The organism is Streptomyces sp. NPDC046379 (assembly GCF_055587785.1).
This window is the reverse complement of sequence record NZ_JBVJFP010000005.1, coordinates 171,481-228,438: the sequence shown is the minus strand read 5'-3', so window position 1 is coordinate 228,438 and position 56,958 is coordinate 171,481. Positions and strand designations below refer to the sequence as shown.

The following is a 56,958-nucleotide window of genomic DNA, read 5'->3' as shown; positions in this document are numbered from 1 at the left end:
GATCGGAGTCGGCTACCGGGCCGATGGCGTCGCCGAGTACTGGAGTCCGGGGCAGGACACGCCGTCGTTGTCCCTGGAACGCGCGGTGGACGCCGTCACCACGGGGGTGCACATCGCGTTCACAGCAGTCAGCCGGGATGCGGTGGACGCCTTCCACTCGGCTGCGGTAGCGGCCGGGGGCGCCTCCCGGCACGGGCCCCGCGCGTGGAGCGAGTACCGCGCCTACTGTGCGTTCGTCAGCGACCCGGACGGCAACAACATCGAAGCCGTCCACAAGGAGACCTCCTAGCGATCCGGTGCTGGTCGGGCTGTTGCAGCGACGGGGCGACCTCCCCGGCGGATTCCTTTCCGGCTCCAGAACACGGGCGCGTTCCGACGTTGCGCGGCAGGACGTCGGGGTGCCGGGCGTTCCGGTCGCGCCAGCGCAGGTGGGCGTGCAGACCGCGAGTTCGGTGCTGAGGCGGGCTGGACGATTCCCTTCGTAGAGCGACCTGACCATGCAGGTCAGCGCACTGCACGGTGTGCGAGGTCTCTCGCCCGTGCGGAGACCCGCAGGCGATGCTCGTCGCCGGCCCGGTCGGGGGAACGCGGCGGCGTGGCGGCGGGCCCGGGCGACGCAGCCTTCGCGCCCGGGCGGGGCGTAGTCGGCCCGCACCGGGTGCTCGTCGGGCGCGTCGCCGCTGTCACCACGCGACGCCTGCGGTGTCACCGGGCGCCTATGCGCCGCTCGACCGTCCGGACAAACGGATGGTCAGGGCCGAGCGGGACGCGGCAGCATGCTCCGCATGACATTGCCCACCCCCGATCTGCACACCGCCCGCCTGCGCCTGCGACCGTTCGCCGAGGCCGACGCGGCACCGCTCTACGCGCTGCACAGCAGCGCCCACGTGCTGCGTTACTGGGACTCCCCGCCGTGGAGCGAACCGGCCCGTGCCCAGCGCTTCATCGCGATCTGCCGGACCATCGAGCAGGAAGGCACGGGAGCGCGGCTGGCCGTCGACCGCCTCTGCGACGGCGCGTTCATCGGCTGGTGCGGTCTGACCAGCTGGAACCCCGCCTTCCGCAGCGCGTCCCTGAGCTATGTCTTCGACGCCGCCGCGTGGGGCCACGGCTACGCCACGGAGGCCGCGCACGCCGTCCTGCGGTGGGCGTTCGACGCCCTGGACCTGAATCGCGTCCAGGCCGAGACCGACACCCGCAACCTGGCGTCCGCCCGGGTCCTGGAGAAGCTCGGCTTCGTCCGCGAAGGCACCCTCCGCGAGGACTGCGTCGTCAACGGCGACGTCTCCGACTCCTGGATCTTCGGCCTCCTGCGCCGCGAGTGGCACCCGACGGCCGGCCACTAGAGCCGAGCCCTGCCCGCCCGTCGGTCCGCACCCGGCAGGTTTCGGGGACGGGCCGGCTTCTCCGCACTCGCAGAGCGCGGAGAAGCCGGCCACGCCGTCAGACCGTTCCTCATGGAGCGGCGTGACCGCTTCGGCCGAGTTCCTCGAGGAAGTGTCTTTGGTCGGCCAGGAATCCGTCCGCGAAGAGCGAGCGGGGGCGGAACAGCGCGGTGAGCGTGATCTTGAGGTCCGACTGCTCGACGGACTGCTTGAGCAGTGAGTGACTGGCGTCCGGGTAACGCTCGACCGTCAAGGCACCGCCTGCGTCCAGCACCCCGCGGTACGTGCGCTCCGTGTCGGCGGTGTCCACGTTGACGTCATGGCCCGCGAGGGCCAGCAGCACCGGTACGCCGCGCAGGGCGCGGAGGTCCTGCGTGGCGTCCGCGGTGTAGTTCCTGGAGACGAAGGCCCAGCGGTCGGCGGTCATGCCGTCCGCGTCGCCGCCCATCGCCCGGACGTACTCCTCGTACGTCGCATGCTGTCTCAGCAGTCGGCGGGTGGTGTCGCTCTGGGCGACCTCCTCCCGGGTACGGGCTGCTGACGCGCCGTCGGCGCGCAGTTCGGCGAGGAGGTTGTAGCGGCCCTGCCGGAGCCAGTTGATCGCGGGCGAGACGGCGACGACGAAGCTCACGGGCGTCCTGGCGGCGATCTTCGGCAGGACCCAGCCCGCCTGGCTGGCGCCCCAGAGTCCGATCCGGTCGCCGTCGATGTCCGGGCGGGCGCGGGCCCAGGCGATGGCGGCGGCTGCCTCGTCGGCCCGGTCGTCCATGGACTGGTCGAGCCAGTTTCCGGGCGCGCCCGCGACGCCGGGCTTGTCCCAGGACAGGGAGGCGTACCCGGCCTTGGCGTTCGCCTCCCACAGGGGCTTGTAGCCGTCGTCGTGGGTGGCGTCGACGGGGCCGTCGCCGTGGACGTACACGACCAGGCCGTGGCGCTCGCGGCCGTCCCTGGGGGTGGCCAGTACGCCGTTGAGGGTGTGGCCGCCGTGGCGGATGGTGACCCGCTGTTCGTCCATGTCGTAGGAGTTCTGCCACAGCACCGCACCGACGAGGCCGACGGCCATGGCCAGGGCCGTGACGAGTGACCACACGGCGATGCGGAGCCCGCGCCGTCGGGGCTGGATGGTGGGACGCATGGAAGGGCCGCCTCTGCTCGGGTGTGCAGCAGACCCAAAACTATCATTAGCAGAACGGTCGTTGAGAGTCTGTTAGTTTTGGGCTCCATTCGGGAAGACGGGAGGCACGGCATGGGACGGGACGCGGCAGGCCCCGCGGCCGGAGCGGTGACGGTGCGGCGGGGCGTTCCGGCCGGCGCCGAACGGCGGGCGGCCGAGCTGTACTGGGAGGCCTTCGGCCGCAAACTCGGCCCCGCGCTGAACCCGGCGGGCAAGGCGGTGCCTTTCCTCGCCGCCCACCTGAACACCGACCGGGCGGTCTGCGCGCTCCTCGACGGTCGGCTCGTCGGTCTCGCCGGCTACCAGCACGGCGGGCGGGCCCTCACCGGGGGATCGGCCCGGGCCGTGCTGCGCGCCTACGGGCATCTGCGGGGACTGCGCCGACTCGTGCTCCTCGCCCTGTTCGAACGTCGCCCGGCTCCCGGACAGCTCCTCATGGACGGCATCGCCGTGGACCCGGCCATGCGCGGCCGCGGCGTCGGGAGCCTGCTCATCGAGGAAGTGGCCGCCGTCGCGGCGGAGCAGGACTGCCGGGAGGTCAGACTGGACGTGATCGACACCAACCCGCGCGCGCGGGCCCTGTACGAGCGGCGCGGCTTCACGGCCGTACGGACCGAGCACACGCCCTACCTGCGCGGGCTGTTCGGATTCGGCGCGGTGACCACCATGCACCGCCCGGTCGCCACAGGAGGGGTGGGGAAGCCGTGAGCGCCGACACCGACCACGTCGAGGTCCCCACCCGCATGCTCGTCCACGCGCTGATCCGCGAGGACGGCACCGTCGCCGCGGACGAGCTGTACACCGTCGCCGACACCCTCGGCATGAGCGACCAGCAGGTACGGCTGTGCGTCAAACGACTCGTGGCCGAAGGCCGGTTCACCCACGAAGGCCGAGGCCGCAAGGCGGAACTGCACGCGACCGAGGACACCATGCGCGACCTCGCCCCCAACGCGGACTTCCTGCGGCACGCGTTCCGGCAGGACGCCGGGCTCGCGCCCTGGGACGGCGTCTGGCACCTGGCCGCCTTCGCGGTGCCCGAATCGGCGCGCACCGCCCGGGACGCCCTGCGCGAGACGCTCGTCCGCCTCGGCGGCGCCCCGCTCCAGGGCGGACTGTACGTCTGCGCCAACCCATGGGAACCGTACGTCGAAGAAGCGGCCCACCGTCTCGGCGCCCACGGCGCGCTCACCCTCCTCACCACGACGGACCTGCGCAGGGGCGAGACCCGGGAACCCGCCGAACTCGCCCGCCGCCTGTGGCCCCTGCGGGAGATCGCCGACCGCTACCACCGCCTCGGCCGCATCGCCCGGCCCCGCCTCGCCCGGCTCACCGGCCCCGCCGGACTCCCCCCGGCCGCACTCGTCACCATCGCCGTCGAACTGGCCGCCGAACTCACCCGCGCCATGGAGCCCGACCCGCTGCTGCCGCCCCAGCTCCTGCCCCGGCCCTGGCCCGGCGCCCAGGCCCGGACGCTCATCGCCCGGTGCTGGGCGGCTCTGCACGAACGCGACCGGGGCGAGGCCCGCCCGGCCCTCTTCCGCCTCTACGGCGACATCACCCGAGAAGCAGCCGGCCGGGCCACGCGCTGAAGCCGCGGCAGACGGCGAAGGTCCTGCCGGCCGGACGACGTCACCGCGAGGGCACCCGCCCTTGCGGGCGGAGGCTGCGGTGCCGTGGGTGACGACGGACGGCGCGCGCGGCTCGGGCGGTGCGGGAGCGGGTCAGGCCCGGGCGTTGACCAGGACCGCCATGTTGCCCGCCGGGTGGCGGTTGTCGTGGATGAGCTGGTGGGCCAGGCCGATCTCCTCGAAGCCGAACGTCCGTGACAGGCACGGGTCGACGAAGCCCCGGTCGATGAGCCGGGTCACCTCGCGGGCCTCGCGGGCGCTGGCCACGTGCGAGCCCTGGAGCCGCTTCTGCCGCATCCACAGGAAGCGCAGGTCCACGTCGCCGTTGTAGCCGGTGGTGCCGCCGCAGATGACGACCATGCCGCCGTTGGCGCACAGGTACATGGAGGTGGGGATGGTGTCGGCGCCGGAGTGCTCCAGGACGATCCGCGGGCTGCGGCGCTCGCCGAGCACCTCCCAGAAGCGCCGCCCGAAGGCGCGCGCCCCGGCCAGCCAGCGGGCCATCGCCGCCTCGTCGGAGGTGTCCGGCATCCGGCCCCAGTGGTCGAACTCGCGCCGGTCGATCCACCCCTGGGCGCCGAGCTTCATGCAGAACTCGCCGCGCTCCTCGCTGGAGACGACGGCGACCGGGATGCCGCCGACGTGCCGTACGAGCTGGATGGCGATGCTCCCCAGGCCGCCGGCCCCGCCCCAGATCAGCACGGGGTCGCCGGGGCGGACCGTGTGCGGTTCCCAGCCGAAGAGCTGGCGGTAGGCGGTGGCCGCCGTCGCCATGTAGCAGGCGGACTCCGCCCAGGACAGGCGGGCGGGCTTGGGGTGGCACATGAAGTCGTCGACGACGGCGAACTGCGCGAAGGAGCCGTAGTTCTCCTCGTAGCCCCACACGCGCTGGCTGGTGGAGAAGGCCGGGTCGGCGCCGAGGCGGATGTCCTCGGCCGTCTCGTCCCACCTGCTGGCCAGGACGACGACCTCGTCGCCGAGGCGGACGTCCCGCACGCCCTCGCCGACGGCCCAGACGATGCCGGACAGGTCGGAGCCGCCGATGTGGAAGTCCTCGGTGGCGCCGGCCTTCCGCCGGGCCGCGATCACGTCGAGCGGGTGTCCCAGGGACGCCCAGACGTTGTTGTAGTTGACGCCGGCCGCCATCACCTTGATGAGGACCTGCCCGCGCCGGACGGGGGGAACGTCGACCACTTCGGTGCGGAAGGCGTCGATGGGCTGTCCGTAGCGTTCCTGGCGGATCAGCGAGGCGTACATCCGCTTCGGCACGGTGCCGATCTCGGGGGCGTCACCGAGTTCGTAGAGATCCTGGGGGGCGGTCGCGGTCATGTGGGGCTCCTGGACGGTCGGGTCCGCTGGGGACGGGAGGCGAGGGGGGTGGGGGTCGGGCGGTCAGTCGGACGCCGGGCGCAGCGCCTTGGCGACCGCGGCGCCGATCAGGGCGATGGGCTCGGGTTCGGTCATCTCGTAGTGACCGCACGGAACGCGGTGCTCGTGCAGGGTCCCGGCGACGTGGGGCCGCCAGCCCGCGGCCTTGTCGGGCAGGACGGCGAGGTCGCCGGGGAAGCCGGCGGACTCCTCCCGGGCTGCGCTGAAGAACAGCACGTCCCCGTCGAAGACGCCGGGCGCGAACTGGGGCGCGATGCGCAGGTTGTTGCGCATGACGACGGCGATGGCCTCGGCCTCGGCGCGGGTGACGGGCGAACTCGCCGGATCGGCGGCCAGGGCGGCGTCGATCCGGTCCAGGACGGCCGCGACGCGCGGCGCCTCGGCCGCTCCCGGCTCGACGGGCAGGCCGGCCACCCTCGCCAGCAGGGACGCCACCTGGCGTTCGGCGGCCTCGGTGTCGTGGGCGGCGCCGTGCGGCTGGGGCGCGTCCAGCATCGCCAGCAGTTCCACCCGCTCGCCCCGCCGCTGAAGGGCGCAGGCCATGGCGTGCGCCACGAAGCCGCCGTAGGACCAGCCCAGCAGGCGGTAGGGGCCGTGCGGTTGCACCTCGCGGACGAGGTCGACGTAGGAGGCGACCATGGACGCCGCGTCCGGCGCGGGCGGCGCGGCGCCGTCGAGGCCGGCGGCCTGGATGCCGTAGACCGGCTGGTCGCCGCCGAGGTGGGGCAGCAGTCCCGTGTAGCGCCAGGAGACGCCCGCGCCGGGGTGGACGCAGAACAGGGGCGCGGCGGCGCCTTCGGCCCGCAGCGGCAGGAGGGGCGCGAGGGCGTTCCCGCCGCCGCCCTGGTCGCGCGTCGCGGAGTCGTCGGCGGCCGTGAGCAGTCCGGCCACGGTGGGCGCGGCCAGCAGGGCGGCGGCGGGCACGTCGAGCACGCCGGCCTGGCCGAGCCGGCCCGCCAGCAGGACGGCGCGCATCGAGTCGCCGCCCAGGTCGAAGAAGTTGTCGTGGACGCCGATGCCGCCGATGCCGAGGGTCTCCTCCCACAGCCGGGTCACGGCCTGTTCGCGCTCGGTGCGCGGGGGCACGTGCTCGGTGGTCAGGCGGGGCCGCGGGCCGAGGCGGGGCCCGGGTTCCGCCGCCGTCCCGGCGTCCGGCGTGCCGGGGTCCGTGCGGGCGCCGGGGGCGTCGATCCAGTGGCGGTGCCGTTCGAAGGCGTAGGGAGGCAGCGGGGCGCGCCGGGGCGCGCCCGGCACCTCGGGGAGCGCCCGGTCCACGCCCGCGCTCCACAGCCGGCCGAGCGCCTCGGCGAGGACGAACCCGTCGTCGGCTTCGGCCTTGACGTGCCGCATGGTGGTCACCGTCACCGGCGTGTCCTGTGCGAGCTGCGCCGCCGCGAGCTTGGTGAGGGTGTCGCCCGGTCCGATCTCCACCAGGACGGGGCGGTGCTCCCACAGGGCGGTGACGCCGTCGGCGAACCGCACGGTGCCGCGGGTGTGGTCGATCCAGTGCCGCACCGAGGTCGCCTGTGCGTCGGTGATCCAGGTGCCGGTGACGTTGGTGACGAACGGGATCCGCGGCGGGCGCAGGGTGACGCCGCGCAGGTGCTTCCCGTACGTGTCCAGCACCGGGTCCAGGACGTGGGAGTGCGCCGCGGCGGGGATGCGCAGCCGACGGAACGGCAGTCCTCGGCGGGCGAGTTCGGCCTCGAAGCGGGTGACGGCGTCGTCGTGTCCGGCGACGGTGCAGGCGGCGGGTCCGTTCACGGCGGCCAGGGACAGGTCGTCGCCGAGCAGGGGCAGCACGTCCTCGGCGGGCGCCGCCACCCCGACGGTGGCCCCGCCCGCGGAGCCGATGAGCCGGAGGCGTTCGGTGACCAGGGGCAGCATCTCGTCGAGGTCGAACACGCCGGCCAGGCAGGCGGCCGTGTACTCGCCGAGCGAGTGGCCGATGAGGGCGTCCGGGCGGACGCCGGCCTCCATGAGGGTCCGGGCGAGGGCGTACTCGGTGACGACCAGGCCGAGGAACGTGCTCGTGGTGTCGGCCCGGTCGCGGCCGAACAGGGCGTCGCGCAGGTCGGCGCCGAGGACGGGGCGCAGGATGCGCGCGCAGGCGTCGACGCAGTCGCGGTAGACGTCGTGCGTGCGGTGCAGTTCGGCGCCCATGCCGGGGTACTGGGTGCCGCCGCCCGGCAGCAGGAACGCCACGCGTACGGGCTCGTCCGGCACGGGCGGCGTCGTGGGCACGGCGTCGCGCAGCGCGGAGAGGGCCTCCTCGCGGGAGGCGGCGGTCACGGCCAGGCGGTGGCGCAGCCGGGGCCGGTCGGTGCGCAGGGAGTGCGCGACGTCGTCCAGGCGCAGGTCCGGCCGCCTTTCGAGGTGGCGGGCGAGGGCGTCGGCCTGGCCGCGCAGGGCGCCGGCGGTGCGCGCGGACAGGGGCAGCACCAGGCGGCCGTGCGCCGGTTCCCGGGGCGGGGCGGGCGGGGCGGGCGGCGCCTCCTCCAGGATGACGTGGGCGTTGGTGCCGCCGATGCCGAAGGCGCTGACCGCGGCGCGCCGGGGGTGTCCGTCCGCCGGCCAGTCCTCCAGGGTGGTGGGCACGCGGAAGGGCCCGGCGGCGAAGTCGATGTGCGGGTTGGGCCGGTCGAAGTGCAGGCTCGGGGGGATCTGCCGGTGTTCCAGGGCGAGGACGGCCTTGATGAGCCCGGCGATGCCGGCGGCCGCCCCGAGGTGGCCGATGTTGGTCTTCACCGAGCCGAGGGCGCAGTAGCCACGGCGTCGGGTGGACTGCCGGAAGGCCTCGGTGAGTGCTGCCACCTCGATCGGGTCGCCGAGGAGGGTGGCGGTGCCGTGCGCCTCGACCAGGCCGATGGTGCCGGCGTCGGTCATCGCCTGGGCCTGTGCCGCGAGGACGACCTCGGTCTGGCCGGCGGCGCTGGGCGCGCTGAAGCCGACCTTGCGGCGTCCGTCGTTGTTGACGGCGCTGCCCCGGACGACGGCGCGGATGCGGTCGCCGTCGGCGAGGGCGTCCTCCAGTCGCTTGAGGACGACGGCGCCGACGCCGTCGCCGGAGGAGGTGCCGGCCGCGTCCTCGGCGAACGCGCGGCAGTGTCCGTCCGGCGAGAAGGGCCCGCCGGGCACGTAGCGGTAGCCGAGCAGCGCCGAGGGGTTGAGGGAGACGGCGGCGGCGAGGGCGGTGTCGCAGCGGTGGTCGAGCAGGTCCTGGCAGGCGGTGTGCACGGCGACGAGCGCGGTGGAGCAGGCCGTCTGCAGGGAGACGCTCGGCCCGGTCAGCCCGAGTTCGTAGGAGACGCGGGTGGCGAGCGTGCCGAGCGAGTTGGCGGTGGCCGCGTGGACGAGTTCCACCGAGCCGGGCCGCCCGGCGTAGCGGGGGTGGACGTGGGCCGGGTAGTAGCGGCTGTCGCCGCTGCCGGCGTACACGCCGAACGTGCCGGTCTCGGTGTCGGAGCCGAGGCAGCCGGCGTCCTCCAGGGCGTGGTACGCCGTCTCCAGCAGCAGCCGCTGCTGGGGGTCGACGACGGCCGCCTCGGCGGGGCTGTAGCCGAAGAACCCGGAGTCGAAGCGGTCGATCCCCTCGACGACGGACACCATGCGGACCAGCGCGGGGTCGTCGAGGTCGCGCTCGGATCCGCCGGCGGCGAGGAACTCCTCGTCGGTGACGGGCCGCACCGACTCCCGTCCGGCGGCCAGGTTGTCCCAGAAGGCGTCCAGGTCGTCCGCGCCGGGGAAGCGGCCCGCCATGCCGATCACGGCGACGGCCGGCGGCTGCTCGTCGTACGGTTCGGTGGTCTCATGCATGGCCTCGGTCCTTCCCGTGCCGTGCGGAGCGGCGGGCGCGGGCCGCGCGCTGCCGCTGGGCTCGTTCCTTGGCGAGGTCCAGGCCGCTCGGCCCGGTACCGTCGGTCTGCGGCGGCGCCTGCGGGTCCGCCGTCGGCGGGGCGCCGGTGGTCGCGGGGGCCTGCGGTCCGGTCGGGGTCGACAGGTGGCGGGCCAGGGCGCGCACCGTGGGGTGGGCGAAGAGGTCGACGACCGTCAGCTCGCAGCCGAAGGCCCGGTTGACGGCGCTCTGGGCGGAGACCAGGAGCAGCGAGTTGCCGCCCAGGTCGAAGAAGTTCTCGTCCGGGCCGACCCGGTCGCGGCCCAGCACCTCGCGCCACAGGCCGGCGAGTCTGCTCTCCAGCTCCCGCAGCCGCTCCCCCGTCCGGTCGGCGGACGCGGCGGCCTGTCCGGTGCCGCCGTCCGCGCGCAGCACCCAGTGGTCGCCGTCCGCGGCCTCGGCGGCGGCCCGGTACAGCGCGCCGAGGTCGGCGCCGTCCTCCAGGGCGACGCGGCCGGCGAGCCGGCGCACCTGCCGGGCCGGTTCGAGGGCGTGGCTGCGCACCCAGGCCGCGCTGCGGTCGGCGCCGATCAGCAGGTGGGGTTCGTCCAGGGTGCGGGCCAGGTCGAAGGAGCGCAGCGCGGCGCTGGTGTCCAGGACGCGGTAGCCGCGGGCCTCGGTGAGCGCGGTGAGCCGGTAGCCCCTGCTCATGCCGTGCTCGCGCCACATGCTCCAGGCCAGGCTCTGCGCGGGCAGGCCGAGGGCGCGGCGGTGCAGGGCGAGGGCGTCGAGGTAGGCGTTGGCGGCGGCGTAGGCGGTGTTCAGGGCGCCGCCGAACCAGCCGTTCACCGAGGAGAAGGTGACGAAGGAGGCGACCGGGTGGTCGGCGGCGACCTTGTGCAGGGTCCAGGCGCCGCGCACCTTGGCGTCCAGGGCCTCGCGCCAGGCGTCGGGGCCGAGTTCGCCGACGGGGCGTTCGACGAGGGCCCCGGCCAGGTGCAGGACGGACACCAGGGGCGCGCCCCAGTGCTCGGCGGCGGCGCGGACGGCTTCGCGGACCTGCCGCTCGTCGGTCACGTCGGCGCAGGCGTACCGGACCTCGCCCAGCTCGCGCAGCCGCCGGTGGGTCTCGGCGCGGGCGGTGGCGGTCCCTGCGGCGTCGGGCCGGGTGCCCGGTGCGGGCAGGGGCGTGCGGCCGAGGACGAGGAGCCGGGCGCCGGGGGTGCGCAGCAGGTGGGCGGCGACTTCGGCGCCCACGCCGCCCAGTCCCCCGCTGACGAGGTGGAAGCCGTCGGCTGCGGGCGGGCCCGTGCGGGTCGCGGGCTCGGGCAGCGGGGCCAGCCTGCGGACCAGGCGCCGGCCGCGGCGGTGGGCGACCTCGGTGTCGGCGGGGACGCCGGCCGCCTCGGCCAGCAGCAGCGGCACGGGGTCCGCGTCGTCGTGCGGGTCGAGGTCGAGGTGGACGCAGCGCAGGCCGCCGAGCTCCTCCCGCAGCGACTTCAGTACGGCGCCGGCCATGGCGTGGGCCGGACTGGGGCGGTCGTCGGCGTCGACGGCCTGGGCCCCCGCGGTCACGTACAGCAGGTCCGCTGGGCGCGGTCCGCCGGGCCGGGCCGCGAGGGACCGGGCGAGCGCGAGCAGGGACACGGCCGCGGTGTCGGCGTGCGCCGGGTCGGCGGTGTGGGGGGTGTGCAGGGCGCCGAGGTGCACGATGGCGTCGACCGGCCGGCCGTCGGCTTCGAGGGCCCGCAGCAGCGCCGTGTGGTCGTCCTCGTCGGCGGGCCTCACCCGGTGGTGGGCGGCGTCGAGGCGGGTGTACGACGGTCCGTCGGTGACCTGCGTGCACAGCCCGCCGTCGGCCCGGAGCGCCTGTGCGAGGCGCCCGGCGAGGTCGTGGGCGCGGGGGTCGCCGCCCGCGAGGACGAGGGTGTGCCGACCGGCCGCCGCCGGGCGCGGGCGGTGGCGTTCGGCCCGCTGCCACACCGGGCGCAGGAACCAGTCGGGCAGGGTGGCGGCCGTCCCGAGCAGCAACTGGGCCTCGCGGACCGCGTCGTCGAAGGCGCCCGCCTCGAAGCTCTTGCGCAGTCCGGTCCGCTGGATCTTGCCGATCTCGGTCTTGGGGATGGCGTCGGCCGGGACCGGCACGAGGAAGGCGGGGCTCACGCCGATCTCCCGGGTCACCTTGCCGGAGATCTCGCGCAGGGCGGTGGCGGGGTCATGCCCGGGGGCGAGGTGGACGAACAGGGCGAGTTCGTCGGTGGTCGCCGACGGGTCGGAGCGCACCGCGCAGGCGGCGGTGAAACTCCTCACCGCGTACGGCAGTTCCTCGACGCAGGCCTCGATCTCGTGGCTGTAGTGGTTGACGCCGTTGACGATGATGACGTCCTTGGCGCGGCCGGTGATGTACAGCTCGCCGTCGCGCAGGAAGGCCAGGTCGCCGGTGTCGAACCAGCCGTCGTCGGTGAACGCCTCGGCGTTGGCGGCCGGGTTGTCGTGGTAACCGCCGGTCACGGAGGTGCCGCGGACCTGGAACCGGCCGACGTCGCCCTCGGTGAGCAGGGTGCCGCGTTCGTCGACGATCCGCATGGCGAAGCCGGGGTAGGGCAGGCCACAGCTGACGAACGTCTCGTCGGCGCCGGTCGGTTCGGCGGGCAGCACGGCGTCGGTGACGACGGAACAGGTCTCCGACATGCCCCAGCCGGGGTGCATCACGTCCTGCGGCAGTCCGAACGGCTTCAGCGTGTGCAGGAACCGCCGGGCCGCCGCGGCCACCACGACCTCGCCGGCGTTCATCACCAGCCGCATCGGCGTCAGGTCCCACTGCCGGTCGCGGAAGCGGTCGGCGTGCTCGGCCAGCAGTCCGAAGGCGAAGTTGGGCGCCCAGGTGACGGTGACCCGGTGCCGGTGGGCGAGGTCCATCCAGCGCGGCGGGTCCTGGAGGATCCAGGAGGTCGGCGCGTGGATCTGCCGGCAGCCGAGGTAGACGTCGCGCAGGTGGAACATCACCACGCCGGTGACGTGGTCGAGGGGGATCCAGTTCAGGGAGACGTCCCGCTCGCCGAGCCCGTTCATGGCCGCGGTGGCGGCGGACCGGGTCAGCACGTTGCGGTGGGTCAGCCGGACGGCCTTGGGCAGGCCGGTGCTGCCGGACGTCATCAGCATCAGGAGGAGGTCGTCGGGCCGGGCGGCGTGCCAGTCGCGGTCCTCGGGCGCGTCCCGCAGCGCGTCGGCCGTCGTCAGCCGCAGCCCGGGCCAGTCCTGACGGCCGGCCAGGTCGCGCAGGCCGGCCTCCAGGGCCGGGGAGCACACCATCCAGGGGCGGCCGAGCATCCGCCAGATGCCCTCCAGCTTGGTGAGGGCGGCGGAGGGGGTGCCGTAGGAGGCGGGGACGGTCAGCGGGACGGCGACGAAACCGCCGAGGACGCAGCCCCACAGGACGGCGAGGAAGTCCTCGGTGGCGTCGCACTGGAGGATCACCGGGTCGCCGGGGCGCAGCCCGGCGCGACGCAGCCCGGCGAGCACCCGGGAGGCCTCCGTGAGCAGGGACGCGTAGCTGCGCCGTGTCTCGGCGCCGTCGGCGTGCACGTGCACGATGTCGCCGTGACCCTGTTCGGCGGCGCGTACGAGGGCCTGCGCCCAGCCGGGGACGGTCGGTTCGGCCAGTTCCGGTCCCTCGCTGAGCGCCGGGACGGTTCCGGACGCCGTGCGCGGGCCATCGGCGGGCGCCGGCGGGGCGGCGCGGCGCGCGGGGCCGGCGTGCCGGCGGGGCAGCTCTTCCGGGGCGTCCTCCACTGCGGCTTCGGCGGTCCGGACGCCGGGGACGCGGGACAGGTGCCGGCGCCAGGACTCGGCGGCGGTGCCGTCGAGCGGGGGCAGGGCGTGCAGTGCGGCCGTGTCGAGCGCGCCGTCGGCGGTGCGGGGCAGGCCGTTGACCGCCGTGAGACGGACCTCGCCGTGGCCGGCCTCGGCGAGGATCTGTTCGACGCGCTCGGCGGCCTCCGCGCGGCCCGGCACCACGAACAGCCGCGGCGGGGTGCCGTCGGGCCCGGGCAGCGCGACCGCGTCGCGGATTCCGGGCACGGCCAGGGCCGCGTCCGTCACTGCGACGGCGTCGGCCTCGCGGGGTGCGGCCGGGGTGCGCGGCGGCGGTGCCGGAAGGTCGCCGATCCTGCGGTCCGGGTCCGCGCACACCGCGCGCAGCAGCTCCGCCAGGGCGCGCGCCAGTCGTCCCGCGGTGGAGGCGTCGTACAGGTCCGTGGCGTACTCGAGGTGCAGGTCGAGTCCGCCGGGCGCGCCGTCCGGGCCGTGCCGTTCGAGGACGTCGACGAACAGGTCGAACTTGGCGGTGCCGGTGGCGCTGGGCCGCAGCGGCGTCTCCCGGTCGTCCAGGCGCAGGACGGCGGGTTCGTTGTTCTGCAGGGCCAGCATGACCTGGAACAGCGGGTGCCGGCCGGGGCGGCGGGGCGGGTTCAGCTCGTCCACCAGCCGGTCGAAGGGCAGGTCCTGGTGGTCGAGCGCCGCCAGGACCCGCGGGCGCAGCCGGGCGAGCAGGTCCCGGAACGCGGGGTCGCCGGAGGTGTCGGCGCGCAGCACGAGGGTGTTGGCGAGCAGGCCGATCAGGTCGTCCAGGGCGGGTTCGGAGCGACCCGCCACGGGAGTGCCGACGACGATGTCCTCGCCCGCTCCGCACCGGCTGAGCAGGGCGCTCACGGCGGCGTGCAGCACCATGAACAGACTGGCGCCCTCGCGTTCGGCCAGGTGCAGCAGGTCGCGGTGGACTGCGGCGTCCAGGGTCTCGGCGACGTGGGCCCCGTCGCCGCGCGGGGAGGCGGGGCGGGGGCGGTCGCCGGGGACCGTGCACTCCTCGGGCAGTGCGGCGAGAGCCTCGCGCCAGTGGGCGGTCAGCCGCTCCAGCCGTCCCGTGCCGTCGGGGCCGGGGGCGAGCAGGGCGCGCTGCCACAGGGCGTGGTCGGCGTACTGCACCGGCAGCAGGTCGAAGGCGGGGGCGCGGCCCGCGCGGCGGGCGGCGTAGGCGGCGGTCAGGTCGTCGGCGAGGGGGCGCAGCGACCAGCCGTCGGCGGCGCTGTGGTGCAGCACCAGCAGCAGGGTCCGCTCCTTGCCCGTCCCGAACAGCCAGGCCGCCAGGGGGCTTTCGCCGGTCAGGTCGAAGCGGTGCCGACCGGCCGCGGTGACGTGGGCGGCGATCTCGTCCGCCGGGCAGTCCACCCGGCGCAGCCGCGGGCGCAGCTCACCGGGCGGCAGGATCCGCTGGTGGGGGACGCCGTCCCGCTCGGCGAACACGGTGCGCAGGCTCTCGTGCCGCTCGGCGACGTCGCCGAGCGCCGCGTCCAGCGCGTCGGCGTCCACGGCGGGGCCGAGCGGCACGACGAGCGGGATGTTGTAGGTGGCCGCCGCGTCGTCGAGCCGGTGCAGGAACCACATGCGTTCCTGGGCGTAGGACAGCGGGAGGCGTTCGGGGCGTTCGGCCTCCCCGAGCACCGGGCGGTCGTGGGCGGTCCCGGACAGGTCGGCGAGCCGCCGGGCGAGGGCCGCCGGCGTCGGGCCGTCGAACAGGACGGTGATGGGCACCTCGGCTCCGGTCCTGTGCCGCAGCCGGGCCAGCAGGCGGGTGGCGAGCAGGGAGTCGCCGCCGAGGTCGAAGAAGCCGGCGTCGGCGCCGACGGTGTCGCGCGGCAGCCGCAGGACGTCCTCGAACAGGGCGCACAACAGGGCCTCTTGCGGGGTGCGCGGGCGGGCGCCGGACGCGGTCGCGGTGAAGTCGGGTGCGGGCAGGGCGTCCGTGTCGAGCTTGCCGTTGGCGGTCAGCGGGAGCGCGTCGACGGCGACGCAGGCCGCGGGGACCATGTGGTCGGGCAGGTGGGCGGCGGCGTGGGCGCGCAGTTCCGCCGGGGCGGGCGGCTCCTGCCCGGCGGGCACCGTGTAGGCGACGAGGTGCCGGGCGCCGTTGTCGGCGCGGCGAACGACGACCGCGGCGCGGGCCACGCGCGGGTGGGCGGCGAGGACGGCCTCGATCTCGCCGGGCTCGATGCGGAAGCCGCGCAGCTGGACCTGCTGGTCGGCGCGGCCGAGGTACTCCAGGGCGCCGTCGGCGCGGCGGCGGGCCAGGTCGCCGGAGCGGTACATCCGGCCGCCGGCCGGCCCGAAGGGGTCGTCGAGGAACCGTTCGGCGGTCAGTTCGGGCCGGCCGAGGTACCCGGCGGCCACGCCCGCGCCGGCGACGTACATCTCGCCCACCGCGCCGGGCGGCACGGGCCGGCCCTCGGGGTCGAGGAGATGCACCCGCAGGTCCGCCAGCGGCCTGCCGATGAGGTTCGCGCGGCGGGGGTCGGTCAGGTCGGCCTCGGTGAGGCGGTGGTGGGTGACGTGCACGGTGGTCTCGGTGATGCCGTACATGTTCACCAGCGCCGGGCTGTCCAGTCCGTGCCGGTCGGCCCAGGGCCGCAGGCGCTCGGGGCGCAGGGCCTCGCCGCCGAAGACGACGTGGCGCAGGGTGCGCGCCGGGTCCGGGCCGCCGACGGCAGCCCCGTCGGCGTCGGCGTCGATGAGCTGTTCGAAGGCGGACGGCGTCTGGTTGAGCACGGTGACGCCCTCGCGGTGCAGCAGCCGCAGGAAGTCGCGGGGCGAGCGGCTGACGGCGTGGGGGACGACGACGAGGCGGCCCCCGTGCAGCAGGGCGCCCCAGATCTCCCACACCGAGAAGTCGAAGGCGTAGGAGTGGAACAGCGTCCATACGTCGTCGGGGCCGAAGTCGAAGTGCTCGGCGGCCGCGGCGAAGAGGCGGACGACGTTGGCGTGCGGGACGGGCACGCCCTTGGGGCGGCCGGTGGAGCCGGAGGTGTGGATGATGTACGCGATGTCCGACGGGCTCCCGGGAGCCTGCCGGCCGGCGTCGGTCGGTGCCTCGGCCGGGCGGGCGGCGAGGTCCGCCTCCACGGCGGGATCGTCCAGGACGACGGCGGGGACGGCGCCGGTGAGGCGTGGCGCGAGGCCGGTCTCGGTGACGAGGAGAACGGGGGCGGTGTCGTCCATGACCAGCCGCAGGCGTTCCGCCGGGTGGCCGGGGTCCAGGGGGAGGTAGGCGGCACCCGTCTTGAGGACGGCCAGCAGGGCGGGCAGCAGCCGCGGGCCCCGGTGCAGGGCCAGCGCCACCACCCGGCCGGGGCCCGCGCCGCGCTCGGCCAGCAGCCGGGCCAGGCGGTTGGCCCGGGCATCGAGTTCCGCGTAGGTGAGCCGTTCGCCGTCGCTGGTGACCGCGACGCTCTCCGGGCGGGCGCGGACCTGCCGCTCGAACAGGTCGGTGAGGGTGGCGGTGACGGGGAAGTCCCGCACGGGTGCGTCGCGCGGGTGCTCGCCGGGCAGCAGCAGGTCCAGGTCTCCCACGGGGGTGGTCGGCGCGGCCTGCGCCAGTCGGCGCAGGAGCAGCAGGAACCGGTCGCGGTGCAGGGCGAGTTCGTCCTCCTCGTACAGGGCGGGGTTGGCGTCGAAGGCCAGCCACAGCCCGTCGGGCCGGGCCCCGGGCCGCACCGTGATCTGGAGGTCGTCGACGGCGCCGCCGGAGAGGTGGTGCCAGGTGGCCGGGTGGCCGCCGAAGTCGAGGGCCTCGGTGAACGGCACGATGTTCAGCACCGGACCGTGGAGCCGGCGGCCGGTGCCGAGCACGTTGAGGTCGCGGCGGATGAACTCGCCCCGGTACTGCTGGTGCCGGCGCAGCTGCACGAGTTCGCCGGCGACCGCCCGGGCCAGGTCGGCGACCGCGGTGCCGGGGCCGGCGGCCACCCGCAGCGGCAGGATGTCCGAGGCGGTGCCCGGGGTGCGCAGGGCGGCGCTGCCCAGCCGGCTCATCGTGGCCATGCCCAGCACCAGGTCCTCGGCGCCGGTCATGCGGTGCAGGTAGGCGGCGACGGCGGCGGTGAGCAGGTCGGTGCGGGTGACGCCGAGCCGGGCGGCCGCCTCCGACAGAGCCTGCGCGTCGGCCCCGTCCAGTTCGGCGGTGCGGCGCAGGAAGGGGGCCACGGGGGCGGCTGTGCGGCGCGTGAGCCGCGCGGGCTCCGGCAGGCCGGCGAGTCGCCGGGCCCAGTACGCGCGGTCCCGGGCGCAGCGTTCGGAGGCGAGGTAGGCCGCCTCCTCGGCCTGGAGGCGGCCCACGGGCGCGAAGACGGCGGGGGCGGGCTCGCGGCCCTCGGCGAGCGCGTTGTAGGTGTCGGCCAGGCGGCGGCCGAGGAGCTTGTAGCTGTAGCCGTCGAGGAGGATGTGATGGGCCCTCAGCAGCCACAGGCGCCGGTCGGGGGCGAGGGTGATCAGGGTGTGCGAGAACAGCGGCCCCTTGTCGAGGTCCACCGGCGTCGCCAGTTCCGCGCGGACCCGTTCCCAGGCGGCGCCCTCGGGGTCGTCGGCGTCGCTGACGTCGATCGGGTGCAGCGTCCAGTCGTCCGGGTCGGCGGCCCGCCTGCAGCGGGGGCCGTCGTCCGTGTCGAGGAAGCGCAGGGCGAAGGTGTCGGCCTCGCCCACGGTGCGGCGCAGCGCCGTCTCGAACAGGCCGACGTCCAGGGCGCCGTGGATCTCCACCGCTTCGGCGGTGTTGTAGGCGGCGCTGTCGGACGCGAGCCGTCCGGCGTACCAGAGTCCCTCCTGGGCTCCGGACATCGGCTGGTGGTCGTCCTCGCGGAGCGACTCCTCGTGGAGTGACATGGCACAACCCTCACGTGGCAAGTCGTGACGTCCCTGCCCGGACGGCCGGGCGGGCGGGCGGGGGGTGCGGCCTGGGCCCGGAAGCGGGGAAAGGCGGTCGCACGCCGGGAGCGTGGGGCCGGCACGGCCCCGTCGCGGGTCCTGCAAGTGCCCCAAGGGTGCGCCGCCACGAGGAAACGGATCAAGTGCGGACCGGGCCCGGCCGGGGGATTCAGGTGTTTCCCTGAAGAACGAAGGAGTAGGGATAGCCGCGCCCCCGGCGGAATTCAGGGAATTCCCGCAACTTCCCCGCCGCCATGGGCCACGGGTGGATTCCGTCGCCGCCGGCGATGCACTCTCTGACGGCGTCGGGCATTCGAGCCCCCCGCGGTGACGGAACCGTCACCGCCGCGTGCACCCGGAAAGTGATCGAAGCAGAAAGGCTGGCGGCATGCACCGTGCGTTGTGCCCGGTCGAGACGCTGTACGTCGGACAGCGAAGCAGAGCGGTGCTCTCCTGCACCCTGCGTGGACGGATCGACGTGGGGGCGCTGTCCGCGGCGTTCGACGCCGCCACGCAGGCCCATCCGACCCTGCGGTCGCGCATCGCCCCGGACGGCGGCGGCTTCGCGCTGCAGCTCCTGGGCGAGGAGGAGCGGCCGCGTCTGATCACCCGCACCGGAGGCGAGGACGCCTACGCCGCCGAGCTGAACACCCCGCTTCCGGTCGGCGGCCCGCTCAGCCGCGCGGTCCTGGTGAGCGCGCCGGAGGGCGACAGCCATCTGTTCGTCATGGTCGTGGACCACACGGTCACCGACGGGCACAGCAGCATCGCTCTGCTCAACGCCGTCTGGGACCACTACCGGACCCTGGTCGAGGGCGGCGCGGACCCGCGGGAGGCGGCCGGGACCGGCCCGGCCGCGTCCGTCGGCGAGGACTGGCCGCGGCCGGTCAGCGAGTTGCTGCCCGGCACCGATCCGGCGGCCACGGCCGCCCACCTGGAGCGGCGCATCGAGGAGACACGGCGCCACCCCGTCCAGCTCGTGCCCTACGACGTCACGCGCCCGGCCGCCGACGGCCGTATCGAGGCGTGCCGGCTGACCCTGGACGAGGAGCGCACCGCCCGGCTGCGGCGTACCGCACGCGCGGCGGGTCTGTCCGTGCACTCCCTCGTCGCCGCCGCGCTCCTCACGACGGCACGGCGCCGCCTGGAGGGCGACGGCCCCCGCACGCTCGGCTGTCTGTCCCCCGTGGACCTGCGGTCCCGGCTGTCGCCGCCGCTGCCGGCCGCGGTCATGGTCCCGGCGGTCACCACCCATCTGCAGACCGTCGAGGTGGCCGGCGACACCGATCCGATGGAGCTGGCGCGTACGGTCCACACCCGGCTGCGCGACTCCATCGACCGCGGGGAGCAGTACCACGAGATGCGGATCACGCCGGAGATCCCCCGCAATCCGGCGCTCCAGCTGGCCACCGTGATCGCCACGAACATGGGCGTCCAGCCCGGCCCCCGGACGCCGGCCGGGCTGGACGTCACCGACGTCCGGCTGGTGCCCGCGCGTGAGAACTACTTCCCGCAGGCGGGCCGCAGTCCCGTCATGGCGTGCGTCGTCGCCTTCGAAGGACGGCTCGCCGTCGAGTTCCCCCACTTCACCGGCTGCTTCAGCCCGTCCTTCATGCACGCCTTCCGCGACGACGTCCTGGCCGGTCTCCTCGCGTTCGCGGACGCCGCCGAGGCATCTCCCGCACTCGCGGACGCCCGCTGAGGACGGCCGCCCCGGCCCACCGCGCCCGACCGCACCGGCTGCCACAAGGAGCACTCCCCCACATGAGCACTGTCAGCCACATGCCCGCCCCCCTCGCCCTGCTGCCCCGGGCCCAGGCGGGGGACGAGCAGGCCATGAACCACCTGCTGACCGGCATCACGCCCTACGTCGCCCGACTGTGCCGGTCCGTCACCCACGACGACGGCGCCGACGCCACCCAGGAGGCACTCCTCGCCATCTACCGCGGCCTGCCCACCCTGCGCGAGCCGAACGCGTTCTACGGCTGGGTGCGTGCGGTGACCCTGCGGGAGGCCGTCCGCACCGTGAAGCGCGCGGCGGACGAGGAGGCCTGCGTGCAGGTCGACTCGGGGCAGGAGGCGAACCCGCTGGACACCGTGCACATCAGCGACGTACTGGACCGGCTCTCCGCCTCCCACCGGCAGGTCCTCACGCTGCGCACGTACGGGCTCAACGAGGAGGAGATGGCGCGGGTCCTGTCGCTGCCGGTGGGGACGGTCCGGTCCCGTCTGCACCGGGCCCGCCGCCGGTTCCGCGAGGCGTGGCTGCCTTCGGCCGCCTGACGCAGGGCGGCGCCGGGGCGGTCGGACGGAACTGACGGCCGATCACATTCGCTCGGCGCGTGGCGGTGGCCGGCGACCGCCGAGGGCGACGAGAAGGACGCGCCGGGGCGGCTGCGCACGGTGCGCAGCCGCCCCGGCGTGAGCCGCGCGACCGGTGCCGGCTACTCGACGAAGTCCGGCAGCACGCTCGGCGGCCACTGTCCCTCGGCGAACATGCCCAGCCCGTGGGCCCTGGCGACGAGCGCCGGACGGTTGGGCGCGTCGAATCTGCGCAACAACCGCCCCACACGGTATTCGACGCCCTGACGGCTCATGTAGAGGCTGCTCGCCAACTGCACCGTCGACGCGCCGCCCGCCACTCCTTCGAGGACACGGGCGTCGAGTTCGCTGAGGGTGTGCCGGCCGTTCGGGTCCGCCGGATCGGGATGGCCGGTGCGGTGCAGGAGGACGACCAGTCCCGCCGGACCGTGCGGGTCGGCGACCGCGGTCACCGTCAGGTGCGCGTGGAAGGTCCGGCCGATGCCGTCCCGGCCGGTCACCCGTTCCGTGAAGGAGCTCGCCCGGCCTTCGGTGAGAGCGGTGAACCGGCGCCGCAGGTCCGCGGGCGACCGGGCGAGGAGGAGGTCGCACAGATCACGTCCGTATATCTCGCCCGAACTCAGGCCGAACAGCGCCGCGAATTCCGCCTCCGCGGCAGTGACGGACGTGTCCCGGGCGGATGCGTGGGCCGTGTAGGCGCGGCGGCGCCGACTGCCGGCGAATTCCTGGGCCGATTCCCGGGAACGGGGTGCGCCGGCCGCCTTTTTGGCGTCGGAGGAAGGCGGGACGGGGAGACATGAAAAGGAGGACAGGGATGTGAGGGAGGAAAGGGTGCTGCTCGTGGTGGCCACGGACGTAACGTCCTTCTGTGTGCGTGGGGGGCTGGGATGTGCGGCACGACCGTCGGACAACGTTGTCGAGGCTCTTTTACGCCCCGCAGTTGCACGATCAGGGTTACCAGGAATCACCACTGCGCTCGCGCGGGTCTCCGGAGCGTCCGGTGACTCCTGAGCAGACGGCTGTCGCGACGATCCCCGCGGTCGACCTCCGTAACGTGCCCAACTGGGCGCGAAAGGGCACGGGAACCTCCGGAGACGAGGGGCAAGGTCGCATCTGGCCGGTACTTCGAAGGCTAAGGCCCGCCAACGCCCTTGGCAAGGGTTTGCCTGCGAGGTCCGGCACGGCGTCAACGCCGTTCACCGGAAGGCCACTTGGACGGAACGCGGCGACCTTGCGGGAAACCCCGGATGTCACGCCCGACGAGAACGCCGGCGCGTCTCCGAAAGGTTTCGGGACCGTGACCGCGTTGCCCGCCCTGTCAACGATTCGTAAAATACGAGCGACTTCCGCGCGCTGCCCTCGCCTCGGGCGGAACGACGCGGACTCACGGTGACCTCGGGGGATCGGAGCGTGGGAAAGCTCGAGCAGCCGCACTTCGGACGACGGCTGAGAAGGCTCAGGCGCGAACGGGGGTTGAGTCAGGCGGCGGTCGTCGGCGAGGGCATGTCGACGGGCTACCTGTCACGGCTGGAGTCCGGTGAACGTCGGCCCACCACGCGTGCCGTCGCCTACCTCGCCGAGCGCCTCGGCGTCGAGGTGTCCGCTCTGACCGATCCACTGGGCGACCTTCCCCTCAACCACGCACTCGCCGCGGCGGCGTCGGCGCCGACCGGCGCGAACCGCACCGCCTCCCTGCTCCGGGCGCTGCGGGACGACACGAACGCCGACCCCGCCGACCGCTGGCACGCGCTGTGGCTGCTCAGCCGCTGCGACAACAGCAACGGCGACTACGAGACGGAGCGCGCCCGGCTGCGCGAACTCGTCGAACTGAGCGACCGATTGGCGGCGCCGGAACTGCGGACGAGGGCGAACGTCCAGTACGCGCACTGCCTGCGGGCCCTCGGCGACCTGCGCACGGCCGAGCCCGCCGCCGAGACCGCATGGGCCATCGCCCGCGAGGAGGAACTGCAGGCGGCCGACGCCATGGCCGCGCTGATGGCGCTGATCGACGTCGAGGCGGAGCTGGGCCGGCTCGACGCGGCCGGCCGGCACGTCCGCGAACTGGAGCGCGACCTCCTCCCCGGGGCCACCGCGCCCCAGGCGGCCGAAGCCCTGTGCACCGCCTCCCGGGTCAGTCACCGCCAAGGGGACCACGTCACCGCACAGGACCGGCTGGAGAGAGCCCTCGGCCTGCTCAACGGCGCGGACGACCCGGGCTTGTGGACCCGGCTGCGCACCTGTGCGACGGCCGCGGCCCTCGCGATGTCGCCACCCCGGCTGGAGGCGGCCCGGCGCTGGCTCGAGGAGGCCGGGAAGGTCATCGAACTGACCGGCACGCCGTCGCAGGTGCACGAGTTGCGGGCGCTGAGCGCCCAGCTCGCCTTCCACGAGGGACGGCTGGACGACGCCCGGACCCTGTGCCGGGCTTTGCTGTCGGACGAGGACCTGCGGCTGCCGTACCGGCACCGGGCGCGGCTGCTGGTCCTCGAAGGCCGGCTGACCATGCTCGACGGACGTGTCGAGGACGGCGTCGCGCTCCTGGAACGGCTCGGCCGCCAGGCCATGGACGCGATGAACCTGGAGGTCGCGGCCGACGTCCGGCAGTCCCTGACCGCGACGCTGGCCCAGGTGCGCGGCGCGGCGCCGCCCGACACGGTGGGATCCGGTCGCAAGCGTCGGTGACGCGCGAAAGGCGCCGATGCGCGCGGGGCGGCGCAGGGAGGGCGGGGCGGCCGTGGGGAGGCGGAGGCCGTACCGGAGGGACGTCGTAGGGGAAGGGCGTCGTACGGGAGGGACGTCGTACGGGAGGGAACGCACGGCCGCCGCACGCCCGCCGACGCCCGCACGTCACCCGTTCGGTTCCCTTGCCCTCTTCCGCGCGAGGGGAACCTTCCTGTGGCCGGGCGGAATGGACGCGGCAAGGAGCCCGCCGGGCCGGCGGGCTCACCGCCGGCCGGCACCCGCCGTGGCGCGACGAGCGGAGACGGTCCATGGATCTGACAGCTGTGGAGGAGGTCGTCGACGGGCGGCACGCCCTGCCCTGGCGACCGGGGGACGCCTGGCTGGCGGGCGGTACGTCGCTGTTCGCCGAGCCCCGGCCCGGTCTTCGGCGGCTGCGCGATCTGGGCGCCTGCGGGTGGCCGCCCCTGACGGTGACCGGGGACGGGATCGAGGTGGCGGCCACCTGCACCGTCGCCGAGCTGCTCGCGTTCGCCGAGGCCGCGGACGGTCCGTGGCCGGCGGGCCGCTCGCTCATCGCCGCCTGCTGCCGGGCGTTCTCGTCCTCCTTCAAGGTGTGGAACGCCGCCACGGTGGGCGGGAACCTGTGCGTGGCCCTGCCCGCCGGTCCCATGGTCTCGCTCGCCGTGGCGCTGCGGGGGGTGTGCCGGACGCGGGGGCTCGACGGACGGGAACGCGAGGTGCCCGCGGCCGACTTCGTGACCGGACCGGGGAGCACCGTTCTGCTGCCCGGCGAACTGCTGCGCTCCCTCGTCCTCCCGGCCGCCGCGCTCGCGGAGGGCGGCACGATGCGCCGGGTGAGCACGCACCCGTGGGGCCGCTCGGTCGCTTTGGTGACCGGCGCCCGCGACCCGGTGGGCGGAGGGGTGACCCTCGCCGTCACGGCCGCCACGACACGCCCGGCGACCGTCTCCTTCACCGGTACGCCGACCGCCTCCGAACTGCGGGCGGGGCTGCGGGCGACGCTGACGCCGGACCTGTTCCTGGAGGACGCCCACGGACGGGCGGACTGGCGCCGGCACCTGACGACGCATCTGGCGGAGGAAATCCGCGGCGCACTGGCGAAGGAGCGGTAGCCATGTCCTTCCCCTTCTCGTCCTTCTCGTCCTTCTCGTCCTTCTCGTCCTTCTCCCCCTTTCCCTCCTTCTCCGTACGCGTCGACGGCCAGACCGGCCGGCGGCCGCCGGGGCCAGGGCAGTGCCTGCGCACGTATCTGCGGGACATGGGCCGTACAGGGGTCAAGAAGGGGTGCGACACCGGTGACTGCGGCGCGTGCACCGTGCACGTCGACGGCGTGGCCGTGCACAGCTGCCTGTACCCGGCCCACCGGGTCGACGGGTGCGACGTCACGACCGTGGAAGGGCTGGCGGCGGGCGACGGGCCACACCCCGTGCAGGAGGCGTTCGCACGGACGCGGGCGTTCCAGTGCGGCTACTGCACGCCCGGTTTCGTCATGACCGCCGCCGCCCTGACGCCGGACCAGCTCGCCGATCTCCCGCAGGCGCTGAAGGGCAACCTGTGCCGGTGCACCGGCTACCGGCCCATCGGCGACGCGGTACGGGCCGCGCACGTCCGGCAGGAAGCCGTCGCCGCCCCCGCGTCCGACACCGCGGACCGGACCGCGTACGACGTCGTCACCGGCGCCGCGCGGTTCACACTGGACGACCCGGAGCCGTCCGGCCTGCTGCACATCGTGCTGGTGCGCTCCCCGCACCGGCACGCCCGGATCGTGGAGATCGACACCAGGGCCGCGCTGGGCGTGCCCGGCGTCCACGCCGTGCTGACCCACCACGACGCCCCCGGCACCCGCTTCTCGACGGCCCTGCACGAGCGCACCGACGACGACCCCGCCGACACCCGTGTCCTGGACGACGTCGTGCGCCACGTCGGGCAGCGCGTCGCCGCCGTCGTCGCCGAGAGCGCGGCCACCGCACGGCGGGCCGCCCGGCTGGTCCGTGTGACCTACCGCGTGCTGCCGGCCGTCACCGACCCCGACGAGGCCCTCCGGTCGGACGCCGTACGCGTCCACCGGCACGGCAACGTCGCCGCCGAGTTCCACGAAGCCCTCGGCGACCCCGACCGGGGCCTGGCCGAGGCGGACGTCGTCCACGAAGCCGTCTTCCACACCCAGCGGGTGCAGCACTGCGCCATGGAATGCCATGCGAGCCGGGCCTGGACCGGCCCGGACGGCCGCCTCCGCCTGCACTGCGCCACCCAGGCCCCGCACCTGGTGCGCCGCCGTCTGTGCGAGGTCTTCGGACTCGACCCCGGCCGACTCCGCGTGACCACAGGACGCCTCGGCGGCTCCTTCGGACGGGGCCAGGACCTGCAGACCGAGGACATCACACTGCTGGCCGCCCTGCGCACGGGGCGCCCCGTGCAGCTGGAGAACTCCCGCGCCGACGAACTCACCGCCACCACCACCCGCCACCCCTTCCACGTACGGGTCACCCTCGGCGCACGCCGCGACGGCACGCTCACGACGATGAAGCTGCACGTCGTCGCCGACACCGGCGCGTACGGCGACCACGGTCCCTCCGTCCTCACCGTCGCCTGCACCGAGGCCACCGCTTTGTACCGCTGCCCGAACATCGCCGTGGACGGCTACTGCGTGCACACCCACAACGTTCCCGCGGGCGCCTTCCGCGGCTACGGGGTCGGCCAGCTCGTCTTCGCGGTCGAATCCGCCCTCGACGACCTCGGCCGTCGCCTCGGCCTCGATCCCCTGACGCTGCGCGAGCGCGTCTGTCTGCGTCCCGGCGAGCCGGCGCCCTTTCCCGGCACCGCCGGCCGACACCCGGTCATGGACTCCGGCCTGGGCCGCTGTCTGCGCATCCTCGGCCAGGCGCGGGCCCGCCGTGTGCGCGCCCTCCCCCTGCCCGCCGCCGGGCAGCGCCTCATCGGTGAGGGCATGGCCGTCGCCGCCCAGCACACGGTCCCCGCCGACGGGCACATCGCCCGGGCGGCCGTCGCCCTGCGCGCCGACGGCCACTACGAACTCGACACCGGGCTTCCGGAGTTCGGCAGCGGTACCGGCACGATCCTGCGTCGCATCGCCGCCCGGATCCTCGGGACCACACCGGACCGGGTCCATCCGGGCCGTGCCGACACCGACCTGCTCGACCACCACAGCGGCGGCTTCGGTTCGACGGGCGTCGTCCTCACCGGTCGCGCGGTGACCCTGGCCTGTCGGTCGCTCGCCGAACGCCTCACGGCGCTGGCGGCGGCCCGCACCGCCACCGGCGCCGACGCGTGCCGTCCGGGACCCGAGGCCGTCGACTGCGACGGCTTCCCCGTCCCCCTCGGCGCGCTGTACGACCACGCCCGCTCGGCGGGACTCCCGCTCCGCGCGGAGGCCACCGCCCGCGCGGACGACACCGTCGCGTCACTCGCGTTCAGCGCCCAGTGGTTCCGCGTCGAAGTCGACCGAGTCACCGGCCTGGTCCGGGTCCTCGACAGCGTGCACGTCGCCGACGCCGGCGCGGTGCTGGACCCTGATCAGTGCCGGGGGCAGGTCGAAGGCGCCGTCGCCCAGGGCGTCGGCACCACCCTCCGGGAAATCCTCTCCACCGACTCCGCGGGCCACTGCCGCACGCCCGACCTGCGTACGTACCTCATCCCCCATTACGGCGAAGTACCGCCGCCCGAGGTGCACTTCGTCCCGCCCGAGGACCCGTCCCGGGCAGCGCCGAAGCCGATGAGCGAGCTGCCGTTCACCCCCGTCGCCCCGGCCCTGGCCAACGCCGTGCGCGACGCGACCGGCATCCGCTTCACGTCCCTTCCGCTGCGTCCCGACACGGTGTGGCGAGCACTGGACTCGGCGGATCGGCGAGATCGCATCCGGACGAGCGGAGCCTGAGCGGCACGGGTACGGGGTTCAGCGCGCCGTCCCGGCAGTTCCGTCGCAGGCCTGCGCGAGACGATGGAGGGCCTCGGCCTCCCGGCCGGTCTCCTCGGCGCTGAACACATGGACCACCAGGCCCGGTTCGCCGGGGGCCGCCGGGACGTGCAGCGTCTCGTAGTCGAGGGTGAGCAGGCCGGCCACCGGGTGCCGCAGCCGCTTGCGGCCCGCCGCGCACATCACGACCTCGCCGGTGGCCCAGATCCGCCGGAACTCGGCGCTGCGGGCGGAGAGTTCGGTGACGAGGGCGGTCAGTTCGGCGTCGTCCGGGTAACGGCCCGCGGACACCCGCAGCTGGCCCACGACTTCCGCCGCCCGGGCCTCCCAATCGGGGTGGACGTCCCGGGCGGCGGGGTCCAGGAAGATGTACCGGGCGTTGTTCGGGTCGCGGCGGGCCGGGTCCCCGACGCCCCCGACGAGTTCGGCGCCCAAAGGGTTCCAGGCCACCACGTCCAGGCGGTGGTTGGTCGCGAAGGCCGGCAGGCCGGTCATGGCGTCGAGGATCCGCCGCAGCGGGCGGCTGACCCGCGCCCGGGGCGCGGGGGCGTCCCGCGCGCCCGCCAGGGTGGCCAGGTGTGCTCGCTCCGCCGTGTCGAGGCCGAGCGCCCCGGCCAGGGCGTCGAGCACCTCGGGGGACGGCTGGGTGGCGCGGCCCTGCTCCAGGCGTACGTAGTAGTCCACGCTGATACCGGCCAGTTGGGCCAGTTCCTCGCGGCGCAGCCCGTGCACACGCCGCCGGCGGCCGCCGGCGAGCCCGACGCGCTCCGGTGTGACCCGCCCTCGCCGTGCGCGCAGAAAGCCGCCGAGTGCCCGGCGGGGGTCGCCGATGCCGTCGAGTTCCCCGACCGTGCCTGCGCGGGAGTCCGACTCGTCCGCGCGTGCGGTGTGTTCCACCCCGTTCATGCGGTCAAGTATGCGTGGCCCCGGCAGTACCAGGATCGGCGTTCCTCCGGTTCGACAGGGTGCTGGCTGCCTGGCCGGGTCCGGGAGAACGTAACCGCATGAACGAAGTCACGCCGCGCGAGCGGAAGAAGATCCTCGTCGTCAGCGCCCACCCCGAGCCCCGTTCCCTCAACGCCGCCCTCGCCTCCTTCGCGGTCGGGCACCTGCGCGCGGCGGGGCACGAGGTGCGGGTGTCCGATCTGTACGCGATGAAGTGGAAGGCGACCGTGGACGCCGACGACTTCCCGGAGCACGCCCCCGACCGGCGGCTGCATGTGATGGCCGCCTCGGAACGGGCCACGCTGGCGGGGCGGCTGGCGCCGGACATCGCGGCGGAGCAGGAGAAGGTGCGCTGGTCGGACGCGGTGATCCTGCAGTTCCCGATGTGGTGGTTCTCCGTGCCCGCGATGCTCAAGGGCTGGATCGACCGGGTGTTCACCAGCGGTTTCGCCTACGGCCCCGAGGTCCCGCCGCCGTACGGCGACAGCGCGCTGGCGGGGCGGAGGGCGCTGGTGTCGGTCACCGTCGGCGCCCGGGAGACGGCGTTCTCCGACCGGGGGATCCACGGAAGTCTCGCGGACGTCCTGCACCCGGTGCAGCACGGGCTGTTCTGGTTCACCGGCATGACCCCGCTCGAACCGTTCGCGGTCCACGGGACGAACGAGTTGCCGCAGGAGCGGTATGCGGCGGCGCAGGCGGCGTACGCGCGTCGGCTGGACGGCCTCTTCACGGAGCGACCGGTCCCCTACCGGTCGCTCACCGGCGGCGACTACGACCACGACATGCGCCTGCTGCCGGGCGTGGAGTCTCCGGGGACGAGCGGACTCGGGCTGCACGTGCGGCCGGCCGGGAGCGGCTGACGGCGTCGAGCCGGTCGCGGCCCGGGAGTCGGGCACCGTTGCCACGACAAGTCCAAGGCTGAACGGAAGTCGCGATATGGATCTGGTGTGACGGAGGGGGAAACCGATACCGTCCCGGAAAGCGCACGTTCCACTCCCGCGGCCCCCCTCGCGACCGGCAAGGCCGGTGAGCCGGGGGGCCCGGTCGCGCGCTTGTGTCCATGAATGCGCCACCCCCGTGCAAGTCTCCTCGCACTTGGAGCCGCCGACATGTTAAGACGCCGTTGGACCGCACCCCTCCTGCTGTCCCTCCTCCTTTCCGTACTCGCTCCGCTGCCCGCCGCGACCGCGGCCCAGCCCGACGAGACGGCCCCGTCCGCCGCGGCCGAAACCACCGCGCCCCGGAAGGCGGCGGCGAACACCGCCGCCGCCGCCGTGCCGATGCCGTCGCTGCACGCGACCACCACCCAGGTCGCCTTCGGCCTCCGACGGCCCACGTCCGTCGTCGCGGCCAACGACGGCACCGGCCGCCTGTTCATCACCGAGAAGTCCGGCACCATCCGCGTCTATCACCCGAACACCGGGCTCGCCGGCACCCCGCTCGTGGACATCACCTCGTCCGTCGACGAGTCGGGCAACGAACGCGGTCTGCTCAGCCTCGCCGTTCCGCGCGACTTCGCCCAGAGCCAGGACCTGTACCTGGCGTACACGGCGCTGCCCGACGGAGCGGTCACCATCGCCCGCTACCGGCTCGACGAGTCCCGCCTCGAGGTGCTGCTCTCCCACGAGCACGCCGAGTTCAACAACCACAACGGCGGTCAGCTCGCCTTCGGCCCCGACGGGAAGCTGTACCTGAGCATCGGCGACGGCGGCGGCTCCGCCGACCCGCTGCGCGCCGGTCAGCGGCTGGACACCCTGCTGGGGAAGATCATCCGCATCGACGTCAGCCGCACCTGCGGCACGCTGGCGTACTGCGTCCCCGCGGACAACCCCTTCGTCGGCCGGGCCGGCGCCCGCCCGGAGATCTGGCACTACGGTCTGCGCAACCCGTGGCGGTTCTCGTTCGACAGCGTCGACGGCTCCATGTGGATCGGCGACGTCGGCCAGGGCCGCTGGGAGGAGATCGACCACATCCCGGCCGGACGGGGCGGGTTGAACCTCGGCTGGTCCTGCTACGAGGGCCTGGAGAAGTTCGAGGGCGGCCACTGCGTGCCCGGTGAGGTCTACACCAAGCCGGTCTTCACGTACTCCCCCTACACGGGCGGCTGCTCGGTGATCGGCGGCCAGGTCTACCGGGGCCGGCAGTACGCCGACCTGGTCGGCGGCACGTACATCGCCACCGACTACTGCTCCTCCACCATCTGGGCGCTGCGCCCGAACGGCAGCGGCGGTTACGAGACGGCGGAGATCGGCCAGATGCCGACGCAGGTGACGGCCATCGGCACCACGGCCGAGGGCGAGTTCTACGTCGTCAACGACCTGCCCGGCGGTCTGCACAAGGTGTCGTTCGAGCGCCAAGAGCCCACCTGCCGCGTCGACCGCACCGTGAAGTCGTGGGGCACGGGTACGACCGTGGATCTGACGGTCACCAACACGGGCACCGCCCCGGTGGACGGGTGGACGCTCAACTTCACGCTGGCCACGGGCCAGACCGTCGTCTCGGACTGGAACACGGACCTCACCCAGCTGAGCAACACGGTCAGGGCGATGAACTCCTCGCACAACACCACGATCGCCCCGGGAGCGAGCGTGACCCTCGGGTACCTCGCCAACCACACCGGTGACGCCTCGGCACCGGCACGGTTCATGCTCAACGGGGACGCCTGCGCCGTCGGACGCTGATCCGCCGGCCGGCCACCCCCCTGCTCGGAAGAACGACCGAACGGGAGCGCTTCGCGTCGTGGGAGCGCTCCCGCAAGGTCGGGCCGCCTGCAGGCCGGGGTCCGGCGGCGTGAGGGCCGGTGGTCGGTCGCACGGAACGGGCGGCGTGGAGAGCACGCGGCCCGAAAAAAGATCCCCGAGTGGCCGGAACCAATCGGCCGGACGGCTCGTCACTGATCATGGTCGCCGCAACCGGGCGGCCAAGGACACAGTGAGTGAAGCAAGCGGGGGGATTCGATGAAGCGCGCATCTGCCGGGAGAACGAGACCGGGCCTGACGGCCGTCGCGGCGCTGGCGGTGCTGACGGTACTGACGGTCAGCGGCTGCCGGGCGGAGGACACGGCCTACCCCGTCGCCTCTCCGAGCGGGCAGGCCTCCGAGCCGGCGTCGGCGACGCCCTCGGCGGACCACAGCGGCCCGCGCACCCTGGTGGACGCCCCGACCGCGGGCGGCCTGGAGAAGCTGACGGGCGACGAGGCCCTCACGGACGTCCCGGTCGACCCGGGCGAGATGCGGGAGGGCATGACGCTGGTCACCGGCAACTACGGCGACCCGGCCGGGCAGGGCCGACCGGTGCTGTTCGAGGGCGTCGACCATGTCCCCGAGGACACCAACAAGCGCCGTGAGCACCTGTTCCGGGGCATGCTCGAGTACATCCAGTGGGACCCGGAGCTGGGCAACCCCGAGGCGCAGCCGGTGGAGCCGGGACCGCTCGGCGGCTCGGTGGAGTGCCTGCTGGCCTCGCTGAGCGAGGACGGCAACGTCATCTGCGGCTGGGCCGACGAGGGCACGGCGGCCGTCGCGCTGTTCCAGGACAGCACTCTGGCGGAGGCCGGGAAGCTGTTCGTGGAGATGCGGGGGGACTTGGAGAAGTGAGCTGAGGGGCGCGGTGGAGGGGATCCGGGGCGGTGCCTGGAGGCGCAGCGGCCGATCGGCCGACCGGTGCCGCGGACGCCGCACCTGACCGGGCGGGTGTCAACTGCCCTTGCCGGCTTGTCGAGTTGGCCTCCACCGTATCTCCCCCGAAATTACGGCGCATGTCGACCGTAGGTCATGTACGTCCGTCGACGCCTCGGTAGGGTCGGCTCAGCGGGGTCGGCCGACCGGGGCCGGGCCGGTGCGACCGGCCGGGGCCCGCGGCCCGCTCCGCTCCGTTTCCGACCCCGCGGACACGGTGTCCGCGTCACCGAACTGGAGAGCCGCATGCGCCGAGTCCCGCGCTACGTCCTCTTAGCCGCCACCGCCGCCACGCTGGTCACCGCACTCGGCGCTGCCACCGCCACCGCCTCCGCCTCCGCCGCCACCGGGCACCCCGAGCCGCCCCGACTCGCCGTGGCCCACGGGAAGTTCGCTCCCGCGAGCCAGGCGGACGGCGCGACGGCGGTCACCTACAACACCACGCTGGCACCCGAGGGCGCACGGGCCGCCGTAGTGGAGTGGGCCGGTCCCGACGGCTCGACCCGCATACACCTGTTCGTGAAGGGCATGGTCGCCGACCGCGTGTACGGCGCCCATGTGCACACCAAGCCCTGCGGGAAGCTGCCGGCCGACGCGGGCCCGCATTACCAGGACCAGGTCGACCCCGTCACGCCGTCGGTCGACTCCCGCTATGCCAACCCGCGCAACGAGGTCTGGCTCGACTTCGAGACCGACCACCGCGGCGCCGCACACGCCACGTCCCGGAACGACTGGCGCTTCCGCGACGGCGGCGCGCGTTCGGTCGTGATCCACGAGATGGCCACCGCCACCCACGACGGGCACGCCGGCACCGCGGGCGCCCGCCTGGCCTGCCTGAACGTCGACTTCGTCTGAGAACTGCGGTGACCGTGCGGGTCGTAGTCCTCGACGAGCGGCTGCGACCCGCACGGTCGCTTCTCGGCGGACGGCGGTCCTGCGACCGGCCGGATGCCGACGGCCCCGCGCCCGCGTCCGCCCTCACACCCGTAGGACGACCTTTCCCGTGTGCCGGTTGGACTCCATCGGCCGGTGTGCGTCCCCGATCGCGTCCAGGCCGTCGAACACCTTGGCGATAACCGGTCGCAGACTGCCGTCGGCGAGCCCCGAGTCGATGTAGTGGGCGGCCTCCCGGCGCCTCTCCAAGGTTCTGCCGACCTCCGGGCCCGCGTAGCCGTGCACGGTGATCGGCCAGTTGACCGGCATGTGGGCGGGGTCAGGGTCGAGCCGGCCGTACAGGACCATGGTCGCGCCGGGTGCGACGGCCTCGCCGAGCGGGCGGAAACCGGGGCCTCCGACGGCGTCGAGGATCACGTCGGCGCCGCGTCCGCCGGTCAGCCGCCGGGTCTCCCGCACCACGTCCTCCGCTCCGGTGACGATCACCTGTTCCGCGCCGAGAGCGAGCAGCCCTTTGTGCTTGTCCTCGCCGCGGGTGGTGGCGATCGGGACGGCGCCGGCGCGTCGGGCGGCCTGGAGGGCCGCCGTGCCGACTCCGCTGGAGGCGCCGGTGATCAGCACGGTCTGCCCGGGGCGCAGTCCTGCCGTACTGAGGAGGGTGCCGTACGCCGTGGAGTAGGAGACCCGGACGGCGGCGACGCCGGTGCGCCCGGAGATGTAGACGTCGAGCCGGCGCCAGGCTGGTCAGGACGGTGTGGACGACGGCGGGATTGCGGGTGAAGACGTCCATCAGAGCGCTGCCGGCGCCCACTTCGACGCCGAGGAGGTTGTTGATCCGAAGGGCGTAGTGATCTCCGGGTCCACCCACGGCGCCTCCTGCGCGTTGATGCCGAAGAACTCCGGATCGTAGGCGTAGACGTCGTCGTCCAGGAAGCAGCCGTGGCGCAGCCGGGCCGCCACCTGGGCGGGCAGACCGGCCAGTTCGGCCTGCTCCCACCGCTCGGGGGGTACCTCGCGCACCGTGTCCCGGCGGGCCATCAGCAACCGCCACAACGAGGCCAGGGACCTGACCTCGCCGGGGAACCGGCACGCGGCTCCGACGACCGCGACCGGCTCGTCCCGACCCGACCCGGGCTCCTTGATCCCGGAGTGTTCTCGCATGCGCTGTCCGCCCTTCACCATGAGGGAGGCGCGGCGCGGCAGGTTCATGGCCGCCGATCCGCCGCCGCCCTTCCGACCGTTGCGGGGCACCCGCTCTCTACGGTTTCGGCAGGAGGAAGGGCCCATCGCAGAGCGCACGGGTCATGGACGGGAGTGCGCTGGAGGACGGCCAACGCCCCCACGCACCCGAATCAGCCGCTCGGGGCGGGCCCGGGAGGATCATCGGTTCGCAGGATCGTCGGCACGGTCGCCGACGTCTGGTCGGCCGGTCGGGACCGGCCGACCAGACGTCGGCGGCCTGTGCAGGACGGGGCGAAGGCGAGGGTACGGGGGAAGCGCGTACGCCCCTAGGTGGCGGCGCTCGCCGCTACACGCCGCCTTCGCCGTTGCCGTGGGGCAGGGCAAGGCCGAACAGCGAGCCCGTCGAGGCGCACAGCCCGCCCGCGCACGCGGTGGCCGTCTCGGCCGGTACGGTCATCCGCCGCAGGGCGCCCGCGACGGCGTCCTCGAGCAGGGCGAACCGGGCCACGAGCAGCCGGGGTCCGGCCGATCCGCGCTGACCGTCGGTCACCGCCACCAGGGCGTCGTGCGCCCGCCGCTGGAGATCCGCGAGAGCCTGCCACAGGTCGGTCGGGCGCCCGGACGAGCGCGGATCGACCAGCAACTCCTGGAGCCTGCGGCCCAGATCCGCGTGCCATGCCGCCATCGACCCGGTGATCTCGGCGCAGAGGCCGTCCAGGCACATCTGCACGGCGACGGCGCCCGTCGCGACGCCCACCTGCACCGGGCGCCGGGCGGTCGCGGTTCGGGGGGCGGGCGGCCGGGCGTTCGCGCCGAGGTAGTTCCGCAGGACGACGGGCATCACCTCGGCGGGCGGCGACTCCGCCTCCTCGACCGGCACGAGCACCGAGCGGACGGGGGTGAGGCAGTACGCGGCCTGCTCTGCTGCCGCGTGACAGGCGTGGTCAGTGGGCAAGGGACGCTCTGCTCCTTTCGCCGGTCTCTGCGGCACCGGCCCGGTCGGGGTGTTCAGTTAACACGAGCGCAATGGGCGCTTGGTTCACTTCTCACACAAAAGACTCCCGGGGTCCGCCTCCGGCGCGTGCGGGGGGCCGATCGGGCGCGGCCGTGGGAGCCGGGGCCCGACGGGGCGCACGGGCCGAGCAGGCAGCAGCGGGACGCGGTACGGTTCCGGGCCGCCGAGGGGATCAGGGGGCGGCCCGCCGAGGCTCCGGAGGGGTGGCGGCGGTGGGCGGACGAGGCGTTCCATCCGCCCCAGCCGTGGCGGCAGTTGCTGGGCGCGGCGGTGCGTTCGGCGGCGGGCGCGCCGGGAACGGGAGAGGCCACACCCACCGGCGTCCGTCCCGCCGCTCGGCCGCCGTCCCCGGGGGCTGCTGCCGAGCCTGCGACGCATGCCTCCGCGGGTGTGCGTGGTGATCGACACGTCCGGGTCGGTGAGCGACGCCGAGCTGGGGAGCGCGCTGCTGGGGTGGCGGCGATCTCGCGGGCCGTGGGCGGACGGCGCGTTCTGGTGTCCGTCGTCTCGTGCGACGCGGCGGCCGGTGTCGCCGTGCCGCTCTGCCGTGCCGAGAGCATCGAGCTGATCGGCGGCGGGGGGAACGGACCTGCGCTCCGGCTTCGAACGGGCGCTGCACTCGAGGCCCCGCCCGGACGCGATCGTCGCCCTGGCGGACGGCCGGACACCGCGGCCCTCCGCACAGCCGCCCTGCCGCACGGTCGTCGGCCTCTTCCCACGACCGGCGCGCGGTGTGGACGAGACGGATCCCGACCACGTCCCGGACGCGCCGCCGCCCTGGGCGCGCGTGGTGGCCGTCGGCCGAGGCGGACGGCGGAGCGACCGGAACTCCAGCACCGCGGAGGCCGGCGGCCGCCCGGAGAGCGTTCCGTCAGCAGGGCGCGGTGCGCGTGCGGGACGCGGACGGACCGCCTGCGCATCTCTGCGTCCGTTGATAGGCAAGTCATCACTTGCCTATGGTGGGGTCATGGCGGATGATGTGTTCAAGGCGCTGGCCGACCCGACCCGTCGGCGCATCCTCGACGAGCTGGTGGAACGGGACGGTCAGACGCTGTTCGAGATATGCGCGCGGCTGGCGACCAAGCACGGGCTGGGGCTGTCCCGGCAGGCGGTCAGCCAGCACCTCGCCGTACTCGAGTCAGCGGATCTGGTCCGGTCGCGGCGCCAGGGCCGCTACAAGTTCCACGATCTCAACACCGAACCCCTCGAGCGCATCGTCACGCGATGGCTCAGGCCCGACGCACCGGAGAGCACCCCGTGAGAATTCATCTGACCAGCGTGTTCGTCGACGACCAGGAGAAGGCCCTGCGCTTCTACACGGACGTGCTGGGCTTCGTGAAGAAGCACGACGTCCCCATGGGCGGCGAGGACCGCTGGCTGACCGTGGTCTCGCCGGAGGAGCCCGACGGGACCGAGCTGCTGCTGGAACCCTCCGGCCACCCCGCGGTGCGGCCGTACCGGACGGCGCTGGTCGAGGACGGCATCCCCGCCGCCGCGTTCGCCGTGGACGACGTGCACGCGGAGTTCGAGCGGCTGCGCGAGCTGGGCGTGGTGTTCACCCAGGAACCGCTGGACATGGGGTCGGTCACCACCGCCGTGCTGGACGACACCTGCGGCAATCTGATCCAGATCGCGCACAGCGCGTAGCCAACGGGGAAAGTCACCGGCGGCGCGTGCGCCCGGCGGTCGGCTCGCCGGGTGACGACGCTGCGCGAGGGGGAGGCGCCGGTCGGGCGAGGCGCCTCCCCCCACGCGTACGGTCAGGCCGTCAGGGCCGCCAGTTCGGCATTGGCGCGCTCGGTGACCAGGGCGAGGACGCGACCCGCGGCGGCCAGGTCCTCCTCCGGGATGCCGCCCCAGATCCGTGCCGTGACCGGGGCGGTCTCCGCGCCGACGGCGGCCAGGAGGGCCCGGCCCGCTTCCGTGGGGCGCAGGCGGCCGTCGTCCGCGTCGAGCAGCCGACCGGCCACCAGTTCGTCCACGGTGGCGCGGAGGCCGGCCGGATCGGCCTTGAGGGAGTGCCGGACCCGGGCGACCAGTTCGTCCGGGGTCTGCGGGGCGTCGGCGGTGAGGGCGGCGCGCAGGGTGATCTGCTGCTGGAACGTGACGCCGTGCCGGGCGAGGACGTGTTCCAGGACGCTGCGGGCGGCGTAGTGGGCGAGGCCCAGGGCACGGGAGTCGGCGGCCGGCGCGGCGATGGACGCGGCGGAACCGGTGGACATGGCAGTGGCAGCGGTGGACGGGGCAGTGGTCATGGTGGTGTCCCCTGAGTGCTCTCGTGAGTGCTCTCGTCGTGCGGTACGGGTGGAGCGAGAGGTGCGTCGAGCAGGGTCGTCAGCTCCTCGGCGAACGCGCGCGCCCGCGGTGCGTCGAGGCCGCCGAGCGGTTCCATCAGTTGCCGGAGCAGTTCCTGGACGACCTCGATGGCCTGCCGGGTGACGGCCCGGCCCTGTTCGGTGAGGGCGAGCTGGACGGCGCGCGGGTCGCGGGGATCGCGGGTGCGCTCGATCAGGCCGGCCGACTCCAGAGCGCGCGCCAGCTTCGAGACGTAGAGGGCCTCCAGGCCGGTGTGGTCGGCGAGCCGGCGCTGGCTGGGCCGCTCGCCGGTGCGCTGCATGCCGTACAGCGACGCGACCAGGGCGTACTGCGCGTGGGTGAGGCCCAGCGGCGCCACCGCGCGGTCGACCGCGACCCGCCACTTGTTGGCGAGCCGCCACACCAGGAAGCCGGGCGTGGGGCCCGGTGAACCCTTGCTCATGACGAATACCGTACATGGCTACTGTAGCCATGGCTACTATTTTTCGAGCCCGGCGCCCGCTGCCCCGCTGCCAGACGGCTGCGAGACCGGTGCCTGTGAGTCCGGGTAACAGGAGCAACGCCTCCCTGGCTGCCTTCCCTCCCCGGCACGACGATGGCCGGACGGGCGGACCGGCGTTCCTCGAGGTCGCCCGTCGTCCTCCCCTCCCCTCCTTGCCGCTCCGGGCGAGGAGGGGTTCCCCGGTTCCTCGAAAGGCAGTGGTCCTTCTTGAGTTCGCAAGCGTTCAACCCGTGGCGCTACGCGGGCGTCTTCCTGCTCCTGTTCCTGTTCGGGACGGAGACCTTCCTCGTCTCGCCGCTGCTGCCGACCATCGCCGACGACATCGACGTCTCGGAGTCGGCGGCGGCGCAGAGCGTCACCGCGTACGTCCTGGTCTACGCGGTGACCGCACCCTTCCTCGGGCTGCTCAGCGACCGTTTCGGGCGGCGGCGCACGCTGCTCGCGGGCACCGCGCTGTTCCTGGCGTCCAACGCCGCCGCCGCCGTCTCCACCTCGCTGTGGCTGCTGATCGTGTCGCGGGCGCTGGCCGGGCTGGCCGCCGCCGCGGCGGGTCCGGCGATCTGGGCGCACATCGCGGAGACCGCACCCGAGCGGGTGCGGGGGCGGGCGCTCGGGCTGGGGATGGCGCTGTTCTCCTGCGGGCAGGTGATCGGCGTGCCGCTGGGCGGTCTGATGGCCGGAGCGGCGGGCTGGCGTTCGGCGTTCCTCGCCCTGGCCGTCGGCACCGCGGCGGCCGTGCCGCTGCTGCTCAGGCAGGTCCAGGGCGCGCCCGCGCCCGAGGCCGCCGGCGCCCCCGCGGCCGGCCGGGGAGCGATCGGGGCCGTGCTCGCCGCCTGGGGCCATCCGGCGCTGCGCAGGGCGCTCGCCGTGAACACGGTGTTCCACGCCGCCAACCTGGGGGCGTACACGTTCCTCGGCGTCGTGTTCGTGGACCGGTTCGACCTGTCGGTGTCGGCGCTCGGTCTCGTGGGGGTCCTCGTCGGCGCGGGCAGCGTCGCCGGGTCGCTGCTGGGCGGGCGGCTGGGCGACCGGGCCAGGGCCGCCGGGCGCGACCATCTGCCGCTGCTGCCCGTCTGGGGCCTGCTGCTCGCCGCGGGCGTCGCCCTCTCGGCGGCCGGGCCCGGCATCGTGCTCGCGCTGGTGGGCGTGACCCTGTGGTTCGTCGCGAGCGGCGGGTTCGTCATCGACCAGCAGACGCTCGCGGGCACCGCCGCACCCGACCTGCGGGCGACGTCCAGCGCCTGGCTCACCTCGACCATGTACGCCGGCACCGGCCTCGGCGCCTGGGCCGTCGGCGCGTTCGGGGACGCCGGTACCGGAACGCTCGTCGTCGGGGCGGGGCTCGCCCTGGTCTCCGCGGTCACGGCGCTCACGGTGAGCGTCGGGCTGCGGCGGGCGGGCGGCACGGCGTCCGGGAGCCCCGGTTCCGTGTCCGTGCCCGCCCCGGAGGTCGGGGAGGGCTCGAAGGCCTGATCCGCGAGGCGGTTCGGGAAGCGGCGGAACGGGCGTTCAGCCCGCCCGCCGCTCGTCCGTGTCGCCGTCCAGCGAGCGCAGCGGGCGCTCGCACAGCGCCGTCATGCGGACCCGGTCCCGCTCGGTCATCGGCGTGAACAGCAGGATGAGCGCGGACGGGTCGTCCACCGGGTGGAACGACGACAGCGACAGCGCCATCGGCGCCGCTCCCGGGGGCTGCACCGTCACCGACCGGGCCGTCAGTTCCGCCACCGAGTGGCAGCTCCACCAGTGCCGCAGCTCGGGCGCGTCCTCGTCCAGGCGGTCGTACAGCTCGCCGGTGCGCGGGTCGGCGAGCGCGGGACCGGCCTGGGCGCGGAAGTGCTGGAAGATGTTCATCGCCAGGGGTTCCCAGTCGCGCAGGACGGTGCGCAGCCGCGGGTCGGCGACCATGAGCCACATCAGGTTGCGGCGGTCGGCGGGCACGGACTCCGGGCTGCCCCACAGGGCGCTCCAGGCGGCGTTCCAGGCGAGCAGGTCGAAGTGGCGGTCCAGCAGTACGGCGGGGCTGGCCGGCCAGGAGTCGAGGACGGGCCGGACGGCGGCCGCGAGGCCCCCGGGCTCGGCGTCGGGGGCTGCCGGTTCGTGGTAGCCGGCCAGGCGCATCGCGTGGCGCAGTCCCGCCGCGTCGAGCCGCAGCGCCCTGGCGACGGAGGTCAGCACCTGCCGTGAGGCGGTGACGCGGCCCTGCTCCAGCCAGGTGTACCAGGCCAGTCCGACGCCCGACAGGGAGGCGACCTCCTCGCGGCGCAGGCCGGGCGTGCGCCGGCGGGCGGTGGTCGTCAGGCCCACGTCGGCGGGTTTGAGCAGCTCGCGGTGGGCTCGCAGGAAGGCGCCCAGTTCCTGGCTGGGGCCCGGGGCGGGGGTCGGCATGGCGACGGCTCCTTGCGGGAGGGGCGGAGGGCGAGGGGTACGGGGCACCCCTGGGGGCGGGCCCGGACGGAGGACGTCCGGGCCCGCCCGTGACTCACCCTAGGCGGTGCGTCCGGTACGGGGCGTGAGCTTCCACAGGCGCACGGGCATGGAGCTGACGCGGCCGTGCTCCTGCTGGCGGGCCCAGGCGGCGCGGCCCACGGCGCGGAAGAACTCGGCGCGCTGTCCGGGGTCCAGGACGGCGGCGTAGTAGTCGCCGAAGGTGGCCGCGTGGAAGTGCTCGTACTGGGCGGCGTCCCGCACGGTGACCACCGCGTCCCGTTCCCACTGGTCCTCGATGACGAAGAACTCCTGGAGGAGGTAGGCGAGTTCGGCCTGCGGGCGGGTGCGGGTGGCGATGGGCAGGACGCCGTACTCCTGGAGCAGGGCAGGCACCGCCTCCCGCGCGACGCCGAGTTCGGCGAGGGCGTCGCGCACGATGTCGTCCTCGCCGCCGAATCCGTGGGCGTCGCGCGCCGGGTGATACGTCGTCAGGAAGAAGGCGCCGCCGGTGGCCAGGTGGTCGCGGGTCCAGGCCAGGACGCGGTGCTCCACGGGGTAGAGCCAGTGCAGCACCGACGTCATGGTCACCACGTCGGCGCGGTGCGGCAGCGGGGCGGGGGCGGTGAGGTCCGCCCGGTGCAGGGCGACGCGGGAGCCGTGGGGGCGCAGCCGTTCGGTCGCCTCGGCGATGCGGTGCTCGGAGCGTTCGAGGCCGACGGCAAGCCGCAGCGAGGGATGGCGGTCCAGGGCCGCCTCCAGCAGCTGGCCGATGCCGCTGCCGAGGTCGATCAGGACGGCGGGGTCGCCGGTCACCCGGTCGAGGACCCAGTCGCGGTCGTGGACCTGACGCAGGCGGCTGGCGTCGTCGTAGCCGCCGAGGGTGCGGGCCTGGGCCTCGGTGTCGGACTGGGTCACGGGCGGGTCTCCTGTGCGGATGCGGGGGCGGGCGCGGTCGTGGGCTGCGGGGTGTCGGGGTGCGGGACGGCCGCGTGCGGCGTGGCGATGAACTGCTCCAGCCGGCGGCGCACCTCGCTCTGGTCGTACCGTTTGAAGAGGTTGATGCGGTTGCGGGCGAGGTCGCCGCGGTGGACGAGTTCGTACAGGTGCTGGCGCTGGCCGAAGCCGTCGCCGGTCAGCTCCCAGGCCAGGCGCAGCAGCCGGGACTTGCGCTCGGCGTCGATGCCCCGCCCGCGCATGTAGCGGTCGAGGAAGGGGCGCAGCCGGGGGTGGGCGAGGTCGTTCTCGGTGGGCTGCATCAGCAGTCCCGAGGCTCCGATGCGGCGGACCACGTCGACGGCGGTGTCGGCGACCTCGGCGGCCCAGACCCGGCTGGCGGCGGTGTCGCCGGGGGCGAGGAGGCCGCCGTCGGTGACGGTGGCGCGGGCCTCGGCGGCGTCGAGGAAGATCTCCGTCAGTTCGGCGTACGACGCCAGTCTGCCGAGGTCCTCCTGGATGTTGCGGAAGCCGTCGACGCCGATGCTCTCGGCGACGAGGGTGGCGGTGGCCAGCAGGGTGCGCAGGCGTTCCCGGTAGCGGACGTGCCCGATGTAGGCGGACCAGGCGTTGATGCGGGCGAGTCCGGTGCGGGCGAGGGCGGCGTCGCGCAGCAGGAAGACCCGGTCCCAGGGGACGAGGACGTCGTCGAAGAAGAGCATGGCGTCCTGCTCGTCGTAGCGGGCGCCCAACGGGTGCGCGTGCCCCCAGGGTTCGGCGCCCAGCGGCTCCCGGCACAGGGTGACCAGGCCGGGGGTGTTCAGCGGCAGCGCGAACCAGACGACGAACTGCTCTCCGCGCTGCTGGGTGAAGGAGGCCGACAGGTAGACGAGCACCTCGTGCGCGAGGGGCGCGAGGGTGGTGAGCTGTTTGGCGCCGCGTACGACGATCCCCCGGTCGTTCTCCTCCAGCACGCGCAGGGCGAGGTCGGGGTCGTCGACCGGGTTGGCGGAGCGGTCGATCTGGGGGTCGCCGAGGGCGTGCGAGAGGACGAGGTCGTTGGCGGCGCAGTGCCGGTACCAGGCGTCGGCGTTGGCGCCGAAGCCGGGCCGGGCGGCCTCCAGGCGGTTGCGGAAGTCGTGGACGCCGACGGCGATGGAGGCCATGAAGGCGGGCGAGCGGCCGTGCTGGCCGAAGGACGCCGCGTGCCAGAACTCCGCGCTGCGGCGCTGCAGCCGCAGCTCCTCCAGGGTGCGCGGCGGCTGGTAGGCGCGGGCGAGGCGCCGGCCGCTGAGCGGGTCCTCGTAGGTGAGCAACTCCCGGTGGTCCGGGTCGTGCTGGAGGTCCAGGAGGTCCGCGAGGGCGTCGACCGCGGGGCGGAAGGCGGGATGCTCGGCGGGGTTGGCGACGCGTTCGCCGTTGAGGTACAGCTCGCGGCCGTCGTCGAGTTCGGCGCGGTAGCGCTCGCCGCTCAACAGCCCCTTGCCGGTGGCGGCGGAGGTGTCCAGGAGGGTCATGTACGGGCTCCCGTGGAGGGTATGGGCGGGTGGGCGAGGGCGTGGTACTCGCCGTGGTGGTAGACGAGGGGTTCGCCGGGGGCCGCGTCGGCGGCGGCGACGCGGCCGACCAGGACGGCGTGGTCCCCGCCGGGCAGCACGGTGTGCAGCCGGCAGTCGAACCAGGCCAGACAGTCCTCCAGCACGGGCGCCCCGGTTGCCGCGGTGCGCATGGGCGCGGCCGTGAACAGGCCCAGGGCCCGGCCGGTGCCGGGGGCGGCGAAGTGCCGGGCGAGCGGCTCCTGGTGGCCGGCCAGCACGCTCACGGCGTAGCGGCCGCTGGCCCGCACGGCGCCGGCCAGCGGACTGCGGACGCTCACGGCCACGCTGATCAGGAGGGGGTCGAGGGAGAGGGTGCACAGGGAGGAGACCGTCTTGGCGAAGACCTCCTCGCCGTGCCGGGCGGTGAGCAGGGCGACGCCGGTGGTCCAGCAGCGGGCGGCGTCCCGGAAGATCTGTGCGGCGGCGTCGGCGTGGCGCGCGGTGGCCGGCGAGGGCCTGCCGGGGTGGCGATGGGCGGGAAGCGCGGGAGCGTCCGCCGGTGGCTCCACGTCGCCGCGGGCGCCCGGCGGCTGTGTGGTGCGGGGCGTCGTGTCGGGCCCGGCCTTCCGGGCGGGGTGCGGGGCGGTCATCGCAGACTCACTCGGTAGGTGCGCAGCCACTCGTCCACCTGGACCAGGTGGTCCAGGCCGCCGACCGGGTTGGGGGCGGTGCGGGGGCTGGGCAGGGGGCGGCCCTCGGCCAGGGCGCGGCGTACGGCGTCCCGGTCGACCAGGTCGAAGACGGGGGCCGCCGGATCGGCGAGGAGGTCGTGGGCGCGGTCGGTGAGGACCTCCGTGTACCGCACGGCCGGCGTCGACGGGTAGCCGCTCTTGGGCCGGTCGGTCACCTCGGCCGGCAGCAGGTCGCGCACGGCGTCGCGCAGCAGGCCCTTGGGACGGCCGCCCGGCGCCTTGAGGGACCAGGGCACGTTCCACACGTACTCGACGAGGCGGGGGTCGGTGAACGGCACCCTCACCTCCAGGCCGACCGACATGCTGATCCGGTCGACGCGTTCCAGCAGCGGCGGCAGCCAGCGCGTCAGCGCCAGCTGGAACAGCTGCCGGGCCCGGCGCTCCGCCGCCGTCTCGCCGGGCAGTTCGGGGGTCTGCGCGAGGGCGGCCCGGTACTGCTCGGCGGTGTACTCCTCGGGCCGGACCTCGGCGCGCACCTCCGGGCGCAGCAGCGCGGCGGGGGTGGTGCGGCCGTGCAGCCAGGGGAAGGTGGCCGCGTCGCGGGCGGCCGGGTCGTGGAAGTAGGGGTAGCCGCCGAAGACCTCGTCGGCGGCCTCCCCGGACAGGGCGACCGTGGAGCGGCGGCGCACCTCGCGGAAGAGCAGGTGCAGCGAGGCGTCCATCTCGCCCCAGCCGGGCCGGTCCCGGGCGCGCAGGACGGCCTCCCGGGCCTGGAGGAGGTCGTCGTCGGGGATGACGACGGAGGTGTGCAGGGTGCCGATGTGCTCGGCCGCGGCCCGGACGTAGGGCGCGTCGGCGCCGGTGCGCCAGTCGTCGGGCGCGCGGTCGGCGCTGCCGGGGAAGTCGACGGAGAAGCTGGCGACCTTGCCCTGCCCGGCCCGTTCCCGGGCGAGCGCGGCCAGCGCGGTGATGGCGCTGGAGTCGACGCCGCCCGACAGCAGCGTGCACAGCGGCACGTCGCTCATGAGCTGGCGTTCGACGGCGTCGGCGAGCAGGGCGCGCACCGTGCGGCGGGTGGTGGCCGGGTCGTCGGTGTGCGGGCGGGAGACGAGCTGCCAGTACCGCGACTCGGTGGTGGCGGTGCGCCGTACCCGGACCAGGTGGCCGGGGCGCACCTCGCGCAGCCCGCGGAAGAGGCCGTGACCGGCGGTGGGCGCGGCGGGCAGGGCGAACAGCTCGGCGATGCCCTCGGCGTCCAGCTCGGCGCGGAACAGGGGGTTGGCGAGGACGGCCTTGGGTTCGGAGCCGAACAGGACGCCGGTGGCGTGGGCGTGCCAGTACAGCGGCTTGACGCCCAGGTGGTCGCGGACCAGCAGCAGTTCCTCGGCTCCGGCGTCCCACAGGGCGTAGGCGAAGATGCCGTTGAAGCGGCGGGGCGCGTCGGCGCCCCACTGGAGGTGGGCCCGGAGCACCACTTCGGTGTCGGAGCGGGTGCGGAAGGAGTGGCCGAGGGCTTCCAGTTCCCGGCGCAATTCCCGGTGGTTGTACAGCTCGCCGTTGTAGGTGAGGACGGTGTCGGCCGCCCCGGCGCCGGCGCCCAGCGGCTGGGCGCCTCCGTCGAGGTCGATGACGGACAGCCGGCGGTGGCCGAGCGCGGCGTGCCGGGACAGCCAGGTGCCGGCGGCGTCCGGTCCGCGGCAGGCCAGGGTCCCGGTCATGGCGCGGACGGTGTCGCCGCGCGTGGTCAGGTCGGTCTCCCAGTCGATCCATCCGGTGACGCCGCACATCACTGCTCCTCGGGGGTGTCGGAGGGGGTCGCGCCCTCGGCCGGCGGGGCCGTGGCCTCCCAGCGGCAGCCGTGTCCGGTGGGGCCGGTGCGCAGGTCGTGGGCGGGCTCGTAGCCCTTGGCGCGGATGTTCGCCGACAGCGCCTTGGTGCAGTACGCGCACGGCGAGGCGAGGGTGAGCCGCACGCCGGAGCGGCGGGCCTTCTCGCGGTAGTCCCAGATCGCGCAGTGGGTGATGGTCACGGCCGCCCGGGTGGCGCCACCGGTGTCGATCGCGTCGTCGAACTCGTAGTCGGATCCGTACAGTTCGGCCTGGCGGGCGATGCGGTGGACGGGGTCGGCGGCGCCGCGTCCGTGGTCGGGCTCGACGTCGCGGTGGACCTCGGCGATGGCGCGGGCCCAGGCGTTGAGGGCCTGTTCGCCGTAGCGGGAGACGAGGAAGCGCTCCATGAGCGCCTGGCCGCGGAAGAAGACGCGCTGCCAGTCCGCGGAGCCGCCGGTCGTGCGGTCGGGCAGGTCGGCGAAGATCTCGGACTGGAGCGCGAACCAGTCGGCCAGGTGGGTGGGGTTGTGCCGGCCGGCCAGGAGCCGGGTCAGCCCGGACTCCGCCTCGTGCAGCCGCTGACGCCACAGGGCCGAGCGTTCGGCCTCCGGCATCGACCGGTAGGTGTTGCGCAGCGGGTCGGCGGGCGCCGTGGACGGGCCGGGCTCGGACGGGTCGCCCAGTACGGCGGTGACGGGCCGGCCGGTGTGCCGGGAGTGGGCGCCGTCGTCCGCGGCGGACGCCGGTACTCCGTCGGAGCCGCCGCGTGCGATGCCTCCTGCGGGCGCATCGCTCATCTCGGATCTCCTTAGCGGTGGGGAGCGGACCGGTCGGTCGGGTCCTGGTGATCGGCAACGCTACGAAACCGGACGACCCGTCAGAAGCCCCGAAAGGCGGTGCTCTCGGCGACCATCGGCTCCCCCCGACTGCTCCGAAGGTCGCCCTCGCTGGGTGGTGCGCGAACGACGGGAGGCGCACTCGCTCCGCGTGGAGCGAGTGCGCCTCCGGGTGAGGGGTGCGCGCTCGGCGCCGGCGCGAGTGCGCCTCCGGGCGAAGGACCCCGCATGGGGGCGCCTGTGCAGGGGTGCGCGCCTGTGGCGAGGCCGTACGCCGGTTCAGCCCGCCAGGCCGTGGCGGTGCGCGTACAGCGCGGCGCGCAGCCGGTCGGACTGGCCGGTCTTGCGCATGGCGTTGGTGAGGTGCTTCTTCACCGTCGCCTCGGCCAGGGCGAGTTCCCGCCCTATCTCGGCGTTGCTGAGGCCGCGTGCCAGCTGGGCGAGCACCTGGCGCTCCCGGTCGGTGAGCCCGCACTGCTGGGGCGGCGGTTCGGCCGCGTCCCGCGCCAGTCCGGCCGGCTGGACGCGAGCCGGGGGCGGCGCGGGCAGGAACACCGAGCCGCCGAGGCCCGCGATGCCGACCGCGCGGATGATCCGCTCCTCCGGCTGGTCGAGGGCGAGGCAGCCGCTCGCGCCGGCCAGCAGCATCCGGCTGGCCTCGGCGGTGCTCTGCGCCCGGCGCAGCAGCAGCACGCGCGCCTCGGGCGCGACGTCCGGAGAGCGGAGGCGGGCCATCAGGGCCAGGTCCTCCGCGAGCGTCCCGCCGTTGCCGAGGAGGACCACGTCGGGCCGCACGCGCCGCAACGCCTCCTGCAGCCGGAGCGGGTCGCCGCTGGAGCCGACGACGGCGATGCCGGGGTCGGCGTTCAGGACGCTGCGCAGGCCGGCGCTCGCCACGGGGTGTCGCTCGGCGAGGAAGACGCGGACGACGGGCGGGCGGGCGTGGGCCGCCGGTCCGGTGCAGGCGGGGTGTCCGCAGTCGCAGGGGGCGGCCGTTTCGCGGCGGGAGTGGGGCAGGTGCCCCGGTGGCCGGTCCCCGGGATCGCGCAGCAACTGGTGGCCGGCGATCATGTCGAGCGGGTTGTCTATCTCCGCGCGGACGATGCGCGGGTCGCCCGCGCGGGCGGCGGTGGTCAGCGTCGTCACCGTGAACTCCCCCGAGTGGTGAGGGAGTCGGGTCTGGTGCGGTGGTACGGCTTCACGTGGGGTTCCCCTCGGCGATGGCGGGGCCGGGGTGGGCCCCGGCGGCGGGCGCGTGCCCGGGGGCGGCCCCTGCGTCTCCTGCCGCGGGCCGGGGAGAGGCCGGAACGGGAAGGGAGGGGCGGCCGGTCGGGCCGGTTCCGGGAAGGGGGCGCGGACGGGACGTGCCGTCGGATCAGCGCCCGGCCGTCGGACGACAGAACTCGTCGAACGTCCTGCGGTGCCACGAGCCGCCGATACCGACCAGGGTGAAGTCGGTTCGCCGATAAGCCATGCGGGCAGCGTAATTCGGCCGCTCGACACGGGTCAACCGGGTCCGGGTCACGGGTGTGTGCGGGACGCGGGTATTCCGTACCGCCGATCCTGTGACCACGGGTATCAGCATCAACGCCTGGCTGGTTCACGCCGGTTGCGTTCCCGCACGCTTCGGTCACGGCCGCCGCCCCGGCCCCCCTCCCCCACCCGTGCCGACCTGCGTCGCACCGCCCCAGGAAGGACCTGTCGCATGACCGCCCACCCACGTACGCCCGCCGGCCGGACCGGCGCCGCGCACCGGGAGACCGACGGATGAGGCGGTATCTGGCCCGGCGGCTGCTGCTCGCCGTGCCCACGCTCCTGGGCGTCACCGTCGTCGTCTTCGCCGCCGTCGCCCTCGTCCCCGGCGACCCCGTGGCCACCCTGCTCGGCCCGGGCGCGCCCGCCGAGGCCAGGGAACGGCTCACGGAACGACTCGGCCTCGGCGAGCCGCTGCCCGTGCGCTACGGGCACTGGCTGCGGCACGCGCTCCAGGGCGACCTCGGCGTGTCCATCTCGGCGCAACGTCCGGTGGGCGAGCTGCTGTTGCCGGCGCTCGGGCACACCCTCGTCCTCACCGGCGCCGCCTTCCTGCTGGTGCTGACCGGGGGCACGCTGCTGGGCGCGCTGGGCGCCGCCCGGCCCGACGGTGCCGGTGCCCGGTTGTCGCGCACGCTGAGCACGCTGGCCGTCTCCGCGCCGCAGTACTCGGTGGCGCTGCTGTTCATCGCCGTCTTCGCCGTGGGGCTGCGCTGGTTCCCGGCCGGCGGCACGCAGGACGTGTTCGCCGGGGGCGGTACGGCCGACCGGCTGCACCATCTCGTGCTCCCCGCCGTCGCCGCCGCGCTGGTCCCCCTCGGGCTGACCGCCCGCGTCTTCGGCGCAGCCCTCGGGGCCGTACTGCGCTCCGACCTCGCCGACGGGCTGCGTGCCCGGGGCCTGCGCCGCCCGGCCGTGCTGCGGCACTGCGTGCACAACGCCTCCCCGGCCCTGCTGACGATCGGCGGACTCCAACTGGCCTATCTGCTGGAGGGGGTCGTGTTCGTGGAGACCCTGTTCGCCTGGCCGGGGGTGGGGAGGCTGCTCTACGACGCCCTCACCGCCCGCGACCTGCCGCTCATCCAGGCCGGAGTGCTGCTGGTCGCCGTCGCCTTCGTCGGCGTCAACATCCTCGTCGACACCGCGCACGCCCTCGTCGACCCCCGGCTGCGGGGTGCGCTGTGACGTCCTCCCGGTCCCCCTTCGCTCGCCTTCCCCGTCCCGGGCTGCTCGTCCCGGCGGCCCTCGCGGCCCTGCTGCTGCTCGTGGCCGTGGCCGGTCCGCTGCTCGCACCGCACGACCCCGACGCCGGGAGCCTGCGGGAGCGGCTGCTGCCGCCGGGCAGCCCCGGCCATCCGCTGGGCACCGACACCCAGGGCCGGGACGTGCTGAGCCGGCTGCTCGTCGCCGCCGGACCCTCGCTGCTGGGCGGCATCCTCCCGGTGGCCGTCGCCACCGTCGCCGGCGCCCTGCTCGGCATCGCGGCGGGGCTCGGCGGCCGATTCACCGAGCACGCCCTGCTGCGCACGCTCGACGTGCTCTACGCCTTCCCCGGCGTGCTCCTCGCGATCACCGTCGCGACCGTGCTGCGCCCCGGCCTGTTCGCCACCGCCGTCTCCCTGTCCGTCGTCCTCACCCCGGCGGTGACCCGCGTGGCCTTCGCCGAGGTGCGGCGCATCCGCACCGCCGAGTACCTGGAGGCCGCGCGCGTCGCCGGGGCCGGGCCCCTCGCCGTCGCCCTGCGCCAGGTGGCGCCGGTCGTCGCGCCGGTCCTGCTCGTCTACTCGTCATCCCTGGTGGGGCTGGCCATCGTGTACGCGGCCGGGCTGTCCTTCCTCGGCCTGGGCGTGCCCCCGCCGGCCGCCGAATGGGGCGCGATGCTCGACGAGCTGCGGCCGGGCCTGCTGACCCACCCGGAGGTCGCCGTCCTGCCCGCCGTCACCATCCTCGTCGTCTCCGTCGTCTTCAACTCCCTCGGCGACGCCCTGCGCCGCGGCACCGGCGCCGGCCGGACCCTCCCCGTGGAGGCGGGCCGATGAGCGCCCCCGCACCGGCCGCCGCGCCCGAGCGGCTCGAGGTCGAGAACCTCACCGTCACCCACACCGGGGACGGCGGCGAGGTGCGCGCCGTCGACGGGGTGAGCCTGACCGTGCGGCCCGGCGAGGCCCTGGTGCTGCTCGGCGAGTCGGGCAGCGGCAAGTCCACCCTGGCCCGCACCGTCCTGGGGCTGCCCGGACGCGGCGCCCGCGTCCGTGGCGCCGTCCGGCTCTCCGGCACCGACCTGCTCGGCCTCGGCGAACGCGCCCTGTCCGACGTCCGCGGACGCCGCGTCGGCTACGTCCCCCAGGACCCCGACGCCGGCCTCGACCCGCTGCGCCGGATCGGGTCGCAGCTGACCGAGGTGCTGCTGCGCCACCGCATCGCCGACGGCCGGCGCGCCGCACGCCCGCTGGCGCTGCGCTCGCTGGAGGAGGCCGGCGTCGCCGACCCGGAGCGGGTCGCCCGCGCCCACCCGCACGAACTGTCCGGAGGGCTGCGCCAGCGCGCCGTGATCGCCCTGGCCCTCGCCTGCGGGCCCGGCCTGCTGATCGCGGACGAGCCCACGACCGCGCTGGACGCCCTGGTGCGGGCCCGCGTCGTGGACCTGTTCACGCACCTGGTCGCCGAACGCGGCATCGCCCTGCTCATGGTCACCCACGACATCGGCGTCGCCCGCCGGGCCGGCCACCGGGTGGCGGTCATGCGCGAGGGACGGATCGTGGAGACCGGCCCCGTGGAGCAGCTGCTCGGCGCGCCGCGACACCCTTACGCCGCCGCGCTGGTGGCCGCACAGCCTGGAGCCCGCGATGACCGGTGACCTGCTCCGCCTCGACCGCGTGTCCAAGCGCTACCGGCGCGAACGGCTCGCCCTGGACGACGTCTGCCTGCACGTCGCGGCCGGGGAGACGGTCGGCCTGGTCGGCGAGTCCGGGTCCGGCAAGTCGACGCTGGCCCGCCTCGCGCTCGGCCTGCTCGCCCCCGACTCCGGCGCCGTCCGCTTCGACGGCCACGACCCGTACCGGCTGGGCGGCGCCACCGGACGGCGCGTGCGGGCGCGGCTGCAGTTCGTGCCGCAGCAGCCGCGGGGGTCCCTCAACCCCGCGCTGCGCGCCGGCGAGGCGGTCGCCTTCACCCTGCGCGTGCACGGCACGCCCCGCCGCGAACGCCCGGAGATCGTCGCCGACCTCTTCCGCAAGGTGGGGCTGCGGCCCGAACTGGCCCGCCGCTACCCGCGCGAACTGTCCGGCGGTCAGGTGCAGCGCGTCGCCATCGCCCGCGCCCTCGCCACCGGCCCCGACCTGATCGTCTGCGACGAGCCGACCTCCGCCCTGGACACCACCGTCCAGGCCCAGATCCTGGACCTGCTCGGCGAGCTCCAAGAACGCCTGGGCCTGGCCTGTCTGTTCATCTCCCACGATCTGGCCGTCGTACGGCGTCTCGCCCACCGGGCCGTCGTCCTGCGCGAGGGCCGGATCGTCGAGCAGGGCACGACGGCCGCCCTGTGGGCCGCGCCCTCCCACCCCTACACCCGCGCCCTGCTCGCCGCCGACGCCGGCGCCCCAGCGCCCCTCACGCCGACTCCGGTCGGCGAACCGTCCGCTCCGTGAACCACCCCGACGAGGACTCCATGACGCACCATCAGCAACCGTCCCACCACCGCCCGCACAGACAGGATCCGCAGTTGCGGGGCACGACGCGCCCGGCGCGGCGGGGCCTGCGCCTGCGGGCCGCCGGCCTCGCCGCCGCGCTGCTGCTGCCGCTCGCCGCGGCCGGCTGCGGCGACGGCACGGCCGCCGACGACTCCGCGGGCGGCGGCAAGCGCGGCGGCACCCTCGTCATCGGCGCGACGGGCAAGCTCCCCAACCCCGACACCGTCATCGGCGGCGCCGGATACGAGGGCAAGCGGCTGGTCGGCTTCCAGCTGTACGAAGGCCTCACCCGCTACGACCTGTCCCGCGCCGACGGCCCCGCCGAGATCACCGGCGCCCTCGCCACCTCCTGGAAGGTCGCCGAGGACGACAGGACCTGGACGTTCACCCTGCGCAAGGGCGTGAAGTTCCACGACGGCACCGCCTTCGACGCCGACGCGGTGCTGTTCAACCTCGACCGCTACCTCGACGAGAAGAGCCCGTACTACACGGACGCCCTCGGCGCGGCGGCGGGCGAGTACGCGGGCGGCATCACCGCGTACACCAAGCTCGCCGAGGACCGCGTGCGGCTGGTCACCGAGAAGCCCAACGGCCACTTCCCGCAGGACCTCGCCCACGTCCTCATCGCCAGCCCCGCCGCCGTGCGCAAGACCGGGACCGCGAAGTTCTCCGAACACCCCGTCGGCACCGGGCCGTTCCGCTTCGTCCGGCAGACGCCCGGCGAACAGATCGAACTCGCCCGCTTCGACGACCACTGGCGCGGCGCGCCCAGGCTGGACCGGCTCGTCGTGAAGGCCCTGCCGGACGCCGCCGCGCGCACCGCAGCCCTGCGCTCCGGTTCGGTGAACTGGATCGAGTACCCCAACCCGGACGACATCCCGAGCCTGAAGGCCGACGGCGCCGAGGTCGTCACCAACAGCTACGACCACCTGTGGTACTGGATCCTCGACACGTCCGCCGAGCCCTGGAGCGACCCCCGGGTGCGCCGGGCCGCCAACTACGCCGTCGACCGCGAGGCCATCGCCGAGGAGCTGCTCCACGGCACCGCGCGCCCCGCCCGGCAGGCCGCTCCGCACGGCACGTTCGCCCACGACCCGGCGAACGACGCCTACGGCCACGACCCGGCCAAGGCCCGGAAGCTGCTCGCCGAGGCCGGCTACCCGGACGGCTTCAGCACCTCGGTCACCGTGCCCACGGGCGGATCCGGCAACCTCGTGCCGGTGCCGATCGCCGAGGCCGTGCAGCGCGACCTCGCCGCCGTCGGCATCAAGGCCGAGATCCGCACCACCGACTGGTCGACGCTGATCAGCGCGGAGGCCGAGGGTGAGGTGGCCCGCGGCTCGCAGGCCATCGCGCAGTCCACGACGCTGTTCCAGTCCGAGGCGCTGCTGCCGCTGTTCATCGGCTCCGACAGCCCGTTCTGGACCGGGCACTACGGCAACCCGAAGGTCGACGAGCTGCTCGCGACGGCGGGCGCGAGCACCGACCGGACGGAACGCGAGGCCGCCTACCGGGAGGCACTGAAGCTGGTCACGGCGGACGCGCCCTGGCTGTTCGTCGTCAACGACCTCAATCCCAGGGCGCTTTCGCCGAAGGTGCGCGGCCTCGTGCAGCCGCAGTCCTGGTTCATCGACCTCACTACCGTTTGGGTGACCCCATGACCCTCTCCCCCGCGCCCGCCGCCGGTCTGCCGCCCAAGTGGGGCGTCACCCTGCCGCTGCCCGGACTGACCATCGACCGCCACCGCTTCCTGGTGGAGCGCCTGCCGGACCTCGGCTACACGGACGTGTGGAGCGCCGAGGGCGGCGGCACCGACGCCTTCACCCCGCTGGCGACCGTCGCCGCCTGGTCGCCGAGCCTGCGCATCGCCACCGGCATCGTCCCGGTGCACACCCGCGGCCCCGCCGTCCTCGCGCAGACCGCCGCCACGCTCGCCCAACTCGCCCCCGGGCGACTGCTGCTGGGCATCGGCGCCTCGGTGCCCGCGCATGTGACGGACATCAACGGCATCCCGTTCGACGAACCGTTCAAGCGGACCCGGGACGTGCTGCGGTTCGTCACCCGCGCGCTGCGCGGCGAGCACATCGCGGGCGACTTCGACACCTTCTCCATCACCGGCTACCGGCTGCCGCACCCGCCGGCCGACCCGGTCAAGGTGATCCTGGGCGCGCTGCGGCCGGGCATGCTGCGGCTGGGGTTCCGCGAGGGCGACGGCGCCATCACCAACCTGCTGTTCCCCGAGGACGTGCCGAAGGTCCTCGACGCGGTCGGGCCGCAGCCGCCGGGCAAGGAGCTGGTCGTGAAGGTGTTCGTGTGCCCCACCGAGGACACCGACTACGCCCACCGGGCCACCCGGCCCTTCCTCGCCTGGATCCTCAACCGCGAGCCGTACCGCAAGTTCCACGAGTGGCTGGGCAACGGCGACCTGCTGGCCGAATCGCACGCCCGCTGGGCCGAGGGCGACATCGAGGGAGCGCAGAAGGCACTGCCCGACGAGGTCGTGGACGGGCTGTTCATCAGCGGCTCGCCCGAGGAGTGCCGGGAGCGCATCCTGCGCTACCACCGTCCGGGCGTGACCACGATCCAGCTGTACGTGTCCCTGCCGCCGGAGGTGTTCGTCAGCCGGGCCAGGCTGCTGGACACCCTGGCCCGGCTCGGTCCGGCCGCCGCCCGCTGACCCCCGTACCGGAGGCGTCCGTCATGGAGCTGGACATACGCGGCGGCGTCCGCGCCGCCCCCGTGCCCGGGGCCACGCCCGAGGAGCGGCAGGCCCTGCGCTTCGCACCCGACCCGCGCGACCGCGACGCGGACCCGGAGTACGTGGCGCGCACGGCGCGGGAGAACGAGGAGGACGGGCTGGACAGCGCGCTGGTCGTGCAGTCCAGCTCGTGGCCGGACCCGTGGCTGGTGGCGTGCTGGGCGCTGGCCGCGACCGGCAGACTGCGCGTCGCGGTGGCCCACCGGGTGGGCACGACCGCCCCCACGGTGGCCGCGCGGACACTGGCCACCCTGGACCGGCTGTCCGGCGGGCGGGCCGCCGCGCACGTCATCGTCGGCTCCAGCGACGCCGACGTCGCACGGGACGGCGACCTGCTCGGCAAGGCGGACCGCTACCGCCGGGCGGGCGAGTACCTGGAGGTGTTCCGGCGCACCCTGCACGCCCGGGAGGACTTCGACCACGACGGCGAGTTCTACACCGTGCGCGGCGCCCGCTCCGGGCTGTCGCCGCGGCCCCGCGCGGAGCTGCTGTCGTTCGGCGGCTCGTCGCCGGAGGGCGTGGAACTCGCGGCGCGGCACGCCGATGTGTACGCGGTGCCGTCCCTGCCGCTCAGCGCGACCCGCCGGCACATCGCGCGGGCGCGCGCCGCGGCGGCGGCGCACGGCAGGACCCTGAAGATCTGGCGGCATGTCACCGTGGTCGCCGGCCCCACCGACGAGGCCGCCCAAGCGCGGGCCCGGCGTATCCGCGCGGACGTCCTGCGGGCGGCCTCCGGCCCGGAGGCCGCCCGCCGGCTGGACGCCGTCCAGCTCGACCGGGACCGCGAACGCGGCCGCACCGACCGGTTGCCGGCCTATGTCGACCGGGCTCTCGCCGGCGCGTTCGTCGGCTCGCCGCAGACCGTCGCCGCCCGGATCGGGCTGCTGCGGGCCGCCGGGGTCGACATCGTCCAGCTGGACATGGCACTGGAGACCGACGAGGACCGCGCGCTGCGGCGCGCCCTGGTCGCCGGGCTGCGCGCCGCGTACGTCCCGCCGGCCCCGCGCAACACCTCCTACGCGAGACGGGGCTGGTGAGGCGGCGGGAGTCCTGGTCGGCAGGTATCGCCGGTGACCGGCCGGCCGTTCGAAGCCGGGCCGGTCACCGGGCAGACTGAACCCCCATGAAGGCAACCGATCCCAAGGCCGACCTCCGTTCCTCCCTCCAGTCCGCGCGCGACGCCCTGCTGTGGAAGCTCGACGGGCTCCCGGAGTACGACGTCCGCCGCCCGCTGACCCCGACCGGCACCAACCTGCTGGGCCTGGTCAAGCATGTGGCCACCTGCGAACTGGGCTACCTCGGCGACACGTTCGGACGGCCGTCCGGGGAGCCGCTGCCCTGGCTGGAGCACGCCGCCGAGACCAACGGGGACATGTGGGCCACCGCCGACGAGTCGCGCGAGTTCGTCGTGGACCTGTACCGGCGGGCGTGGGCGCACTCGGACGCCACGATCGACGCGCTCGCGCTGGACACGGTCGGCAGGGTGCCGTGGTGGCCCGACGGCAGGGACGAGGTGACGCTGCATCAGGCGGTGGTGCGGGTCGTCGCCGACACCCACCGGCACGCCGGACACGCGGACATCCTCCGCGAGCTCCTGGACGGCGCCGTGGGACTGGGCGAGCACAACGACAGCCTGGCCTCCGACGATGCGGCCTGGTGGGAGGAGTACCGGGGCCGGCTCGAGCGCGAGGCGCGAGAGGCGGCGAAGCGCGCGGGCGCGGGCGGCGCGTGAGGGGGCACGTCCGGCCCGGCCCGTGCGCCCTCTGGTCCCGCCGCCGACGACAGGACACCCTGGGCTTGCCCGTTTCGCCTCGCGCAGGGAGCTGACAACGTGAAAGCAGCAGTGGTGGACGTCGTGGGCGGGGGTTTCGCCGTCCACGACGTCGACATCGCCGAGCCGGTCGGCCGTGAGGTCCTGGTGGACGTACGGGCGTCCGGCCTGTGTCACACCGATCTGACCCTCGCCGCCCACCCGTTGCCCGGCTACGAGCCGCCGGTCGTGCTGGGCCACGAGATCGCCGGCGTCGTCACCGCCCTCGGCCCGCAGGCGTCCGACTTCGGCGTCGGCGACCATGTGGTCGGCTGCCTCGTCCAGTGGTGCGGCGGCTGCCCCGCGTGCCTGGACGGCAGGCCGTACCAGTGCGGCAATCCAGGGGCGACGACGCGCGATCCGCAACACGGTCCCCGGCTCGCCCGCGCCGGTCTGCCCCTCACCCAGGGCATGGGGCTCGGCGGCTTCGCCCAGCAGGTCCTGGTGCACGAGCACCAGCTGACCGCCGTCCCGCGCGAGGTGCCCTTCGCCCCCGCGGCGCTCCTGGGGTGCGGGGTGCTGACCGGCGTGGGATCCGTTCTCACCACGGCGCGCGTCCGGGCGGGCGAGAGCGTCGCCGTGATCGGCGTCGGAGGCGTCGGACTGAACGCGGTCGCCGCGGCCGGGATCGCCGGCGCGTCACGCATCGTCGCCGTCGACGTCCAGGACGGCAGACTCGGCCGTGCGCGTGCCTTCGGCGCCACGGACACCGTCGACTCCCGGGCCGTGGACGCCGCCGAGGCCGTGCGCGAACTGACCGGCGGCGGGGTGGACCACGCTTTCGACATGGTCGGCACGGCGGCCACGACGGAGCAGGCGCTGGCCATGACCGCCCTCGGCGGCGCGGTGTACGTCGTCGGACTGGCGATGAGCGGAGGCGAGCTGCGGCTGTCCCTGCCCCAGCTGCTGCTCCAGCAGAAACGCGTCCAGGGCGTGATCATGGGCTCGGGCAACCCGCGACGCGACATCCCGCGCCACGCCGACCTCTATCTGCGGGGCCGTCTGAACCTGGACGACCTCGTCTCCCACCGCATCGCCCTGGAGGAGATCGACGCCGGTTACGCCGCGCTGAAGGACCCCGGGACGGCACGGGTGGTCATCACGTCGTTCTGACCCCGGCCTGCCGTCCCGGGTGGACGGCGCGGGACGGTGCGGACCGTCGGGAGCGACGAACACCGACGCTTGCGGGCGTGCCCCTGCCCGCCCGGACGCCGACGAGCATCGCGCAGGTCCGCGCGGGGCGGGACCGGGTGGGTCAGGA

44 protein-coding genes and 1 pseudogene (2 of these 45 cut by a window edge) are annotated in these 56,958 nt (G+C 74.7%); 26 read left to right on the top strand and 19 right to left on the bottom strand.

What is annotated here, in order from left to right; all coding sequences use genetic code 11:
• Window positions 1-289 carry the 3' portion of a VOC family protein gene (locus ACZ6KF_RS11845; RefSeq protein WP_356628101.1) on the top strand. Its footprint begins 98 nt before the window's first position, so only the last 289 of its 387 coding nucleotides appear in the window; the start codon falls outside the window, past its left edge; its stop codon occupies window positions 287-289.
• Window positions 290-785: 496 nt separating this feature from the next.
• Window positions 786-1,346, top strand: a complete 561-nt coding sequence (locus ACZ6KF_RS11840; RefSeq protein ID WP_356628102.1) for a GNAT family N-acetyltransferase — start codon at window positions 786-788, stop codon at window positions 1,344-1,346.
• Between the two features lie 109 nt (window positions 1,347-1,455).
• Here ACZ6KF_RS11840 and ACZ6KF_RS11835 read toward each other — a convergent pair whose 3' ends face one another.
• Window positions 1,456-2,520 (bottom strand): alpha/beta hydrolase family protein, encoded by a 1,065-nt coding sequence (locus ACZ6KF_RS11835; RefSeq protein ID WP_469238342.1) that lies wholly within the window; start codon window positions 2,518-2,520, stop codon window positions 1,456-1,458.
• Between the two features lie 111 nt (window positions 2,521-2,631).
• Between ACZ6KF_RS11835 and ACZ6KF_RS11830 the strand changes: the two genes are divergently transcribed.
• Both ACZ6KF_RS11830 and ACZ6KF_RS11825 read left to right on the top strand, forming a co-directional pair.
• Window positions 2,632-3,267, top strand: a complete 636-nt coding sequence (locus ACZ6KF_RS11830; protein ID WP_469174793.1) for a GNAT family N-acetyltransferase — start codon at window positions 2,632-2,634, stop codon at window positions 3,265-3,267.
• A gap of 35 nt (window positions 3,268-3,302) precedes the next feature.
• The gene (locus ACZ6KF_RS11825) at window positions 3,303-4,148 is read left to right on the top strand and encodes a PaaX family transcriptional regulator C-terminal domain-containing protein (protein ID WP_356628154.1); all 846 of its coding nucleotides are present in this window, start codon (window positions 3,303-3,305) and stop codon (window positions 4,146-4,148) included.
• Window positions 4,149-4,280: 132 nt separating this feature from the next.
• Here the strand turns inward: ACZ6KF_RS11825 and ccrA are convergent, their stop codons facing one another.
• The 3 genes from ccrA to ACZ6KF_RS11810 all read right to left on the bottom strand — a co-directional run bounded on the left by ccrA (window position 4,281) and on the right by ACZ6KF_RS11810 (window position 18,120).
• Window positions 4,281-5,516 (bottom strand): crotonyl-CoA carboxylase/reductase, encoded by a 1,236-nt coding sequence (gene ccrA, locus ACZ6KF_RS11820; protein ID WP_356628105.1) that lies wholly within the window; start codon window positions 5,514-5,516, stop codon window positions 4,281-4,283.
• Window positions 5,517-5,579: 63 nt separating this feature from the next.
• Complete coding sequence (locus ACZ6KF_RS11815) at window positions 5,580-9,392, bottom strand: type I polyketide synthase (RefSeq protein WP_469238339.1); 3,813 nt, start codon at window positions 9,390-9,392, stop codon at window positions 5,580-5,582.
• The gene (locus ACZ6KF_RS11810) at window positions 9,385-18,120 is read right to left on the bottom strand and encodes an amino acid adenylation domain-containing protein (protein WP_469238337.1); all 8,736 of its coding nucleotides are present in this window, start codon (window positions 18,118-18,120) and stop codon (window positions 9,385-9,387) included. The genes ACZ6KF_RS11815 and ACZ6KF_RS11810 overlap by 8 nt, the downstream gene beginning before the upstream one ends.
• A 430-nt stretch (window positions 18,121-18,550) precedes the next feature.
• On the opposite strand from ACZ6KF_RS11810, the gene ACZ6KF_RS11805 reads away from it, so the two are divergent.
• Complete coding sequence (locus ACZ6KF_RS11805; RefSeq protein ID WP_469238335.1) at window positions 18,551-19,864, top strand: phthiocerol/phthiodiolone dimycocerosyl transferase family protein; 1,314 nt, start codon at window positions 18,551-18,553, stop codon at window positions 19,862-19,864.
• A gap of 62 nt (window positions 19,865-19,926) precedes the next feature.
• Window positions 19,927-20,445 carry an RNA polymerase sigma factor gene (locus tag ACZ6KF_RS11800; protein ID WP_356628109.1) on the top strand — a complete coding sequence of 173 codons (519 nt, stop codon included), beginning with the start codon at window positions 19,927-19,929 and terminating at the stop codon, window positions 20,443-20,445.
• Between the two features lie 161 nt (window positions 20,446-20,606).
• Here ACZ6KF_RS11800 and ACZ6KF_RS11795 read toward each other — a convergent pair whose 3' ends face one another.
• The gene (locus ACZ6KF_RS11795; RefSeq protein ID WP_469238333.1) at window positions 20,607-21,335 is read right to left on the bottom strand and encodes a PAS domain-containing protein; all 729 of its coding nucleotides are present in this window, start codon (window positions 21,333-21,335) and stop codon (window positions 20,607-20,609) included.
• Between the two features lie 559 nt (window positions 21,336-21,894).
• Between ACZ6KF_RS11795 and ACZ6KF_RS11790 the strand changes: the two genes are divergently transcribed.
• The 3 genes from ACZ6KF_RS11790 (at window position 21,895) to ACZ6KF_RS11780 (ending at window position 27,082) form a co-directional block, all read left to right on the top strand.
• Complete coding sequence (locus ACZ6KF_RS11790) at window positions 21,895-23,166, top strand: helix-turn-helix domain-containing protein (protein WP_469238331.1); 1,272 nt, start codon at window positions 21,895-21,897, stop codon at window positions 23,164-23,166.
• A gap of 308 nt (window positions 23,167-23,474) precedes the next feature.
• Window positions 23,475-24,299 (top strand): FAD binding domain-containing protein, encoded by an 825-nt coding sequence (locus tag ACZ6KF_RS11785; protein WP_469174807.1) that lies wholly within the window; start codon window positions 23,475-23,477, stop codon window positions 24,297-24,299.
• 2 nt (window positions 24,300-24,301) lie between these two features.
• Window positions 24,302-27,082, top strand: a complete 2,781-nt coding sequence (locus ACZ6KF_RS11780) for a molybdopterin-dependent oxidoreductase (protein ID WP_469238329.1) — start codon at window positions 24,302-24,304, stop codon at window positions 27,080-27,082.
• 18 nt (window positions 27,083-27,100) lie between these two features.
• On the opposite strand, the gene ACZ6KF_RS11775 is transcribed toward ACZ6KF_RS11780, so the two are convergent.
• Complete coding sequence (locus ACZ6KF_RS11775; protein ID WP_469238327.1) at window positions 27,101-28,027, bottom strand: helix-turn-helix domain-containing protein; 927 nt, start codon at window positions 28,025-28,027, stop codon at window positions 27,101-27,103.
• A gap of 98 nt (window positions 28,028-28,125) precedes the next feature.
• On the opposite strand from ACZ6KF_RS11775, the gene ACZ6KF_RS11770 reads away from it, so the two are divergent.
• The 4 genes from ACZ6KF_RS11770 to ACZ6KF_RS11755 all read left to right on the top strand — a co-directional run bounded on the left by ACZ6KF_RS11770 (window position 28,126) and on the right by ACZ6KF_RS11755 (window position 32,598).
• The gene (locus ACZ6KF_RS11770; protein ID WP_469238325.1) at window positions 28,126-28,926 is read left to right on the top strand and encodes an NAD(P)H-dependent oxidoreductase; all 801 of its coding nucleotides are present in this window, start codon (window positions 28,126-28,128) and stop codon (window positions 28,924-28,926) included.
• Window positions 28,927-29,175: 249 nt separating this feature from the next.
• Window positions 29,176-30,747, top strand: a complete 1,572-nt coding sequence (locus tag ACZ6KF_RS11765; protein WP_356628116.1) for a PQQ-dependent sugar dehydrogenase — start codon at window positions 29,176-29,178, stop codon at window positions 30,745-30,747.
• Window positions 30,748-31,023: 276 nt separating this feature from the next.
• Window positions 31,024-31,662 carry a hypothetical protein gene (locus ACZ6KF_RS11760; protein WP_356628117.1) on the top strand — a complete coding sequence of 213 codons (639 nt, stop codon included), beginning with the start codon at window positions 31,024-31,026 and terminating at the stop codon, window positions 31,660-31,662.
• A gap of 327 nt (window positions 31,663-31,989) precedes the next feature.
• Window positions 31,990-32,598, top strand: a complete 609-nt coding sequence (locus ACZ6KF_RS11755; RefSeq protein WP_469238323.1) for a superoxide dismutase family protein — start codon at window positions 31,990-31,992, stop codon at window positions 32,596-32,598.
• Between the two features lie 123 nt (window positions 32,599-32,721).
• Here ACZ6KF_RS11755 and ACZ6KF_RS11750 read toward each other — a convergent pair whose 3' ends face one another.
• From ACZ6KF_RS11750 to ACZ6KF_RS11740, 3 genes are all read right to left on the bottom strand, one after another.
• The gene (locus ACZ6KF_RS11750; RefSeq protein ID WP_469238321.1) at window positions 32,722-33,258 is read right to left on the bottom strand and encodes a zinc-binding dehydrogenase; all 537 of its coding nucleotides are present in this window, start codon (window positions 33,256-33,258) and stop codon (window positions 32,722-32,724) included.
• A 168-nt stretch (window positions 33,259-33,426) separates the two neighbouring features.
• Window positions 33,427-33,846, bottom strand: coding sequence for a beta-ketoacyl synthase N-terminal-like domain-containing protein (locus ACZ6KF_RS11745; protein WP_469238319.1), 420 nt, complete (start codon window positions 33,844-33,846; stop codon window positions 33,427-33,429).
• A gap of 319 nt (window positions 33,847-34,165) precedes the next feature.
• Window positions 34,166-34,774: a hypothetical protein gene (locus tag ACZ6KF_RS11740; RefSeq protein WP_469157690.1), complete on the bottom strand. Its 609-nt coding sequence runs from the start codon at window positions 34,772-34,774 to the stop codon at window positions 34,166-34,168.
• Between the two features lie 132 nt (window positions 34,775-34,906).
• Between ACZ6KF_RS11740 and ACZ6KF_RS11735 the strand changes: the two are divergent.
• The 3 genes and pseudogenes from ACZ6KF_RS11735 to ACZ6KF_RS11725 all read left to right on the top strand — a co-directional run.
• Window positions 34,907-35,636 (top strand): annotated as a pseudogene (locus ACZ6KF_RS11735) (vWA domain-containing protein); the annotation flags it as partial.
• 165 nt (window positions 35,637-35,801) lie between these two features.
• Window positions 35,802-36,095, top strand: coding sequence for an ArsR/SmtB family transcription factor (locus ACZ6KF_RS11730; protein WP_469174821.1), 294 nt, complete (start codon window positions 35,802-35,804; stop codon window positions 36,093-36,095).
• On the top strand, window positions 36,092-36,481 hold the full coding sequence (locus ACZ6KF_RS11725) for a VOC family protein (RefSeq protein WP_356628122.1): 390 nt from the start codon (window positions 36,092-36,094) through the stop codon (window positions 36,479-36,481). The genes ACZ6KF_RS11730 and ACZ6KF_RS11725 overlap by 4 nt, the downstream gene beginning before the upstream one ends.
• Window positions 36,482-36,594: 113 nt before the next feature.
• On the opposite strand, the gene ACZ6KF_RS11720 is transcribed toward ACZ6KF_RS11725, so the two are convergent.
• Together ACZ6KF_RS11720 and ACZ6KF_RS11715 are read right to left on the bottom strand one after the other, a co-directional pair.
• The gene (locus tag ACZ6KF_RS11720) at window positions 36,595-37,056 is read right to left on the bottom strand and encodes a MarR family transcriptional regulator (protein WP_469238432.1); all 462 of its coding nucleotides are present in this window, start codon (window positions 37,054-37,056) and stop codon (window positions 36,595-36,597) included.
• Window positions 37,057-37,085: 29 nt separating this feature from the next.
• Window positions 37,086-37,592 (bottom strand): MarR family winged helix-turn-helix transcriptional regulator, encoded by a 507-nt coding sequence (locus tag ACZ6KF_RS11715; RefSeq protein WP_469238317.1) that lies wholly within the window; start codon window positions 37,590-37,592, stop codon window positions 37,086-37,088.
• Between the two features lie 267 nt (window positions 37,593-37,859).
• Between ACZ6KF_RS11715 and ACZ6KF_RS11710 the strand changes: the two genes are divergently transcribed.
• Entirely contained in the window at window positions 37,860-39,125 is a 1,266-nt protein-coding gene (locus ACZ6KF_RS11710) for an MFS transporter (RefSeq protein WP_469157692.1), read from the top strand.
• A gap of 36 nt (window positions 39,126-39,161) precedes the next feature.
• On the opposite strand, the gene ACZ6KF_RS11705 is transcribed toward ACZ6KF_RS11710, so the two are convergent.
• The 7 genes from ACZ6KF_RS11705 to ACZ6KF_RS11675 all read right to left on the bottom strand — a co-directional run bounded on the left by ACZ6KF_RS11705 (window position 39,162) and on the right by ACZ6KF_RS11675 (window position 47,053).
• Complete coding sequence (locus ACZ6KF_RS11705; protein WP_356628125.1) at window positions 39,162-40,037, bottom strand: helix-turn-helix domain-containing protein; 876 nt, start codon at window positions 40,035-40,037, stop codon at window positions 39,162-39,164.
• A 99-nt stretch (window positions 40,038-40,136) separates the two neighbouring features.
• Entirely contained in the window at window positions 40,137-40,994 is an 858-nt protein-coding gene (locus ACZ6KF_RS11700) for a class I SAM-dependent methyltransferase (protein ID WP_469174824.1), read from the bottom strand.
• A complete protein-coding gene (locus ACZ6KF_RS11695; RefSeq protein ID WP_356628127.1) occupies window positions 40,991-42,529 on the bottom strand; it encodes a 4-hydroxyphenylacetate 3-hydroxylase family protein in 1,539 nt (512 codons plus the stop codon). Before ACZ6KF_RS11695 ends, ACZ6KF_RS11700 begins: the two co-directional genes overlap by 4 nt.
• Window positions 42,526-43,200 (bottom strand): flavin reductase family protein, encoded by a 675-nt coding sequence (locus ACZ6KF_RS11690; protein ID WP_356628128.1) that lies wholly within the window; start codon window positions 43,198-43,200, stop codon window positions 42,526-42,528. Before ACZ6KF_RS11690 ends, ACZ6KF_RS11695 begins: the two co-directional genes overlap by 4 nt.
• Window positions 43,197-45,029 (bottom strand): asparagine synthase (glutamine-hydrolyzing), encoded by a 1,833-nt coding sequence (gene asnB, locus ACZ6KF_RS11685; protein WP_469238315.1) that lies wholly within the window; start codon window positions 45,027-45,029, stop codon window positions 43,197-43,199. Before asnB ends, ACZ6KF_RS11690 begins: the two co-directional genes overlap by 4 nt.
• The gene (locus tag ACZ6KF_RS11680; RefSeq protein ID WP_356628130.1) at window positions 45,029-45,868 is read right to left on the bottom strand and encodes a hypothetical protein; all 840 of its coding nucleotides are present in this window, start codon (window positions 45,866-45,868) and stop codon (window positions 45,029-45,031) included. Before ACZ6KF_RS11680 ends, asnB begins: the two co-directional genes overlap by 1 nt.
• 318 nt (window positions 45,869-46,186) lie before the next feature.
• Window positions 46,187-47,053: a response regulator transcription factor gene (locus ACZ6KF_RS11675; protein WP_469238312.1), complete on the bottom strand. Its 867-nt coding sequence runs from the start codon at window positions 47,051-47,053 to the stop codon at window positions 46,187-46,189.
• A gap of 621 nt (window positions 47,054-47,674) precedes the next feature.
• On the opposite strand from ACZ6KF_RS11675, the gene ACZ6KF_RS11670 reads away from it, so the two are divergent.
• The 9 genes from ACZ6KF_RS11670 (at window position 47,675) to ACZ6KF_RS11630 (ending at window position 56,810) form a co-directional block, all read left to right on the top strand.
• Window positions 47,675-48,625, top strand: coding sequence for an ABC transporter permease (locus ACZ6KF_RS11670; protein ID WP_356633665.1), 951 nt, complete (start codon window positions 47,675-47,677; stop codon window positions 48,623-48,625).
• Entirely contained in the window at window positions 48,622-49,479 is an 858-nt protein-coding gene (locus ACZ6KF_RS11665) for an ABC transporter permease (RefSeq protein WP_469157697.1), read from the top strand. The genes ACZ6KF_RS11670 and ACZ6KF_RS11665 overlap by 4 nt, the downstream gene beginning before the upstream one ends.
• Window positions 49,476-50,297, top strand: a complete 822-nt coding sequence (locus tag ACZ6KF_RS11660; protein ID WP_469157698.1) for an ABC transporter ATP-binding protein — start codon at window positions 49,476-49,478, stop codon at window positions 50,295-50,297. Before ACZ6KF_RS11665 ends, ACZ6KF_RS11660 begins: the two co-directional genes overlap by 4 nt.
• Window positions 50,287-51,087, top strand: a complete 801-nt coding sequence (locus ACZ6KF_RS11655) for an ABC transporter ATP-binding protein (RefSeq protein ID WP_469238310.1) — start codon at window positions 50,287-50,289, stop codon at window positions 51,085-51,087. The genes ACZ6KF_RS11660 and ACZ6KF_RS11655 overlap by 11 nt, the downstream gene beginning before the upstream one ends.
• Complete coding sequence (locus ACZ6KF_RS11650; protein ID WP_469238308.1) at window positions 51,084-52,790, top strand: ABC transporter substrate-binding protein; 1,707 nt, start codon at window positions 51,084-51,086, stop codon at window positions 52,788-52,790. Before ACZ6KF_RS11655 ends, ACZ6KF_RS11650 begins: the two co-directional genes overlap by 4 nt.
• Complete coding sequence (locus tag ACZ6KF_RS11645; protein WP_356633675.1) at window positions 52,787-53,806, top strand: LLM class F420-dependent oxidoreductase; 1,020 nt, start codon at window positions 52,787-52,789, stop codon at window positions 53,804-53,806. Before ACZ6KF_RS11650 ends, ACZ6KF_RS11645 begins: the two co-directional genes overlap by 4 nt.
• 23 nt (window positions 53,807-53,829) lie before the next feature.
• Window positions 53,830-54,924, top strand: coding sequence for an LLM class flavin-dependent oxidoreductase (locus ACZ6KF_RS11640; protein WP_356633677.1), 1,095 nt, complete (start codon window positions 53,830-53,832; stop codon window positions 54,922-54,924).
• A gap of 86 nt (window positions 54,925-55,010) precedes the next feature.
• Window positions 55,011-55,619 (top strand): DinB family protein, encoded by a 609-nt coding sequence (locus tag ACZ6KF_RS11635; RefSeq protein WP_356633679.1) that lies wholly within the window; start codon window positions 55,011-55,013, stop codon window positions 55,617-55,619.
• Between the two features lie 99 nt (window positions 55,620-55,718).
• Window positions 55,719-56,810 (top strand): zinc-binding dehydrogenase, encoded by a 1,092-nt coding sequence (locus ACZ6KF_RS11630; protein WP_469238306.1) that lies wholly within the window; start codon window positions 55,719-55,721, stop codon window positions 56,808-56,810.
• A 142-nt stretch (window positions 56,811-56,952) separates the two neighbouring features.
• Here the strand turns inward: ACZ6KF_RS11630 and ACZ6KF_RS11625 are convergent, their stop codons facing one another.
• Window positions 56,953-56,958: the 3' end of an effector-associated constant component EACC1 gene (locus tag ACZ6KF_RS11625; RefSeq protein ID WP_469238305.1), read on the bottom strand. The gene runs 459 nt beyond the window's last position; the window shows 6 of its 465 coding nt (coding positions 460-465); its start codon lies off the right edge, out of view; its stop codon occupies window positions 56,953-56,955.

Excerpts from the sequence above, each read along its gene's own strand:
- ACZ6KF_RS11785 (WP_469174807.1), top strand. The coding sequence starts at position 23,475 with ATGGATCTGACAGCTGTGGAGGAGGTCGTCGACGGGCGGCACGCCCTG.
- ACZ6KF_RS11840 (WP_356628102.1), top strand. The coding sequence starts at position 786 with ATGACATTGCCCACCCCCGATCTGCACACCGCCCGCCTGCGCCTGCGA.
- ACZ6KF_RS11835 (WP_469238342.1), bottom strand. The coding sequence starts at position 2,520 with ATGCGTCCCACCATCCAGCCCCGACGGCGCGGGCTCCGCATCGCCGTG.
- ACZ6KF_RS11660 (WP_469157698.1), top strand. The coding sequence starts at position 49,476 with ATGAGCGCCCCCGCACCGGCCGCCGCGCCCGAGCGGCTCGAGGTCGAG.
- ccrA (WP_356628105.1), bottom strand. The coding sequence starts at position 5,516 with ATGACCGCGACCGCCCCCCAGGATCTCTACGAACTCGGTGACGCCCCC.
- ACZ6KF_RS11745 (WP_469238319.1), bottom strand. The coding sequence starts at position 33,846 with ATGAACCTGCCGCGCCGCGCCTCCCTCATGGTGAAGGGCGGACAGCGC.
- ACZ6KF_RS11755 (WP_469238323.1), top strand. The coding sequence starts at position 31,990 with ATGCGCCGAGTCCCGCGCTACGTCCTCTTAGCCGCCACCGCCGCCACG.
- ACZ6KF_RS11775 (WP_469238327.1), bottom strand. The coding sequence starts at position 28,027 with ATGAACGGGGTGGAACACACCGCACGCGCGGACGAGTCGGACTCCCGC.
- ACZ6KF_RS11705 (WP_356628125.1), bottom strand. The coding sequence starts at position 40,037 with ATGCCGACCCCCGCCCCGGGCCCCAGCCAGGAACTGGGCGCCTTCCTG.
- asnB (WP_469238315.1), bottom strand. The coding sequence starts at position 45,029 with ATGTGCGGCGTCACCGGATGGATCGACTGGGAGACCGACCTGACCACG.
- ACZ6KF_RS11645 (WP_356633675.1), top strand. The coding sequence starts at position 52,787 with ATGACCCTCTCCCCCGCGCCCGCCGCCGGTCTGCCGCCCAAGTGGGGC.
- ACZ6KF_RS11825 (WP_356628154.1), top strand. The coding sequence starts at position 3,303 with ATGCTCGTCCACGCGCTGATCCGCGAGGACGGCACCGTCGCCGCGGAC.
- ACZ6KF_RS11730 (WP_469174821.1), top strand. The coding sequence starts at position 35,802 with ATGGCGGATGATGTGTTCAAGGCGCTGGCCGACCCGACCCGTCGGCGC.
- ACZ6KF_RS11830 (WP_469174793.1), top strand. The coding sequence starts at position 2,632 with ATGGGACGGGACGCGGCAGGCCCCGCGGCCGGAGCGGTGACGGTGCGG.
- ACZ6KF_RS11805 (WP_469238335.1), top strand. The coding sequence starts at position 18,551 with ATGCACCGTGCGTTGTGCCCGGTCGAGACGCTGTACGTCGGACAGCGA.
- ACZ6KF_RS11655 (WP_469238310.1), top strand. The coding sequence starts at position 50,287 with ATGACCGGTGACCTGCTCCGCCTCGACCGCGTGTCCAAGCGCTACCGG.
- ACZ6KF_RS11780 (WP_469238329.1), top strand. The coding sequence starts at position 24,302 with ATGTCCTTCCCCTTCTCGTCCTTCTCGTCCTTCTCGTCCTTCTCGTCC.
- ACZ6KF_RS11765 (WP_356628116.1), top strand. The coding sequence starts at position 29,176 with ATGTTAAGACGCCGTTGGACCGCACCCCTCCTGCTGTCCCTCCTCCTT.
- ACZ6KF_RS11680 (WP_356628130.1), bottom strand. The coding sequence starts at position 45,868 with ATGAGCGATGCGCCCGCAGGAGGCATCGCACGCGGCGGCTCCGACGGA.
- ACZ6KF_RS11670 (WP_356633665.1), top strand. The coding sequence starts at position 47,675 with ATGAGGCGGTATCTGGCCCGGCGGCTGCTGCTCGCCGTGCCCACGCTC.
- ACZ6KF_RS11815 (WP_469238339.1), bottom strand. The coding sequence starts at position 9,392 with ATGCATGAGACCACCGAACCGTACGACGAGCAGCCGCCGGCCGTCGCC.
- ACZ6KF_RS11810 (WP_469238337.1), bottom strand. The coding sequence starts at position 18,120 with ATGTCACTCCACGAGGAGTCGCTCCGCGAGGACGACCACCAGCCGATG.
- ACZ6KF_RS11720 (WP_469238432.1), bottom strand. The coding sequence starts at position 37,056 with ATGTCCACCGGTTCCGCCGCGTCCATCGCCGCGCCGGCCGCCGACTCC.
- ACZ6KF_RS11715 (WP_469238317.1), bottom strand. The coding sequence starts at position 37,592 with ATGAGCAAGGGTTCACCGGGCCCCACGCCCGGCTTCCTGGTGTGGCGG.
- ACZ6KF_RS11770 (WP_469238325.1), top strand. The coding sequence starts at position 28,126 with ATGAACGAAGTCACGCCGCGCGAGCGGAAGAAGATCCTCGTCGTCAGC.
- ACZ6KF_RS11635 (WP_356633679.1), top strand. The coding sequence starts at position 55,011 with ATGAAGGCAACCGATCCCAAGGCCGACCTCCGTTCCTCCCTCCAGTCC.
- ACZ6KF_RS11760 (WP_356628117.1), top strand. The coding sequence starts at position 31,024 with ATGAAGCGCGCATCTGCCGGGAGAACGAGACCGGGCCTGACGGCCGTC.
- ACZ6KF_RS11690 (WP_356628128.1), bottom strand. The coding sequence starts at position 43,200 with ATGACCGCCCCGCACCCCGCCCGGAAGGCCGGGCCCGACACGACGCCC.
- ACZ6KF_RS11695 (WP_356628127.1), bottom strand. The coding sequence starts at position 42,529 with ATGACCCTCCTGGACACCTCCGCCGCCACCGGCAAGGGGCTGTTGAGC.
- ACZ6KF_RS11640 (WP_356633677.1), top strand. The coding sequence starts at position 53,830 with ATGGAGCTGGACATACGCGGCGGCGTCCGCGCCGCCCCCGTGCCCGGG.
- ACZ6KF_RS11800 (WP_356628109.1), top strand. The coding sequence starts at position 19,927 with ATGAGCACTGTCAGCCACATGCCCGCCCCCCTCGCCCTGCTGCCCCGG.